The sequence below is a fragment of the Halobellus ruber genome, assembly GCF_014212355.1.
GTDB classification, from domain to species: Archaea; Halobacteriota; Halobacteria; order Halobacteriales; family Haloferacaceae; genus Haloquadratum; species Haloquadratum rubrum.
The window spans coordinates 557665-612952 of the sequence record NZ_JACKXD010000001.1 but is presented as its reverse complement, the minus strand read 5'-3'; the positions used below and the strand labels follow the sequence as shown (position 1 = coordinate 612952).

The 55288-nt window shown below is 67.4% G+C and carries 54 protein-coding genes and 2 tRNA genes (1 of these 56 cut by a window edge); 22 read left to right on the top strand and 34 right to left on the bottom strand.

What is annotated here, in order from left to right:
- Positions 1-326 precede the first annotated feature (326 nt).
- The 4 genes from H5V44_RS03170 to H5V44_RS03155 all read left to right on the top strand — a co-directional run bounded on the left by H5V44_RS03170 (position 327) and on the right by H5V44_RS03155 (position 4123).
- Positions 327-1394, top strand: a complete 1068-nt coding sequence (locus H5V44_RS03170; protein ID WP_185191667.1) for an NAD(P)/FAD-dependent oxidoreductase — start codon at positions 327-329, stop codon at positions 1392-1394.
- Between the two features lie 366 nt (positions 1395-1760).
- Positions 1761-2186: a GlcG/HbpS family heme-binding protein gene (locus H5V44_RS03165; RefSeq protein WP_185191666.1), complete on the top strand. Its 426-nt coding sequence runs from the start codon at positions 1761-1763 to the stop codon at positions 2184-2186.
- A gap of 117 nt (positions 2187-2303) precedes the next feature.
- A complete protein-coding gene (locus tag H5V44_RS03160) occupies positions 2304-3737 on the top strand; it encodes an MATE family efflux transporter (RefSeq protein WP_185191665.1) in 1434 nt (477 codons plus the stop codon).
- A gap of 101 nt (positions 3738-3838) precedes the next feature.
- Positions 3839-4123 (top strand): DUF7545 family protein, encoded by a 285-nt coding sequence (locus tag H5V44_RS03155; protein ID WP_185191664.1) that lies wholly within the window; start codon positions 3839-3841, stop codon positions 4121-4123.
- Positions 4124-4224: 101 nt separating this feature from the next.
- On the opposite strand, the gene H5V44_RS03150 is transcribed toward H5V44_RS03155, so the two are convergent.
- Entirely contained in the window at positions 4225-5070 is an 846-nt protein-coding gene (locus tag H5V44_RS03150) for a ZIP family metal transporter (RefSeq protein ID WP_185191663.1), read from the bottom strand.
- A 146-nt stretch (positions 5071-5216) separates the two neighbouring features.
- Between H5V44_RS03150 and H5V44_RS03145 the strand changes: the two genes are divergently transcribed.
- From H5V44_RS03145 to H5V44_RS03135, 3 genes are all read left to right on the top strand, one after another.
- Positions 5217-5687: a YbaK/EbsC family protein gene (locus H5V44_RS03145; protein WP_185191662.1), complete on the top strand. Its 471-nt coding sequence runs from the start codon at positions 5217-5219 to the stop codon at positions 5685-5687.
- A 211-nt stretch (positions 5688-5898) separates the two neighbouring features.
- Complete coding sequence (locus tag H5V44_RS03140) at positions 5899-6072, top strand: hypothetical protein (protein ID WP_185191661.1); 174 nt, start codon at positions 5899-5901, stop codon at positions 6070-6072.
- Positions 6073-6165: 93 nt separating this feature from the next.
- Positions 6166-6405, top strand: a complete 240-nt coding sequence (locus tag H5V44_RS03135; RefSeq protein ID WP_185191660.1) for a DUF7543 family protein — start codon at positions 6166-6168, stop codon at positions 6403-6405.
- A 54-nt stretch (positions 6406-6459) separates the two neighbouring features.
- Here the strand turns inward: H5V44_RS03135 and H5V44_RS03130 are convergent, their stop codons facing one another.
- Positions 6460-7245: a CBS domain-containing protein gene (locus H5V44_RS03130; protein ID WP_185191659.1), complete on the bottom strand. Its 786-nt coding sequence runs from the start codon at positions 7243-7245 to the stop codon at positions 6460-6462.
- 46 nt (positions 7246-7291) lie between these two features.
- Entirely contained in the window at positions 7292-8773 is a 1482-nt protein-coding gene (locus tag H5V44_RS03125; protein WP_185191658.1) for a DHH family phosphoesterase, read from the bottom strand.
- 209 nt (positions 8774-8982) lie between these two features.
- Here H5V44_RS03125 and H5V44_RS03120 point away from each other — a divergent pair, with 209 nt between their 5' ends.
- Positions 8983-10440: a DHH family phosphoesterase gene (locus H5V44_RS03120; protein ID WP_185191657.1), complete on the top strand. Its 1458-nt coding sequence runs from the start codon at positions 8983-8985 to the stop codon at positions 10438-10440.
- 67 nt (positions 10441-10507) lie between these two features.
- Here H5V44_RS03120 and H5V44_RS03115 read toward each other — a convergent pair whose 3' ends face one another.
- A complete protein-coding gene (locus tag H5V44_RS03115) occupies positions 10508-11110 on the bottom strand; it encodes a class I SAM-dependent methyltransferase (protein WP_185191656.1) in 603 nt (200 codons plus the stop codon).
- Between the two features lie 96 nt (positions 11111-11206).
- On the opposite strand from H5V44_RS03115, the gene H5V44_RS03110 reads away from it, so the two are divergent.
- A complete protein-coding gene (locus H5V44_RS03110) occupies positions 11207-11692 on the top strand; it encodes an Lrp/AsnC family transcriptional regulator (protein WP_185191655.1) in 486 nt (161 codons plus the stop codon).
- Between the two features lie 68 nt (positions 11693-11760).
- Here the strand turns inward: H5V44_RS03110 and H5V44_RS03105 are convergent, their stop codons facing one another.
- A complete protein-coding gene (locus tag H5V44_RS03105) occupies positions 11761-12339 on the bottom strand; it encodes a metal-dependent hydrolase (protein WP_185191654.1) in 579 nt (192 codons plus the stop codon).
- A 611-nt stretch (positions 12340-12950) separates the two neighbouring features.
- Here H5V44_RS03105 and H5V44_RS03100 point away from each other — a divergent pair.
- The gene (locus H5V44_RS03100) at positions 12951-13991 is read left to right on the top strand and encodes a hypothetical protein (RefSeq protein ID WP_185191653.1); all 1041 of its coding nucleotides are present in this window, start codon (positions 12951-12953) and stop codon (positions 13989-13991) included.
- Between the two features lie 421 nt (positions 13992-14412).
- Here the strand turns inward: H5V44_RS03100 and H5V44_RS03095 are convergent.
- From H5V44_RS03095 to H5V44_RS03025, 15 genes are all read right to left on the bottom strand, one after another.
- A tRNA-Lys gene (locus H5V44_RS03095) sits at positions 14413-14486 on the bottom strand.
- A gap of 92 nt (positions 14487-14578) precedes the next feature.
- On the bottom strand, positions 14579-16093 hold the full coding sequence (locus tag H5V44_RS03090) for an NADH-quinone oxidoreductase subunit N (protein WP_185191652.1): 1515 nt from the start codon (positions 16091-16093) through the stop codon (positions 14579-14581).
- Positions 16093-17619 carry an NADH-quinone oxidoreductase subunit M gene (locus H5V44_RS03085; protein WP_185191651.1) on the bottom strand — a complete coding sequence of 509 codons (1527 nt, stop codon included), beginning with the start codon at positions 17617-17619 and terminating at the stop codon, positions 16093-16095. Before H5V44_RS03085 ends, H5V44_RS03090 begins: the two co-directional genes overlap by 1 nt.
- Complete coding sequence (nuoL, locus tag H5V44_RS03080) at positions 17616-19634, bottom strand: NADH-quinone oxidoreductase subunit L (RefSeq protein WP_185191650.1); 2019 nt, start codon at positions 19632-19634, stop codon at positions 17616-17618. The genes H5V44_RS03085 and nuoL overlap by 4 nt, the downstream gene beginning before the upstream one ends.
- A 1-nt stretch (position 19635) precedes the next feature.
- Positions 19636-19938, bottom strand: a complete 303-nt coding sequence (gene nuoK / locus H5V44_RS03075; protein ID WP_185191649.1) for an NADH-quinone oxidoreductase subunit NuoK — start codon at positions 19936-19938, stop codon at positions 19636-19638.
- Positions 19938-20291 carry a proton-conducting membrane transporter gene (locus H5V44_RS03070; protein WP_185191648.1) on the bottom strand — a complete coding sequence of 118 codons (354 nt, stop codon included), beginning with the start codon at positions 20289-20291 and terminating at the stop codon, positions 19938-19940. The genes nuoK and H5V44_RS03070 overlap by 1 nt, the downstream gene beginning before the upstream one ends.
- A complete protein-coding gene (locus tag H5V44_RS03065; protein WP_185191647.1) occupies positions 20288-20548 on the bottom strand; it encodes an NADH-quinone oxidoreductase subunit J in 261 nt (86 codons plus the stop codon). Before H5V44_RS03065 ends, H5V44_RS03070 begins: the two co-directional genes overlap by 4 nt.
- Before the next feature lie 157 nt (positions 20549-20705).
- A complete protein-coding gene (locus tag H5V44_RS03060; RefSeq protein WP_185191646.1) occupies positions 20706-21167 on the bottom strand; it encodes a NuoI/complex I 23 kDa subunit family protein in 462 nt (153 codons plus the stop codon).
- Positions 21164-22222 carry a complex I subunit 1/NuoH family protein gene (locus H5V44_RS03055; RefSeq protein WP_185191645.1) on the bottom strand — a complete coding sequence of 353 codons (1059 nt, stop codon included), beginning with the start codon at positions 22220-22222 and terminating at the stop codon, positions 21164-21166. The genes H5V44_RS03060 and H5V44_RS03055 overlap by 4 nt, the downstream gene beginning before the upstream one ends.
- A complete protein-coding gene (locus H5V44_RS03050; protein ID WP_185191644.1) occupies positions 22222-23892 on the bottom strand; it encodes an NADH-quinone oxidoreductase subunit D in 1671 nt (556 codons plus the stop codon). The genes H5V44_RS03055 and H5V44_RS03050 overlap by 1 nt, the downstream gene beginning before the upstream one ends.
- Positions 23893-24025: 133 nt before the next feature.
- Positions 24026-24736, bottom strand: a complete 711-nt coding sequence (locus H5V44_RS03045; RefSeq protein WP_185191643.1) for an NADH-quinone oxidoreductase subunit B — start codon at positions 24734-24736, stop codon at positions 24026-24028.
- On the bottom strand, positions 24733-25146 hold the full coding sequence (locus H5V44_RS03040; protein WP_185191642.1) for an NADH-quinone oxidoreductase subunit A: 414 nt from the start codon (positions 25144-25146) through the stop codon (positions 24733-24735). The genes H5V44_RS03045 and H5V44_RS03040 overlap by 4 nt, the downstream gene beginning before the upstream one ends.
- Positions 25147-25334: 188 nt before the next feature.
- The gene (purE, locus tag H5V44_RS03035) at positions 25335-25982 is read right to left on the bottom strand and encodes a 5-(carboxyamino)imidazole ribonucleotide mutase (protein WP_185191641.1); all 648 of its coding nucleotides are present in this window, start codon (positions 25980-25982) and stop codon (positions 25335-25337) included.
- 24 nt (positions 25983-26006) lie between these two features.
- Positions 26007-27173, bottom strand: a complete 1167-nt coding sequence (locus H5V44_RS03030; RefSeq protein WP_185191640.1) for a 5-(carboxyamino)imidazole ribonucleotide synthase — start codon at positions 27171-27173, stop codon at positions 26007-26009.
- Between the two features lie 65 nt (positions 27174-27238).
- Positions 27239-29209, bottom strand: a complete 1971-nt coding sequence (locus H5V44_RS03025; RefSeq protein ID WP_185191639.1) for a flippase activity-associated protein Agl23 — start codon at positions 29207-29209, stop codon at positions 27239-27241.
- Positions 29210-29340: 131 nt separating this feature from the next.
- Between H5V44_RS03025 and ribH the strand changes: the two genes are divergently transcribed.
- Together ribH and H5V44_RS03015 are read left to right on the top strand one after the other, a co-directional pair.
- The gene (ribH, locus tag H5V44_RS03020) at positions 29341-29745 is read left to right on the top strand and encodes a 6,7-dimethyl-8-ribityllumazine synthase (protein WP_185191638.1); all 405 of its coding nucleotides are present in this window, start codon (positions 29341-29343) and stop codon (positions 29743-29745) included.
- Positions 29742-30935 (top strand): pyridoxal phosphate-dependent aminotransferase, encoded by a 1194-nt coding sequence (locus H5V44_RS03015; protein ID WP_185191637.1) that lies wholly within the window; start codon positions 29742-29744, stop codon positions 30933-30935. Before ribH ends, H5V44_RS03015 begins: the two co-directional genes overlap by 4 nt.
- A 254-nt stretch (positions 30936-31189) precedes the next feature.
- Here the strand turns inward: H5V44_RS03015 and H5V44_RS03010 are convergent, their stop codons facing one another.
- On the bottom strand, positions 31190-32869 hold the full coding sequence (locus tag H5V44_RS03010; RefSeq protein ID WP_185191636.1) for an aldehyde ferredoxin oxidoreductase family protein: 1680 nt from the start codon (positions 32867-32869) through the stop codon (positions 31190-31192).
- 206 nt (positions 32870-33075) lie between these two features.
- On the bottom strand, positions 33076-33729 hold the full coding sequence (locus tag H5V44_RS03005) for a cyclase family protein (protein ID WP_185191635.1): 654 nt from the start codon (positions 33727-33729) through the stop codon (positions 33076-33078).
- A gap of 133 nt (positions 33730-33862) precedes the next feature.
- Between H5V44_RS03005 and H5V44_RS03000 the strand changes: the two genes are divergently transcribed.
- Positions 33863-35371, top strand: coding sequence for a sodium:solute symporter family transporter (locus H5V44_RS03000; RefSeq protein ID WP_343067673.1), 1509 nt, complete (start codon positions 33863-33865; stop codon positions 35369-35371).
- Complete coding sequence (locus H5V44_RS02995) at positions 35368-35598, top strand: hypothetical protein (protein ID WP_185191634.1); 231 nt, start codon at positions 35368-35370, stop codon at positions 35596-35598. Before H5V44_RS03000 ends, H5V44_RS02995 begins: the two co-directional genes overlap by 4 nt.
- Positions 35599-35670: 72 nt before the next feature.
- Here the strand turns inward: H5V44_RS02995 and H5V44_RS02990 are convergent, their stop codons facing one another.
- Positions 35671-36636 carry an NrpR regulatory domain-containing protein gene (locus H5V44_RS02990; protein ID WP_185191633.1) on the bottom strand — a complete coding sequence of 322 codons (966 nt, stop codon included), beginning with the start codon at positions 36634-36636 and terminating at the stop codon, positions 35671-35673.
- Between the two features lie 223 nt (positions 36637-36859).
- Here H5V44_RS02990 and H5V44_RS02985 point away from each other — a divergent pair, with 223 nt between their 5' ends.
- The 3 genes from H5V44_RS02985 (at position 36860) to H5V44_RS02975 (ending at position 41391) form a co-directional block, all read left to right on the top strand.
- The gene (locus tag H5V44_RS02985; protein ID WP_185191632.1) at positions 36860-38194 is read left to right on the top strand and encodes an aspartate aminotransferase family protein; all 1335 of its coding nucleotides are present in this window, start codon (positions 36860-36862) and stop codon (positions 38192-38194) included.
- Position 38195: 1 nt separating this feature from the next.
- A complete protein-coding gene (locus H5V44_RS02980) occupies positions 38196-39212 on the top strand; it encodes an agmatinase family protein (RefSeq protein WP_185191631.1) in 1017 nt (338 codons plus the stop codon).
- A gap of 76 nt (positions 39213-39288) precedes the next feature.
- A complete protein-coding gene (locus tag H5V44_RS02975) occupies positions 39289-41391 on the top strand; it encodes a DEAD/DEAH box helicase (protein WP_185191630.1) in 2103 nt (700 codons plus the stop codon).
- A 38-nt stretch (positions 41392-41429) separates the two neighbouring features.
- On the opposite strand, the gene H5V44_RS02970 is transcribed toward H5V44_RS02975, so the two are convergent.
- The 7 genes from H5V44_RS02970 to H5V44_RS02940 form a co-directional block, all read right to left on the bottom strand.
- Entirely contained in the window at positions 41430-42044 is a 615-nt protein-coding gene (locus tag H5V44_RS02970; protein WP_185191629.1) for a hypothetical protein, read from the bottom strand.
- 109 nt (positions 42045-42153) lie between these two features.
- Positions 42154-42447, bottom strand: a complete 294-nt coding sequence (locus tag H5V44_RS02965) for a DUF7521 family protein (protein WP_185191628.1) — start codon at positions 42445-42447, stop codon at positions 42154-42156.
- Entirely contained in the window at positions 42447-42824 is a 378-nt protein-coding gene (locus H5V44_RS02960; protein WP_185191627.1) for a winged helix-turn-helix domain-containing protein, read from the bottom strand. The genes H5V44_RS02965 and H5V44_RS02960 overlap by 1 nt, the downstream gene beginning before the upstream one ends.
- Before the next feature lie 155 nt (positions 42825-42979).
- Positions 42980-44512, bottom strand: coding sequence for a glycerol kinase GlpK (glpK, locus tag H5V44_RS02955; RefSeq protein ID WP_185191626.1), 1533 nt, complete (start codon positions 44510-44512; stop codon positions 42980-42982).
- A gap of 77 nt (positions 44513-44589) precedes the next feature.
- Positions 44590-44838 carry a hypothetical protein gene (locus H5V44_RS02950; protein ID WP_185191625.1) on the bottom strand — a complete coding sequence of 83 codons (249 nt, stop codon included), beginning with the start codon at positions 44836-44838 and terminating at the stop codon, positions 44590-44592.
- On the bottom strand, positions 44835-45344 hold the full coding sequence (locus H5V44_RS02945) for a macro domain-containing protein (protein WP_185191624.1): 510 nt from the start codon (positions 45342-45344) through the stop codon (positions 44835-44837). The genes H5V44_RS02950 and H5V44_RS02945 overlap by 4 nt, the downstream gene beginning before the upstream one ends.
- A gap of 260 nt (positions 45345-45604) precedes the next feature.
- A tRNA-Leu gene (locus H5V44_RS02940) sits at positions 45605-45689 on the bottom strand.
- Positions 45690-45838: 149 nt separating this feature from the next.
- On the opposite strand from H5V44_RS02940, the gene H5V44_RS02935 reads away from it, so the two are divergent.
- Complete coding sequence (locus H5V44_RS02935) at positions 45839-46399, top strand: DUF420 domain-containing protein (protein ID WP_185191623.1); 561 nt, start codon at positions 45839-45841, stop codon at positions 46397-46399.
- A 60-nt stretch (positions 46400-46459) separates the two neighbouring features.
- On the top strand, positions 46460-46855 hold the full coding sequence (locus H5V44_RS02930; protein WP_185191622.1) for a MoaD/ThiS family protein: 396 nt from the start codon (positions 46460-46462) through the stop codon (positions 46853-46855).
- A 96-nt stretch (positions 46856-46951) separates the two neighbouring features.
- On the opposite strand, the gene purF is transcribed toward H5V44_RS02930, so the two are convergent.
- The 4 genes from purF to H5V44_RS02910 form a co-directional block, all read right to left on the bottom strand.
- Complete coding sequence (gene purF, locus H5V44_RS02925; protein WP_185191621.1) at positions 46952-48541, bottom strand: amidophosphoribosyltransferase; 1590 nt, start codon at positions 48539-48541, stop codon at positions 46952-46954.
- A 149-nt stretch (positions 48542-48690) separates the two neighbouring features.
- Complete coding sequence (locus tag H5V44_RS02920; RefSeq protein ID WP_185191620.1) at positions 48691-49032, bottom strand: hypothetical protein; 342 nt, start codon at positions 49030-49032, stop codon at positions 48691-48693.
- A gap of 196 nt (positions 49033-49228) precedes the next feature.
- Complete coding sequence (gene dnaK / locus H5V44_RS02915; RefSeq protein ID WP_185191619.1) at positions 49229-51127, bottom strand: molecular chaperone DnaK; 1899 nt, start codon at positions 51125-51127, stop codon at positions 49229-49231.
- Between the two features lie 163 nt (positions 51128-51290).
- Positions 51291-52520, bottom strand: coding sequence for an HD domain-containing protein (locus H5V44_RS02910; protein WP_185192017.1), 1230 nt, complete (start codon positions 52518-52520; stop codon positions 51291-51293).
- Positions 52521-53641: 1121 nt separating this feature from the next.
- Here H5V44_RS02910 and H5V44_RS02905 point away from each other — a divergent pair.
- From H5V44_RS02905 to H5V44_RS02895, 3 genes are all read left to right on the top strand, one after another.
- A complete protein-coding gene (locus tag H5V44_RS02905) occupies positions 53642-53971 on the top strand; it encodes a cupin domain-containing protein (RefSeq protein WP_185191618.1) in 330 nt (109 codons plus the stop codon).
- A gap of 70 nt (positions 53972-54041) precedes the next feature.
- On the top strand, positions 54042-55043 hold the full coding sequence (locus H5V44_RS02900; RefSeq protein WP_185191617.1) for a beta-ribofuranosylaminobenzene 5'-phosphate synthase family protein: 1002 nt from the start codon (positions 54042-54044) through the stop codon (positions 55041-55043).
- A 24-nt stretch (positions 55044-55067) separates the two neighbouring features.
- Positions 55068-55288, top strand: the start of a protein-coding gene (locus H5V44_RS02895; protein ID WP_185191616.1) for an RAD55 family ATPase. Its footprint extends 616 nt past the window's final position; only the first 221 of its 837 coding nucleotides appear in the window; it begins with the start codon at positions 55068-55070; its stop codon lies off the right edge, out of view.

Below are 55288 nucleotides of genomic sequence, written 5' to 3'. Positions count from 1 at the left end.
GCGGCACAAGTTACGATAGACCGAGATACTGTCGTACAATAAATGCTCCGACGAACATACGCAATGCGAGATGACGAGGCCGGACGGGACCCCGACGGAGACGGGACGGACAGGCCATCGTCCCCGTGTCGGAGGTTTCGGTGCGGTAACGGAGGTTCGCGAACGACAGACGACCGCTCTCCCGACCGAACGGACGGTCCGCGGCGTACGCTTCGTGGCGTCCCGAGTCCGGAACCGGTCCGTCCCACGGTGGCTGCCGTCCGTGGATTGTCGGGGCGCCGCACGACAGCGGAACGTAAAAGAGTCCCTCTCCCGAAGGTACCAGTATGAAAACGGACGCCGACGAGGTCGTCGACCACCGACCGCTCATCGTCGCCGGTTCGGGGATCGCGGGGCTGTCGGCCGCGATCTACGCCGGGCGCTCGAACAACGATCCCCTGGTTTTCGAGGGTGACGAGCCGGGCGGTCAGCTCACGCTCACCACCGAGGTCGACAACTACCCGGGCTTCCCGGAGGGGATCTCCGGCCCGGAGCTCATCCAGAACATGAAGTCCCAGGCCGAGCGCTTCGGCGCCGACATCGAAAACGGGATCGTCGAAGACGTCGAGACGGGTGAGCGCCCGTTCACCGTGACCCTGAACAACGGCGACGTCTACACCGCCGACGCCGTCATCGCGGCCTCGGGTGCCTCGGCGCGGACGCTCGGGATCCCCGGCGAGGACGAACTGATGGGGTACGGCCTCTCGACGTGTGCGACCTGCGACGGCGCCTTTTTCCGCGGGGAGGACATCCTCGTCGTCGGCGGCGGCGACGCCGCGATGGAGGAGGCGAACTTCCTCACCAAGTTCGCAGACACCGTCTACATCGCCCACCGCCGCGAGGAGTTCCGCGCGGAGGACTACTGGATCGACCGCGTGACGGAGAAGGTCGAGGACGGCGAGATCGAGATCATGCGCAACACCGAGGTGACCGAACTCCACGGCAGCAGGGAGGCGGGCCTCGACCACGTGACGCTTGTCTCTCACCCCGAGGGCCACCCCAAGGAGAAGCTCGACGACCCCGACACCGAGACCGTCGAGTTCGAGGCCGGCGCGGTGTTCTACGCCATCGGCCACACCCCGAACACCGAGTACCTGGAGGGGACCGGCGTCGACCTCGACGACGCGGGGTACATCCGGACGCAGGGCGGCACCGGCGGCGGGCAGACCGCCACCGACGTCGACGGCATCTTCGGCGCCGGCGACGTGGTCGACTTCCACTACCAGCAGGCCTCGACCGCCGGCGGGATGGGCGTGAAGGCCGCCCTCGACGCCGACGACTACCTCGAAGAGTTGGAGCGCGACGCGCGGGCCGAAGCGAGTGGCGACGTGGCGGCCGCCGAGAGCGACGACTAACACCCATCTTTTTTATTGCGGGCCTCGCGCCGCCTCCGGCGTTCACGAGAGCTACGCTCTCGTAAGCCAACCAGAACGCACCGCGTTCTGGTGACGGCGCTCAACCCGCAGAAAAAATCTGGACAAAAAACCGCTCGCCAGTAGCGAGCGGTCAACGCCGCGCGACGCGCGGCGATGCTCGGCTCAGATGTTCGGTACGGCCACCTGTGAAAGAATATGGGTTTATTATACTTGTCCTGACAGATCGTCCACGTCCGCAACCGCGACGGTTGTTGTTTCGGTGATAATTTAATAGTCAGTAGTATTCCCCCACGTCGTTTAGCCCGCCTCGACGAGCAGATGCTGTTGCGGTTGCGGAATCCAATTATGGTTGACAGAGTCACACTCGACGAGGCGAAAGAACTGATCGCGGCCGCCGAGGAGAAGGCCAACGAGATCGACAACCCGATGGTCATCACGGTGGCCAACGACGAGGGGAACCTGGTCGCACAACACCGGATGGACGGCGCGTGGCTGGCGTCGGTATCGATCTCCCGGAACAAGGCGTACACGTCGGCGGCGCTCGACATGCCGACCCACGAGCTCGCGGAGCCGTCCGAACCGGGGAACTCCCTGTACGGGCTCCAGACCACCGACGAAGGTCGGATCGTGATCTTCGGCGGCGGCTACCCGCTCGAACGCGACGGCGAGGTCGTCGGCGCGATCGGCGTCTCCGGCGGAGCGGTCTCGCAGGACCGCGAGGTCGCCGAGGCGGGCGTCGACCGGTGGGAGGCGCTCGTCGACGGCGCGTAGGCCCCGCGCTCGCCGCCGAATCGGCGTCGAACTGACGCGATCCGGAGTTCATTCACGCGGTGGGTGTCCCCACCGGTCGATCCGGGAACGGAAGCGATTAGCCGCGGGCGCCGCTGAATGAAAACTGTGTCACGGCTCCGCCGAACCGGGTCGGCACTCGCCCGGAGCCTCGCGAACGCAGGCGTCATCGAGGAGCCGCGGCTCCACGCGACGGTCGATCTGGCGTGGCCGCGGATCGTCACCGGCTTCGCGATCATGTCCAAGCGGACGGTCGACCTGGCGCTCGTCGGCATCGTACTCGGTCCGGCGGCCGTCGCGGGGCTGACGCTCGCGAACGCCTTCTGGACGGTCGCGAAGTTCCTCGCGATCGGACTGGCCGGCGGCACGGTCTCGCTGGTCTCGCAGAACTACGGCGGCGACGACGTCGGCCGCGCGTCCACGGTCGTCCGGCTGAGCGTGCTGCTCGCGGTCGTGGTCGGGGTTCCGGCGGCGACGGTCCTCGGCGTCGCCGCCGAACCGCTGGTGGGGCTCCTCGGCGAGGACCCCGCGAGCATCGGCTACGGCGCGACGTACCTCGCCGTCGTGGCGCCCGGGCTACTGTTCGAGTATCTGAACCTGATCGCCAGTCGCACGTACGCGGGCGTGAGCGACACCGTGACGCCGATGGTGGTCCGGGCCGGCGGCGCGGTCGCCAACATCGCGCTGTCGGCGGGGTTCGTTTTAGGGCTGGATATGGGCGTCGCGGGCGCGGCGCTCGGGACGACGCTCGCGACCGCCCTGGTGACTGTCGTGTTCGCGTGGGGGATGATGGGCCGGAACTACGTCCGCGGCCGGGGGGCCAGTCCCGTCCCCCTCACCCGATCCGGCCCCTGGATGGACGCCGACCTCCTCCGGCAGATCGGGTCGGTTTCGGCCCCACTCGTCGCCCGCCGGGCCGCACAGGGGCTCGTGGTGTTTCCCCTGCTGGCGATCGCCGCGACGTTCGGTCCGGTGGCCGTGGCCGCCATCGGCGTCGGGCGCCAGGTCCGGGCGCTGCTCGGGAGCTTCTCGTGGGGCTTTTCGATCGCCGCCTCGACGCTCGTGGGCCAGGAGCTCGGCGGGGGCGCGGAGGGCGAAGCCGAGGCCTACGGCTGGGGGATCGTCCGGCTGTCGGCGCTGGTGTACGTGATCGCGGCGGCGGTGGTCGTGGCGTTCGGCGACCCGATCGCGGGGATCTTCGTCGACGACCCGGCCAACCGGGAGCTGTCGGCGCAGTTCGTCCGGGTCGCGGCGGTGAGCGTCGTCGCGCTCGGGATCGACGGGTCTGTCACCGGCGCGCTCCGGGGCGCGGGTGATACGCGGGTGCCGTTCGTCGCCGCGCTGTCGGGGCTGTACCTCGCCGCGGTGCCGCTCGCGTGGCTCGGCACCGTCGTGCCCGCCCTCGGGATCGGCGGGCTGTTGCTCGCGCTGCTCGCGGAGACGGCGGTGCCGATGGTGGTGAACCTCCGGCGGTTCCGGTCGAACCGCTGGAAGGCTATCAGCCGGGACTACCGGCCGAACGTGGGCGATTGAGACGGGTCGCTCGACGGAGGTGTCACGGTCCCCGAACGCTGTGATGTCCCGCCCGCGCCCGATTCCCACAGACCCTTAAGCCGAGCCGCCACAGTACCAGTATGGTTGCAACTGAAACCTACACGATCGAAGCGCCGAACGGCGACGCCGAGGAGATCGAGCTTCCCGAAGGTCTCGCCGACGTGTTCACCGAACAGGGCGAGTCCACGACAGCGGTCGTCGGGGACCTCCTCGTCCAGTCGTTCGCCCAGCAGGCCCACGCGGTCGTCCACCACAGCCAGGGCGACACGCCCGCGGACCTGGAATCGCTGAACGAGAAGATGGAGGAGCTCTTCGAGGAGCGGTTCGGGATGTCCCTCGACGAGGCGATGGGCCACAGCCACTGATACGGATTGTTGTAGTCAATTGCCGGTCATCGCCGACCCCGTCTCCGGCGATGACCGGTAAGTAGTCACAATGATCCGTATGAGACATCCCCTCGAAGCCGCTACACGAGGAGCAACGGTACCATCGCCACGACGCCCGCGGTGAACCCGCCGACAAGCTCCCGCCGCCCGCCGTTCGGGAGGGTCGAGCCGATCTCGCGGGCCTCCGGAAGGAACTCCGTGATCACTAGGTAGATCATCGCCCCCGCGGCGAACCCGAACCCTGCAGGCAGAAGCTCCCGGGCGACACGCACGAAGTAAAACGCCAGGACCGCCCCGATGGGTTGCGGGAGGCTGGAGAACACCGACCACTGGACGAGTTTCCAGTCGGGGACGCCCATCGACCGGAGCGGGATCGAGATCGCGACCCCTTCGGGGACGTTGTGGATCGAAATGGCGACCGTCATAAACACCGCCAGAAGCGGTACCGCGACCCCGAACACCTCGGTTCCGCCCGCGATCCCGAGGTCGGCGAACGACACCCCGACGGCGACCCCCTCCGGGAAGGAGTGGACGGTGAGCACGCCCAGGATGAGCACCAACCGCCTGAAGTCCGCCTCGGCGTACTCGCCGGGGTCGACGTCCGTAGCCTCGATGATGTCGTGGGCGACGAAGACGACGACGGCGCCCGCGAGCAGTCCACCCACGAGGAGGAGCCACACCCGCTGTGGGACGCTCGTAACCGAAACCCCCTGCGAGGACACGCGAACGGACGGGCCGAGCGCCTCGAACACCAGCCCGAACACCGACGCCGAGAGCATAATCCCGGAGGCGACCCCCCAGAGCGCGACGTTCCAGCGGTCGCTCACCTCCGAGAAGATGAGAAAGGGGACGGCGCCGATCCCCGTCGCCAACGCGGTGAGAAGTCCCGCGAGGAAAACGAACCCGAGGGCCCAGAGGTCCACCATACCCGACAGTACCCCCTGGCCCGGGAAGAAACTTTCACATTTCCGATACTTTCGGCGCCCCTAAACCCTCGGAGCAGCTGCGACCGTCGCCGGACCCGGCTCGGCGTCCCGAAGCGCTCTTGTGGACGGTCCCGGATTCCGTTCGTATGGACGGAACTGCCGAGGAGTTCCGCAGGCGGGCGACGGATCGGTACGGTATCGACCCCGACGTGGAGACGTTTCCGGAGGGGACCGAAACCGCGGCGGACGCGGCGGCCGCCGTCGGCTGTGACGTCGCACAGATCGCGAGCAGCCTCGTCTTCGACGCCGATGGCGACCTCGTGGTGGTCGTGACAAGCGGTGCGAACCGCGTGTCGGAGCCGCGGTTGGCCGATCACGTCGGGGCCGACGGGGTGTCGATGGCCGCCCCGGGCCGGGTGAGAGACGTCGTCGGGTGGGCGGTCGGCGGGGTGCCGCCGATCTGCCACGACGCGGACCTGCCGGTCTACCTCGATTCGTCGCTGCTCGATCACGACACCGTGTGGGCGGCCGCCGGCGCACCGACCGCGGTGTTCCCGATCGCCCCGGCGGAACTCGCAGAACTGGCCGACGCCGACGCGATCGCGGTCTCGGAGTAGCTCACGCGAACGTCACGTCGGTGATCTCGAAGCGGGCGCCGCCCTCTCCAGTCTGTCACGGAGACGCTCCAGCCGCGGGCATCGGCGGTCCGGGAGACGATCGCGAGCCCGTAGCTGGTGCCGTCGGTGACGGTGGCGTATCCGGGCTCGATCCGCGCGTCCGGCGAATAAACCGGTGATTAACTAATACCGAACCGGCCGAGGTGCCCGTATGGATACCGTTCTCCCGACCGGGTTCGAGTGTACCGCGTGCCGATTTGAGCATCCCACCGATGCGGTACGGTACGACGAACTCGGTTACCCCGAGTGCCCGGCGTGTGGGGCACGAACCGGGCCGCTCGCCGGCCGGGAACCCGACGACTCCGTCGAGGGGGCCGCCAACTGAGACGCACTGACGGTTCGAGGGTCACCCCGGATCCGTTCGGGGAACGATCGGTCCGGAGCACGATATACAAACCCCGGGGCCGTAGCCCCGCGTATGGAGTGGACGCGGAGCCGCGAGAGTGAGACGCTCGTCGAGTGGACCCGAGCCGACGGGTATGCGACGGTGCGGCGGCGGCGCCGCCCGGACGGCGAGTGGGTCGTCAGGCTGGATCGGCTCCACCAGGCGCCGGAGGGGAGGGCGTACCGCTTCGAGCGCGTCGCCGACGAGTCCGAGGCGGTGGCGTTGCTCGAGGCGTGGAAGACGGAGCCGGGGGAGGGCTCGAACGATGGATAGGGCGGTAAAGGAGTGGAGCGGCCGCCATACGCTACCCGGGGACCGCGGGACGACTCACTCCTGGAGCCGCTCTGTCGTCTCGATCAGCGGGTGTCGGCCGTAGTCGACGATCTCGATGTCGTCGATCGATTCCAGGCCCTCCTTTTCGGCGGTCCGTTGCATCCCGAGGTCGACCCGCTCGTCGACGACGATGGTGGAGGCGTCCATCTCGTCGATGCCGAGCTGCGTGGCCGCCATCACGCGGTGGTGGCCGTCGGCCAGGACCAGTTCGCCCGCGTTGTCGATGACGACGAGCGGCTCGGCCAGCCCGCGTTCGAGTTCGTACTGTCTGCCTTCGAGTTCGTCGGCGTACACCCGCCCCTGCGTGGGGGTCAGATCCGCCAGGGCGACGCGGCGATGTTCCTGATGGAGCGACGTGTCGTGGATCTGTTCGAGGGTCCGCATCAGCTTCCCCACCTTCTCGGGGGTCGCACGCTCGATCTGCGAGCGGACCACGTCGGTGTTGGAGATGATACCGACCAGGTTGTCGGCGTCGTCGACGACGGGCAGCTTCTGGATCCCCGACCGCAGGATCACGCGGGCGGCGTCGATCACGTCCATCGCGGGGTGACCGACGACGATGTCCTCGGCCATTATCGTGAAGATGGGGTCGTCGTCGCCGACGAGCAGCAGGTCGCTTGCGGTCACGAACCCCTGGACCTTCCGGCCCTCCGAGACGGGGAACCCGTTGTGGCCCTCGTTCTCCTTGATCCGACGCGCAACGTCGGCGACGGTGTCCGTCGGCGAGACGGTCTGAACCTCGCGGGTCATATACTCCGAGACCTTCGGCCTCTCGGTCATTGGAGGCGGTACGCGACCACGGCGCAAAAGCGTGCTCCTCGCGGAGTCACCGCTCCCGGCCCCCCTCGAACCCCTCGAAGGGGAACTCGAAGGCCCAGTCGGTGTCGCGGTCGGGACCCAGCAGCGTCGTCGCGTCCTCGAGCGTCTCGAAGAGCCGGCCGGCGACGACGTCGGTGACCACCTCGGTCAACTCGTCCTCGGAGTCCTCGTCGGCGTCGTCGAGGATCCCGAGCGGGACCTGTGCGCCCGCCATATCCGCGTGTCCGCCGGCGCTACCGATCGAATCGAGCGCGTCCCGGAGGGTCTCCCCGAGGTCGACGTCCGTACCACGGGCGCGGCCGGAGACGTAGATCATCCCGTCTTTGAACCCGTAGACGACCGCGATCCGGATCCCGTTCATGGTCACCAGCCGGTCGGCGGCCTGCGCGAGGGCGTCGCGGTCGCGGACCGCACCGACGTTCGACGCCAGGGCGTCGCCGCGGACGTCGCGGTTGCGGATCGCCCGCGACAGCGTTTCAACGACTTCGGGGGTCATGCTCGGCGATTCGACGCGCTTCAGAACGGAGAGGTCGGCGCGGGACACCAGCCAGGCGGCGGCCTCGAAGTCGGCCGTCGAGACCTCACGCGCGAAGTCGTCAGTATCGATCCGGATCCCGAACAACAGGGCGGTCGCGAGCGACTCCCCGGGGGCGACATCCGCCCGGGAGAGGTAGTCCGCCACCAGCGTGCTCGTCGCGCCGATGTCGTGACGGAGGTCGACGAAGCGCGCCTCGACGGGGGCCCGCGGCGGGTGGTGGTCGACCACGATGTCGACTGTGGTATCCTCCGGGAGCCGGTCGTTGACGCCCGGCCGGGAGTGGTCGACTAACGCGACGCCGTCGTACCCCCGGAGCGGGTCGTCGGCACCGAGTACCACGAGATCGAGATCCAGGAGGTTCACCATCGCGCGGTTCTCCTGGTGGGAGATCTCGCCGAAGTAACACGCGTCGGCGTCGAGGCCGACGCAGTCCGCGACCCGGACCAGCCCGAGGGCGCTGGCGATCGCGTCGGGATCGGGGTTTTCGTGCATCACGACCGCGAGCCGACCGTCGATCCGCCGGAGCGTCGCATAGAGCCGCGTGAGGCGCTCGGCGCCGGTGCCGGTCGTGAGTTCCGCTACCCGGTTCGTGAGGATCCGGTCGGCGTCGATCACGCGGTCGGCGACCGCCGCGATCCGCGCTTCCGTCGCCGCGTCGGCAGCGAGGCCGGCGTACACGACCAGGTGGGCGTCGGGGTACGCCTCGCGTGCAGCCCTGGCGGCCGCGGCGTTCGTTTCCGCGTCCTCGCCCGCGACGAAGACGAGGTCCGCACGGTCGGGGTACTCAGAGGCGTCGTCCGGGTGGCCCCGCCTGTGTGTCACGTTCGGTCGACCGGTGTCGATCGGGGGCTGCTCCGGGGAAACGACCGTCAGATTGCCGGTGCGGACCGCGAGGCGGTCGATCACGCCGCCGAGGGATCCACAGAGCCCGAGAACCAGCCGGCGTTGCATACCCCGTCATCCGGACGCGCCCGCAAAAACCCTGCCGTCACGGACCCGTCGGTCGGGTGGGTAGGACGGCGACAGCCCGGCCAGCGCCCGGTGGTTCGGATCAGGACGCACGGACGGAGTCGACACACGGGGATCGAGCCGGCGCCGACCCGGGCCGACAGCGCCGAACGAGTGGTGTTAAGTGTCGCCCGGCACGAGATGGCGCCAGTATGAGCGCCGGGGCCACGACTTCGTCGATGTCGACCTACGCCATCCTGGGCTGCGGGAGCGTCGGCTACGCGGTGGCCGAGGACCTCGTCGCCGACGGGAAGGACGTCCTCATCTTCGACAAGGACGAGAGCCGCGTCGAATCCCTCCGCGATCAGGACCTCAACGCCAAGCGGACCGACATCACCGACCCCGACGTCGTCGAGGCCGTCGGGGACAGGGACGTGCTCCTCATCCTGGCGTCCGACGTCGAGGCGAACAAGGCGGCCGTCTCGGCGATCAGAGAGCGCGGGGGCGATCAGTTCATCGTCGCCCGCGCCTCCGACCCGGTCACCGAGGACGAACTCGCCGAGTTGGGCGCCGACGTCGTCGTCAACCCCTCGGAGGTCATCGCCGACTCCGCGCTGCGGTCGCTGGAATCCGGGGAGCTCGAGTACAAGGCAAAGCAGCTCGCGGAGATACTGGAAGGCGCCACCGACGGCCTGGCGGTGCTCACCCACGACAACCCCGACCCCGACTCGATCGCGTCGGCGGTCGCGCTGCAGGCCATCGCCCGGGAGCACGGCATCGACGCCGTCATCAACTACGAGGGCGAGATCGGCCACCAGGAGAACCGGGCGTTCGTCAACCTCCTGGGGATCGAACTGGTCCCCATCGGCGACGGCAAACCCCTCTCGGAGTACGGCGCGGTCGCGATGGTCGACCACGGGAAGTCCAGCGACGCGGAGTTCGACCCCGACGTCGACGTGGACATCTTCATCGACCGGTACGAGCCGGAAACCGAGGTCGGGGCGGCGTTCGCCGACATCCGGACCAACGTCTCCTCGACGTCGACGATCCTCACGAAATATCTTCAGGAGTTCGGGCTTTCTCCCACCGAGGCGGTGGCGACCGCGCTGCTGTACGGGATCCGCTCGGAAACGCTGGATTTCAAACGCGAGACGACGCCCGCCGACCTCACCGCGGCGGCGTACCTCCACCCGTTCGTCAACCACGATACCCTCGAACAGGTGGAGTCGCCGTCGATGTCGCCGGAGACGCTGGACGTGCTGGCGGAGGCCATTCAGAACCGCGAGGTGCAGGGCAGCCACCTCGTCTCGAACGCGGGGTTCATCCGCGACCGCGACGCCCTCGGCCAGGCCGCCCAACACCTCCTGAAGCTCGAGGGCATCACCACGACCGCGGTGTTCGGCATCTGCGACGATCGGATCTTCCTGTCGGCGCGCTCGAAGGACATCCGGATGAACATCGGGAACACCCTCGAGGACGCCTTCTCGGAGATCGGCGAGACCGGCGGGCACTCCACTCAGGGCGACGTGGAGATCCCGCTGGGGATCTTCACCGGAATCGAGACCAGCGACGACAACCGCGACACGCTGCTGCAGTTGACCGAGGAGGCCGTCCGGAGGAAACTGTTCCAAGCGATGGGCGTCGACAGCGATGCCGGGAACGGTGGGTAGCGGGATCGTTAGCGGTGCTGCGGGCGGATGGCGGCACCGACGGCGATGCCGCCGGCGGCCGACATCTCTACCCGCCGGACGCCGTCGCGAACACGAACTCGGCGCTGCTTCCCAGCGGATCGTTCACGGTCTCCGTCCGGAGATCGGTGAAGCCGGCGTCCCGCAGCTGTGAGAGCGTCGTTTCCCGGCCGGGCGCCGAGAAGAACATCCGGCCGCCCATCCACCCCTCCCGCACCGTCTCGAACCGCCCGCCCGGGAGCGTCAGCAGGAGCCGCCCGCCCGGCCGCAACACCCGCGTGAACTCCCGGTAGACCGCCGGATGCTCGCCCCGCGGGACGTGAAACACCGCGTGGTACGCCGTGACCGCGTCGACGCTGTCGGCCCGGAGCGGGACGTCGTGCATCTCGGCCTGTAGGAGGTGAGCGTCGGGAACGTTCCCGGCGGCGAGTTCCAGCCCTCGTCGGGAGACGTCGAGGCCGATGCTGCCGGCGGGGAGGTTCGCGAGCGTCCGCGCGCCGTCGCCACAGCCCACGTCCAGGACGGTCGCGTCGGGAGGGAGGTCCCCGCGCAGCGTCCGGAGCAGGTCGGCGTCGGAGCCGGTGGGATCCCGACTGCGTGCGTACGTTTCGGCGACCGCGTCCCACGCCCGCCGGATCTCGGTTCGGTCCATCGTACGTACGTGGAGGGACGCGAGGGTGTTAGCCCCGTCGGCGGCCCGGACGTCGTAATTTACATCATCCGGGGTCGGAACAGTATCCACCGAACGATGGACGAACGCGACGTCCGACTGCTGAAGGCTATCTCCGATCTCGGCACCGGGAGCCCCGAGCGCCTCCACGAGGAGACGGACATCCCGGTGTCGACGATCCACTACCGGCTGAACAACCTCCGGGAGGCGGGGATCTTAGAGAACGACCTCTACGACATCGACCTGGAGGCGGTCGGTCTCGGCGTGACGGTGCTGGTGCAACTCTCGACGGACTACCACGGCTCCCACCACGACTTCGAGGAGAAGATCGTAGACGTCGAGGGGGTCTCCCAGGCGTACTTCACGATGGGCGAGACCGACTTCGTGGTGATCGCGCACCTCCCCGACCGGGAGTCCGTCGAGCGGCTGATCACCGATCTCGAAACCATCGACGAGGTGCGCGGTACCAACTCCACGTTCGTGGTGTCGACGCTGCGGCACAGCACCCGCGCACTCGAGAACTACGATCTGGAGACGTTGTTGTCCGAGTTGACATCGGAGTGAAGTCGGAGCAGACCGGCGAAACGCCGGGCGATCCGGCAGGTTCCACACTGATAGACGCCGGCTACGGTTCAGGTATCGGGATCAGTTGCTCGGAGCTGTTTCCACCGGTTCCAGAACCGGATCCCGACGAAGACGAGTAGCGCCACGAGCAGTAGCGCACCTTGCGGATGTGTCTCCGTGTTCCCGTAGATCGCGAGGAGTCGGGTCCACGGAGCGACTTCGGTGTCGACGGGATACGGGACGACGTACAACGGGTAGAGCAGAAATCGTGCGTTCCAGAGGTTCCCGGAGAGGAAGTACGTATAGGAGTCCCCGATCAGGTGACTGAAGTACGCTATCGGGAACGCAACCGGCGTAGTCGCTCGGAGGTGTTCCTGCCAGCTATCGGCGGGCCATCGGCCCCGGAGACGCCCCGTGACCTGCCAGACGACCAGACAGACGATGAGGAACGTGAACGCCGAGTGACCCGCGGAGCGGCCGGACGGAAGGACCTGCCAGTACGACAGCGGCTTGTCGATCACGTCCGGAAGTTGGCTCCCGACCGCAACCGGGAGGAGCGCCCAGCGGGCGGGGAGGCGCCGCGACCGGACCACCGCGTATCCGAAATAGAGGAGATACGCGGCGCCGAGATGTCCCAAGGGGAGCACGCTATGTGGAGACGCGTCGGGTCAGTAAATACGTTTAGTCATACTGTTGGCGATAACTATAGTAGCGTTTGCAGCTGGTTGCACGTCCGATCGCACGCCGTCGTGCGATCGAGTGAGCGAAGACCTGCAAACGCTACTATACGTGAAGATTTTCGACACCCCGAGGTGTCGAAATCCCTCACGGGGCTATAGCCGACAGTCTCGCTGCTCGTTCCGCCGACCGGTCAACCCGGACGCTCCAGCGGTGGGTCACCAACGCTGCCCACCCACTCGCCGAGGAGACCGGCAACGAGCGCTGGACGTTCCTGTCGTTTCACGACCTGCGTCGGACCTAGGCGGGCGCGCTCGCGAACGCCGACGTCGACGAGCAAGTCGCGTTGCTTTGGGGAGGTTGGAGCGACTTAGAGGCGTTCCTCGAGCACTACCGCGGCGAGGCGTCGCCGGCGGCGCAGCGCCGGGAGAGACAGAAAAGAAAGTGGCTGTAGATAGAATGTATTTATAGAAGATAGCCCCGAGCCGGAGCCTGAATCTGGTATTGAGAGTTTCTATCCTCCGTATGCAACATTATATATAACGCCGGAGCTTTTTAAATCTGACAACTGGAGATCAATATGGAAGCTGATCGGATCGAGAAATTTGATTCACGCGTTACTGAATTTGTAAAAGACTCAGCCGTATCCCTTTCAAATAGAGAAATAGACAAGGGCGAGTTACAGAGATTTAGCTATAGATTAGGGATTCTCGATGATAGAGCCGAAATTTATGAATTGTCTCTTGGAGAGCTTAGAGAGCTTGCTCGGATTTTGACAGATCTTGTTGTTAATTCGCCGGAGAATCCACAAACTTTGGATCATATACAGTATTGGGCTTGGACGGCCGCATTCGCATCAACTACGCAACAACGTCTTCCGAGGAAACTGAACTCTTCAATGGGCGACTTCTTGGATTTGGTCGCTCTCAAGGTCTCTACTATGAGGAGAGCGAAGATACTTCATTTAATAATGAATAAGAGAGTTGAGGATCAAGAGATTCCATCTGACCTCCTGTTATTCCAGCTAGCAGCTTCCTTCGATCCTCTAATTTTTGGAAATTATTTATTTGTTGATCGAATAGCTTCTACGATGGGTTTCTCCGTTTTGGAGGGGTTGATAGCAACTAGGTGCTCAGATCTTGATTCAGAAACCGGTGAACTGACAGCTGATGTTGATGTAACTTGGTATGATGGCGAAAATCAATTAAATAAAGGCGAAAATCCGAATATTCATAAAAAAATACAGATATGGAGAGAGTTTGGATCTTCCGAGGAGGTAGGGAGCATAATTGACCAGATCAACCAGCTTGATCGCTACAATACAGATGTGCTCACGGGAACATTTCAAGGGGTCGAGAGTCGCGTCTACGAGGAGTTAGGGGAGACGAACCATCTTACAAGAGTGATAGCAAAGCAGAGGGGCGACAACATACACGCATCACGTTCCACCCGCTCAATTGGTACGATTGTTCTAAATCTATGTTCACTCCTGATCTGGGATATGATCCTCCCGGATGTATTCGAGAGAGATCGGAAGAAAGTCCTCAACGAAGTCGGATCCTCTTCAGGTATATTTCATAATTACACTCCTTCGGATTATCTTCCAGTTTTTCGACTATAAAACAAAGCAGTCAGTTAGTGGCAATATTGTCAGACTGTAAAAAATTCGGGTATATATGCTTCTGACATTGTCGTCAGCCGTCAAACCTACGCTGACGGGAAAAAAGTCCGAAATCGTGACGCTACAGCCGATTTACCTCAGACTAACCAACCTTTGTTTACACACCACGCCCGCACGCATTTTAGAGGTGTTGGCTTCTTCCGCAATGCTCCCGATCCAGTTTCTCGTGTGACGGCTGAGACATATCAGCGTTCTTTTGTCTTTTGACGGAGCTGCTCGACGAGACGCACGAGGCCCCCTCTGAGAAGTCCCCCCGCGATTTGAACGCACGGTCGGACGTGCTCGCTTCGCTGCGCGCGACCTCCCTGCATTCAAATCACGTCGTAGCCACTTCGTTGCTCACTGTCGTTCGCAACAGAAGCGGGCCGGACGCGATTTGAACGCGCGACCGTCTGGTTAAGAGCCAGACGCTCTGCCGGACTGAGCTACCGGCCCTCCACCAGTCCGTATCGGTGGCGCGATTAAATGTGTTTCCTTTCGGGTGGGGCATCGGAGTCACGTCGTCGCGAGGAAGGCGGCCGACGCCCTCAGAACAGCGTCGCGGCGACGGTCTGGGCCGTCTCGATAACCGGGCCGAACCCGGGGAGCAGCAGCAGCGTCCCGACGCCGGCGAAAAGCACCGCGGCGTAGAGTCCAACCGGCCGGCTCTCGATCTCGAAGTCCGCGGCGGGCGTCTCGATCCACATCGCCTTCACCACGCGGCTGTAGTAGAACAAAGACAGCGCGCTGTTGACCGCGCCGACCGCGGCGAGCCACCAGAACCCCGCCTCGATCGCGGAGTAAAACAGCACGTACTTCGAGAGGAACCCGCCGAACGGCGGCAGACCCGCGAGGCTGAACATGAAGACCGTCATCGCGACCGCCGCGATCGGGGCGGTCGACGCCAGCCCGTTGTAGTCCTCGAACGTCCGGCCGACGCCCCAGTGTTCGACGAGGGCGATGAACAGGAACGCACCGGTGTTCATGAACCCGTAGACCAGGAGATGCGCCATCGACGCCCCCAGCACGTCCCCGTTGGGGCCGCCGGCAGTCAGCGCCGCCAACCCGATCAGCGCGTAGCCCGCGTGCCCGATCGAGGAGTACGCTAACATTCGTTTGACCTTCTCCTGGGTCGCCGCCGCGAAGTTGCCGAGCGTCATCGTGACGACCGCGAGCACCTGGAACGCGAGCACCCAGTCGACGCCCGCGGGCACCGCTCCCAAGGGGAACGCCTCGACGAACACGCGGAACGCGACCGCGAAGCCGGCGGCCTTCGAGGCCGACGAGAGGAACGCCGAGATGGGCGCTGGCGCGCCCTCGTAGGCCTCCGGCGCCCAGAAGTGGAACGGCACCGACGCGGTTTTGAACGCGAACCCGCCGAGGATCATCAGCACGCCCAAGCCGAGCACGCCGGCCATCTCGGGGTTGCCGATCGCCCCCGCGACGTCACCGAGCACGAGCGACCCCGTGACGGCGTACACCAGGCTGATGCCGAACGCCAGTACGGCAGATGAGACCGCGCCGATGAGGAAGTACTTCAACCCGGCCTCGACGCTCCCGCGGTCGGTTTTCAGAAACGCGACCAGGGCGTACGAGGGCAACGATGCGAGTTCGAGGCTGATGAACACCGTCGCAAGCGAGTTCGCGGTCGCCATAACCGCCATCCCCGTCGCCGCGAACAGGGTCAGCGAGTAGAACTCCGCGCGGTGGGACTGCTCTTCGAGGTAGTCGTAGGCCGCGACCGCGACCATCGCGGTGACGACGGTGAAGATGAGCGTGAAAAAGAGGCTCATCCCGTCGACGACTAGGGCGTCGCCGTACAGCGGGATCGCGCCGCCGGTCCGGGCCTGGCCGGTGCCGGCGACCAGGAACCAGCCGGTGACCGCAAACGAGAGGAGCGACCCCGCGGCGGCGACGCCGGCCAGCATCGCGTTGCTCGGCTCCTCGGGCCACAGGGTGTCGATCCCCAGCAGGACGAGCCCGGTCAGCGCCAGCAGGATCGCCGGCAGCAGGGCGGTCCAGGCGGCGACCGTCTCGGACTGGAGCAGGAGCGCTTCGTACATCACAGCCCACCTCCCGTGAGGATCGGGTTAACCGCCTCTTGGATCATCCCGAAGAAGAGGTCGGGCGCGACGCCGAGTACGATCGTCAGCAGCAGTAGCACCGCAAGCGGCGCGACGTCGTGGAACGGCGCCTCGGCGACGTCGTAGTCGCCGTCGAAGCTGAACGGGCCGAACAGCGTGCGCTGCATCGCAAAGAGGAGATAACCCGCCACGATCACGATGCCGAACATCGCCGCGGCGGTGAAAAGCGGCATCGCCGAGTGGACCGTCGACGCAAAGGAGCCTTTGAAGATGAAGAACTCGCCCGCGAACCCGGCCATCAGCGGCAGGCCCATATATCCGAACGCGCCGGCGACGAAGATCCCGGCGGTGACGGGCATCCGGTCGGCGATCCCGGACATATCGCCCACCATCCGGGTGTGGGTCGTGTTGTAGATCACGCCGACCGCCATGAACATCAGCCCCGAGATGAGGCCGTGGGCGATCATCTGGAACGTCGCGCCGCCGACCCCGTAGGTCGTGTACGCGACCAGCCCGAGGATGACGTAGCCCATCGACGACACCGACGAGTACGCGACGATCCGCTTGAGGTCCTCTTGAGCAAGTGCCAACAGCGCGCCGTAGATCACGCTGATCACCGCGATCCCCGCGATCGGGACCACAAGGGCGGTCGCGACGTCGGGCATCATCGTGAAGTTGAACCGCAGCAGCGCGTAGGTCCCCATCTTCAGGAGGACGCCCGCGAGAAGCACCGACACCGGCGTCGGCGCCTCGACGTGGGCGTCGGGCAGCCAGGTGTGAAGCGGCGCGACCGGCACCTTCACCGCGAAGCCGATGAAGACCGCGACGAACGCGACCGTCTTCAGGGTCGCGGCGTCGAGGCCGGCGAAGCCGGCGAGTTCCCCCGCCCGCAGCGCCTGGGCGATCTCCGGCAGCCGCAGCGACGACACCGAGTCGCCGAGCCCGAAGACCAAGGCGATGAACCCGATGAACATCACGAGCGACGCGATGTTGGTGTAGACGAAGAACTTGATCGCGGCGTACCGGCGGTTCGGCCCGCCCCACACCCCGATCAGGAAGTACATCGGCACCAACACCGCCTCCCAGAAGACGAACCACGCGAAGAAGTCAAGCGCGGTGAACACCCCCAGCAGGTTCGCCTCCATAAGCAACATCAGCCCGTAGAACTGCGACTCTCGGTCGGAAATGGGCGTCCACGCGCTCACGATCGCGAGCGTCGTCAGCACGGTCGTCAGCACCACCAAGGGGAGACTGATCCCGTCGACGCCGACGAACCAGTGGAGGTCGAGCCCCCCGACGGTCAGCCACACGAAGTCGGTCTCGAAGGCGATCTCGCCGCCGAGCAGGGCGTTGCCGGCGGCGTCGTAGGCCGCCCACATCCGGAGGCTTCCGACGATCGGGAGGACCGAAAGCGCCGCCGCCAGCTTGGCCGCGTAGGCGTCGGGCGCGACGAAGACGACCAGCGCCGAGAGGAACGTGACCGCGATGAGGGCTTCGATGATCACACGAACCACCCCCCGAGGAGGCCGAACGCCAGGATCAGCGCGGTCAGCCCGAGCGTGAGGAGAACGGCATAGTTACTCACCACGCCCGTCTGGATCCGGCGGATCCGGTCGCCCGAAAAGAGGCTGACGCCCGAGACGCCGTTGACGACGCCGTCGACGACGCCGCCGTCGAACTTGTTCGCCGCGCGAGCGAGGGGCCGCGCGAGGCCGTTCGCGATCCAGACCTGATACTCGTCCTGGTAGTAGTTGTTGTAGAGCACCGTTTTGATCTCACCGAGTTTGTCGGTGTGTTCGACCGGTTCGGGCACGTTGTACAGCCGGTGAGCCACGAAGGCGCCGGCCAGGGCGAGCCCGAGCGACACCGCACCCGGGCCCAGCGGGCTGAGTTCCAGCCCCGCCGAGCCGTAGTGCGGGAAGTCGTGCAGCAACGTGCTGTAGTGTTCGACCGTCAGGCCCGCGTAGCCGTGTTCGAGCCACTTGTGGAGGTAGTCGATCTCCAACCCCGTCACCTTCTTGACTGGTACCATATTCACGAACCCGGCGACTGCGGCGAGCACCCCGAGCACGACGAGCGGGAGCTTCACGTTCCACCGCACGCCGTGTGGGTCCTCGGCAGTCCCGGACCGGGCGTCGCCGTGGAAGGTCAGGAAGACCATCCGGAAGGTGTAGAGGCCGGTGAAGAACACCGCCACGAGCCCCATCGCGTACGCCGCAAGCAGGATCGGGTCGCCGTCGAGGCCGTGGAGCAGGGTCTCGTAGAGCACCTCGTCCTTCGACCAGAAGCCGGCAAAGGGGAAGATCCCCGCGAGCGCCAACGAACCCGACAGGAAGGTGTAGTAGGTGACGGGCATCTCCGACTTCAATCCGCCCATATCCCACATATCCTCGTTGTGGTGCATCGCGATGATGACCGAACCGGCACCCAGGAACAGGAGCGCCTTGAAGAACGCGTGGGTCATCAGGTGGAAGGTCGCAGCGATGTAGCCGCCGCCACCCAGCGCGAGCATCATATACCCGTATTGGGAGATCGTCGAGTACGCCAACACCTGCTTGATCTCGCGTTTGACCAGCCCCATCGTCGCCGCAAAGAGGGCGGTGAACCCGCCGACGAACGCGATGATCGCCAGCGCGGTCGGCGAGATCGCGTAGAACCCGTACATCCGGGCGACGAGGTAGACGCCGGCGGCGACCATCGTCGCGGCGTGGATGAGCGCCGACACCGGCGTCGGGCCCTCCATCGCGTCGGGCAGCCAGGTGTGCAGCGGGTACTGCGCGGACTTGCCGATCACGCCCCCCAGGATCAGGAGGCCGACGATCGTGAACCACGTCTGCGGGGCGAACCCGAACGTGTTCACCGTCGTCTCGCCGCGAAGCGCCGCCTCCGCGAGTGCGGGGAACGACTCGCTGCCGACGAACGCCGCCGTGCCGAACGTCCCGAAGACGGCGACGACGCCGACGAGAAAGAAGTAGTCGCCGAACCGGGTCACGAGGAACGCCTTCTTCGCCGCGCTCGGCGGGCCCGGCTCCCGGAAGTGGAAGCCGATCAGGAGATACGAACAGAGGCCGACGAGCTCGAAGAACATGAACGCCATCAGCAGGTTGTCGGCGACGACGAACCCGAGCATCGACGCGGTGAAGAGTCCGAGGCCGGCGTAGTACCGCGGCAGCCCCGTCTCGTCCTCGTCGTTCATGTAGCCGAGGCTGAAGACGTGGACCAGGAAGGCGACGAGCGTCACGATGAGTAGCATCAAAGCCGACAGCGGGTCGATCAGGACGCCGAAGGTGAGGTCGACCGCCTCGAGCCCCTCGGCCCAGGTGTAGATGGTCGCGTCGTAGGTCCGCCCGCCGGCGACGGCGAGGACCGTCCCGATCGCCAAGACGAGAGAGCCGGCGGTCGCGGCGATCCCCGCGAGGGCACCGCCCTTCGGCAGGTTGTCGCCGACTGCCAGGGCGACCAGAAACGAGACGAACGGCAGGAGGACGATCGCGGGCGCGAAGTCGAAGATTCCCACCATCTTACCACCTCATCGTCGTCGCGTCGGTGACGTCGACGCCGTCGAAGTTGCGGTACAGTACCAGGATGATCCCGATCCCGATCGCGACCTCCGCGGCCGCGAGCGCCATCGTGAACAGCCCGAAGGTCTGGCCGGTGACGTTCCCCCACACGAGCGAGAACGCCACGAGGTTGATGTTCGCGGCGTTCAGCATTAGCTCGACTGACATCAGGAACAACAGGGCGTTCCGGCGGGTCAGGATCCCGAACAGCCCGATACAGAACACCGCCGCCGACAGGAGCAGGTAGTACTCCGGCGGGACCATCAGTCGTCACCCCCGAAGAGGGTGCGTTTGAGTTCCCGCCCGCCGTCTGTGAGCAGCGTCCGGCCCTCGTCGGTCTCCCGCGTCGCGAGGTGGACCGCGCCGTCGAGCGCCACGTCGAGGGTGACGGCGATCACGAGGAACGCGACCAGGAAGCTCTCGCCGGGGACGTCGCCGAGGTCGAGGTTGAACATCGCGTAGCCGATGCTGGCGGTAATGTTCGCGCCCTCCGGGAACCCCTGTGGCTCCGGGAACGACGCCGACAGGATTGTCGCCGCCATCACCGCGAACAGGGCGGCGGCCGCGAGCCCGGGCAGCAGGTGCGAGCCCAGGTTGAGTTCGGGCTTGGTTGTCATGCGCTACTCACCTCGGGTTGAGTCCGCGTCAGCATCACGGCGAACGTGATCAGGATGAGGACCCCCCCGACGTACACGAGGATCTGCATCGCGGCGAGGAACTCCGCCTGTAACATCACGTAGTGCACCGCGACGCTCAACAGCGCCCCCCCGAGCAGGAGTGCGGAGTGCCAGATGTCCCGCACGAGGACGACGCCGAGGCTGCAGCCCACAGTCACGAGGGCGAACAGCGCGAACGCGATAGTCTCGTACACCATTGTATGTGTCTCCTTCAGGAACCCCTTTGAAGATTTCGAGAAGTCCCCGAGCGGGCGGTCACGCCCGTAGCGGGGCCGAACCCGGCGTTATCGGCGGCCGATCCCGTGCACCGTCACCGCCGTCGTGTGATCGTGAGGCGCGGGCGGGCCGCGCCTGCTACTGGTAGTCGACCTCGCCCGTCCCCTCGCCGATCCACGCGTCGCGGTCGGGCTCTCTGGAGTTGAGCGGGTCGATGTCCTTGTACCAGGGGACGTTCTTCAACTGTTCTTTGTTGTACACGAAGTCGTCTTTGGTGTCGGCCACGAACTCGAAGTTCTGGGTGAGCAGGATGGCGTCGACCGGACACACCTCCTCGCACAGCCGGCAGTAGATGCACTGCCCGATGTGGAGGTTGTACTGCTCGCCGTTCCGCTTGTCGTCCTGGACGATCTGGATCGTGTCGTTGGGACAGACGTTCTCGCACTGCCGACACCAGATGCACCGCTCCTGGCTGAACTTGTGGACCCCGCGGAACCGGGGGCTGACTTCGGGGGCGACGTCCGGATACTCCACCGTGAACGTCTCCCCGTCCAATGCGTGTTTCATCGTCGTTGCCATCGATTTGAGTACGCCGATCATGCTATCACTCCCACGATTACGGCCGTGAGCACCAGGTTCGCGAAGGAGAGCACGAGCATCCCCTTCCACCCGACGTCGAGGAACTGATCGACGCGGATGCGCGGCACCGCCGACCGCGCCCACTGGGTGAACAGGTAGAACGCCCAGATCTTGATCGTGAACCAGACGAAGCCGGGCAGGAACGGCCCGGCGGGTCCGCCGAGGAACAGCGTGGCCGCCAGGGCGCCGCCGAGGAAGATGTGGATGAACTCCCCGAGGTAGATCAACACGAAGTACACCGAGGAGTACTCGGTCTGATAGCCCGCAACGATCTCGGTCGGGGCCTCGGGCACGTCAAAGGGGTTGCGGCCGACCTCCGCGAGGTTCGCGATCACGAACAGCGCAAAGGCAAAGGGGTTGACGAACGCGAACCACTGCGGGATCGTGACGCCACCCAGCACCAGCAGCGGCTCGGTCTGCTGGGCGACGATCTCGCTCATCTGCAACGACCCGGTGAAGATGATCACCGACGCCGCGGTGATGATAAGCGGGATCTCGTAGGCGATGTTCGACGCGATCGCCCGGAGGCCGCCCAGAAGCGAGTACTTGTTGTTCGACGCGTACCCCATCATCACCAGTCCCAGGGAGGCGATCGACGACGCGGCGAACGCGAACACCAGCCCGGTCTCCGGATCCGCGAGGTGGATCCCGTTGCCCATCGGGATGACCGCAAAGCCGAGCAGCGCCGAGAACGGCACCAGAAGCGGCCCGAGGTCGTACGCCGGGCGGTCGACGCCTTGCGGGATCACGAGCTCCTTCGAGAGCAGCCGGACCGCGTCGGCGACGATCACGAACAGCCCGAACGGCCCGACGCGGTTGACCGCGATCCGGTCGGTGAACGCGGCGGTGATCTTCCGTTTGGCCCACGGGCCGGCGACCGCCGTCTGGACCAAGAGCAGGTTCGCGATGATGAACGCGCCGATCAGGCCGCCGACGATCTGCCCGACGGTGCCGGAGAGCCCCAGCAGCCCGGCGATTCGCTCGGGGAGCAACACCTGCGACTGGAGCGGGCCCATCAGCGATCCACCTCGCCGAGCACGATGTCGAGGCTGCCCAGCGACGCGACCATATCGGGGATGTACTCCCCGTTACTCATTTCGGGGAGGGTCTGGAGGTTCGAGAAACACGGACTTCGGATCTTGAACCGGCCGGGCTCCTCGGTGCCGTCCGCGCGGATGTAGATGCCGAGTTCGCCCTTCGCGGCCTCGACGGCGCGGTAGATCTCCGCGTCGTCGTCGGGGCGCAGCGTGCGCGGGACGTTCGACTGGATCGTCCGTTCCTCTTCGGGCCAGTCTTCGAGCAGGTCCACACACTGCTCGATGATCTTCGCGGACTCCTCGACCTCCCGGAGCCGGACGAGCAGCCGGCTGAAGTTGTCGCAGCCGTCCTCGGTGACGACGTCCCATTCGAGTTCGTCGTAGTAGCCGTAGGGGTCGTCCCGGCGGAGGTCGTAGTCGATCCCCGACCCGCGGGCGACCGGGCCGGTCGCGCCGTAGGACTTCGCGACCTCCGGCGGCAGCACGCCGGTATCGATCGTCCGCGACTGGAGGATCTCGTTCGTGGTGATGAGGTCGTGGTACTCCTCTAAGGCCTCCGGCAGGTCGTCGAGGAAGTCCCGGATCATCTCGAAGAACTCCTCGCGGGGTTCGGGCAGGTCCCACACGACGCCGCCCAACCGGAAGTAGTTGAACATCATCCGCTGGCCGGTGAGCTCCTCTAAGATGTTCTGGACCTTCTCGCGATCCCGCATCGCGTACATGAAGATTGCGGTGAAGTCGCCGTAGACGTCCAAGGCGAACGTCCCGACCGCGAGCATATGCGAGCAGATGCGGCAGAGTTCCGCACCCATCGTCCGGATGACCTGGGCGTACTCCGGAACGTCGATGTCGTTGAGGTCCTCCGCCGCGCGGGCGTAGGCCCACTCGTTGAGGAGGCCGGAGGAGGCGTAGTCCCACCGGTCGGGGTACGGCATGATCTGGTGCCGGTAGGTCTTGGTCTGACACATCTGCTCCTCACACCGGTGGAGGTAGCCGATGTCGGGATCCACGTCGACGACCTGCTCGCCGTCGAGGACGGTCTTGACGTGGAGCACGCCGTGGGTCGCGGGGTGGTGCGGGCCGATGTTGATGTACATCGTGTCCCCTTCCTCCTCACGGTGGTCGTCGGCCAGCGGGTTCTCCCACTCTTTGAGGGTCACGATCTGCGGCCGGTCCTGATCGTAGTTCTGCGAGAGCGGGTGGCCCTGCCAGGTGTCGGGCAGCAGGATCCGACGCAGGTCGGGGTGTCCCTCGTAGTCGATCCCGATCAGGTCGTACGCCTCCCGCTCGTGCCAGTCGGCCGTCCGGAAGACGGGTTCTGCCGTCTGACTCGTCGGGTCGGACTTCGGCGTCGGGACGACCACGCTGGCTTCGCGCTGTCGGTCGTCGAAGCTGGTGAGGTGGTAGATCGACTCGTAGCGGTCCTCGCGCTCCTCGGCGGTGACACACGAGAGGTGATCGAAGCCCGCCTCGTCGCGGAGGCGCCGGAGCGTCTCCTGGACGTCGTCGGGGCGGATCACGAACCCGGGGGCGTTGAGGTGCTCCTCGCGGCCGACGACGAGGTCGCCGAGCAGGTCGGCGATCTCGTCGCCGCCGGTCGGGAGGGTCTCGACGGCGCCGTCGTCGGGGGTCGGCTCTTCGAGGCTCACGCGAGACACCTCCGGTGTCGAGCGTGAGTAGATGAGTCGCAGCCAGAGAGGGATCGAAGATCCCTCTTACAGCCGGCGCTAACAGCGCCGGCGACCGCGCAGCCGTCCGGCGAGCAGGAACGTCTCAGCGTGCTCATGGCGAATCAGCCCAGTTGTACCGCATCACCAGGTCCTCCTCGTCGATCTGGTCGGCGAGCTGGTCGACGATCTCGTCCTGTTCGAGGTCGTCGAACTGTTCGAGCTCGTAGGGCTTGACCGTCACCGGGCTGGACTCGCCCTCCGCGATGCGCTGCTGGAGTTTCGCGACCCCGTAGATCAGCGCTTCCGGACGCGGGGGACAGCCGGGGACGTGGATGTCGACGGGGATGACCTCCTCGGCGCCCTTGATGACGTTGTACCCCTCCTGGAACGGGCCGCCGGAGATGGTACACGACCCCATCCCGACCACGAACTTCGGCTCGGGCATCTGGTCGTAGACCCGTTTCATCCGCGGGGCGAACTTCGAGACGATCGTCCCGGGGACGATGATGACGTCGGCCTGCCGGGGCGACGCGCGGGGGACGCCCGCGGCGAACCGGTCGAGGTCGTGTTTCACCGAGTAGGTGTGCATCATCTCGATGCTGCAACAGGCGATGCCGAACTGCAGCATAAACATCGACGACCCGCGAACCCAGTTCATGAACTGGTCGAACTTCGTCAGGATGAACGGCGAGGAGCCGAACGCCTGCCGGAGCTTCGAGTTGAACCGGTTGTCCGCGCCGCCGCCGGTCATCCGGGCGTCCCGGGTGTCGGTCTGTACGTGCGAGTCGTCCGTGACGAATGGTGTTTCTCGTTGGCTGCTCATGCGTTTCGTTCCGTCTTTTGGCGGTTCGCAAGCGGGCTTTTGACCCACTCGACCGCGCCGTTGCGCCACGCCCACACCAGGCCGACGACGAGGATGCCCACGAACGCGAGCATCGGCCACAGCACCGTCGAGAGGGCGACCCCCTGGCTCAGCGCGGACCGGTAGATCACGGTCCACGGGAAGATGAGAACGGTCTCGACGTCGAACACGACGAACAGCAGCGCGACCATGTAATACTGGATGTTGAACTGGACGCGCGCCGTGCCGGTCGGGATCTCACCGCTCTCGTAGGTGGCGCGTTTTCCTTGTTCGGGGACCCCCGGGCGGAGTATCGCCGAGACGGCCATCATCCCCAGCGGGATGCCGACCGCGACGAGCCCTAAAGCCCCGATTGCGATCCATTCACTCATTCGGTGGTCTCCTTGTACGTGGCGCTTAGAGGTGGCACCTCATAAGCGTTGATTTGTGGTCGCGGTCCGGGCGGGTCGGAACCGGGGGAACCCCCGGATCCGGGAACTCATACTGTTGGGTATAACTACCTGAAGGTTTTCGACACCCCGGGGTGTCGAAACCCCTCACGGGACTATAGCCGACAGTATCACTCCCCGCGGCGCTCGCGGTAGCCATCGACACCCAGGTCGTGGAGGTCCCGGGAGTCGCGGGCGACGTCCGAAACGAGGGCGTCGTGGTACTCGTCCAGCCGGTCGCGGAGTTCCCCGTGCTCGCGAGAGAGGATCTGAACGGCCGACAGCGCGGCGTTGAACGACTTGCCGGCGTCGACCGCGACGATCGGCGCGCCGGTGGGCATCCCGATCACCGAGTCGACGGACTTCTCCTGCACGGGGACCCCGATCACGGGGATGGGGTACGCGATGGAGGCGGTTATGTTCGGCAGATCCGCGGACTTTCCGCCCGCGCCCGCGATCACCACGTCGAGGCCGCGGTCGGCGGCGGTCTCGCCGTAGGCGTACATCAGTTCCGGCGTCCGGTGGGCGGAGACGACGTACGTCTCGTAGGTGAACCGCGACTCGGGCGGCTCCCGGAGGTCGGTCTGCTCTGCGAAGTCCAGGCGGTCCAGGGCGTCGTGGGCGCCGGACATCGTGTCCAGATCGGAGTCCGACCCCATGATGATCCCGACATCCGGGGTGTCGGCGGCGGAGAACTCGAGGTCGGCCTCCTCGTGGAGTCGGTCGATCAGGTCCTGTACGGTCACGTCGGCGTCGCCGTCTGTGGTGTACTCAGTCATCGTATGCGTGGCTCGCGTCGCCGGTCATTCGTCCGGGTGCTCGAAGCGTACCGCCTCGCGGAGCTCTCTCGCGTGCGCGAGAGGGTTGGCATCGCGGTCCCGCTCCCCGTCGCCGGTGACGGTGACGTGGCCCATCTTCCGGAGCGGCCGCACCTCGGCTTTCCCGTACCAGTGCAGCGACGCGTTCGGGTCGCCGAGGACGGCCTCGACGTTGCCGAGCCGGGCGGGTCGGGGCTCGTCGACGGTGCCGAGGAGGTTGGTCATCACCGTGGGACACCGAAGCCGCGTCGAGCCCAGCGGCCACCCGAGCACGGCACGGACGTGCTGTTCGAACTGTGAGGTGCGCGCGCCCTCGATCGTCCAGTGCCCGGAGTTGTGGGGTCGCGGCGCGATCTCGTTCACCTGGATCTCCCCATCCCGGGTCTCGAACAGTTCGATCCCGAAGACCCCCCGTCCCGAGAGGGTGTCGAGCACGTCGCGGGCGACCCCCTCGGCGCGTTCGAGAACCGCCTCGGTCGTCCGCGCGGGGAGGATCGTCTCCCGCAGGATCTCCTCTTCGTGGACGTTCTCGCCCGCCGGGAACGTGCGGACCTCGCCGTCGCCCTGGACCGCGATCACCGACAACTCCCGCGCGAAGTCGACGAACGCCTCCGCCATCGCAGGGCCGCCGACCGCGTCCATCGCTGCCTCGGCGTCGTCGGGGTCCGAGACCGGGACGTTGCCCCGGCCGTCGTAGCCGCCGGTGCGGGCCTTCAGCATCACCGCGTCGAACTCCGCGAGGGCGTCGCGGAGGTCGTCGGCGTCGTCGACCCGCCGGAACGGCGGGACCGGGATCCCGGCGTCCGCGAGCGTGCGCTTCTGGACCAGTTTGTCCTCGATGGTCCGTAGCGTCTCCGGGGCGGGATCGACGGGGACGCCGTGCTCGTCGGCGACCCGGGCCAGCAGGTCCGCGTCGGCGAGTTCGATCTCGAAGGTGACGGCGTCGACGCGCGCCGCGAACTCGGCGAACGCGTCGGGGTCGTCGAAGTCACCGACGATCTGGTCGCGGGCGACCGGCGCCGCGGGGCAGTCCGGGGTGGGATCGAGGACGACCACCTCGACGCCGAGCGGGGCGGCCGCCTCGGCGAGCATCCGGCCGAGTTGGCCCCCGCCGACGACGCCGAGCGTGGGTCCTGGGACGGTAACGGTCACGGGCATCGGTACCCCTGGCGACCGAATAAAGGTTGCCGACTGTCGTGGGTTCGGCGGTGGGCCGGTCAGCCGCCGCCCGTCTCCGGCACCCGCTCGGGTGCGACCCGTTGGAGCTCCGCGGTCTCGACGAACACCACCACCCGGTCGTTCCACAGCCGGAAGTTGTGCTCGAAGGCGGTGTACCCCGACAGCGCCGCCTCGGTCTCGGTCCGGTCGTAGTCCTTCGTGATCACCACCGGCGGTGGGTCCGACAGCGCCGCGTCCCGCTGTTCGTCCGGGTCGGTACTCGTGATCTCGGCGTCGTACCGTTCCAGATACCACGGCAGCGGGAGCCGGTCGTGCCACGCCGGGCCGCCGGGCGGCGCGGTGTTCAGCGACGACTCGTTGCGGACGTAGAACGTCTCGCCGTCGCCGCCGGGCGGACGCGACCCGACGAAGAGCACGTCGGGACCGTCGTCGTTTTCGGCAACGACTTCGCCGACCACCTGGACCGTGGGCTTCAGGTCGTTCGACGGCTGGGCCCACTGGAGCACCTGCTTGTCGGCCTCGTCGGTGGAGTTGAAGTACGCGGCGTTGGCCGCGGCCGCGCCGCCGAGTGCCGACAGCACCACGAGCGCGGCGAGGCCGACGCTCACCGCGTCCCGGGCGGCGACCGCTTCCCCCGCGGCGTCGACCACGAACGCCACGCCGACCGCGGCGGGGATCGCCAGCGGGACGATCACGTGGACTGCGGCCCACGGCGCCTGGATGTCGGTCGCGATCGGGTAGCCGACGAGCGACGCCGCCGCCCAGTAGGTCGCAAACGTCACGAACTCCCGGGGGCCGGTTCCGCGGACCCCGTAGCGGTCGACGACGATCCCGAAGACCCCGAACGCGACAACGGCGGGCGCGCCGTACGCCAGGGTTTCGGCCAGGTCACCCAGGTACGGGAGGTACGGGTGGTCCTGGTGGCTCCCGGAAGCCCACGTGTCGACGAACTTCTCGGCGGCCCCGACGGTGCCGGCGTCGACGACCCCGGGGAGCTGTGCGGGCGAGGAAAGCGCCTGCCAGAGGTCCGGACGCGGCGCGTAAAAGAAGAACACGACGCCGAAGAACAGCGCGAGAGACCCGACCGCGACGACGCCGACCCGCTGTAGCGACGCCCGCACGGAGGGGCCGTGTCTCAGGAGTCGGTCGGTGGTCCCCGCACGCCACCGGGCAAGGACCGTCGACGCGGACTCCCCGCGGGCGCGAGCCGCGAGCAGTCGGTGGTCCGCAAGCACCGCGCCCGCACCGAGGAAACAGAGCACGTAGAGGATCGCGTTCTCCTTCGTCGTGAACGCTAACCCGAGCGACGCCGCCGCGGGGAAGGCGTACCGGAGCCGCCCGGTGTCGAAGCCGCGGACCACGAACCCCAGCGCGGCGACCGCGAACACCGCCACCAGGACGTCGTTCCGCATAAACCGGGAGTAGTAGACCGCGATCGGGTTCAGCGCGAGCAACGCCGCCAGGGCGAGGAGTTCCGTCCGCCGGAGCCGCTCGCGGAACAGCCACACCACGAGGGGGACCAAGCCGCCGACGACGGCGACCGGGAGCCGCGCCGCGAAGTCAGAAACCGGGAGGAACGCGAAGAGCCAGTCGTTGACGATCGGGAGGAACGGGCCGTGAACGATCGGGCGATACGAGTGGACGCCGGTTTCGTGGTACCGGAGGATCCAGTAGCCGACCCGGCCCTCGTCCCAGTGGAAGATCCGGCCGCCGAGGGCGACGAGCCGGAGCGCGAGCGCGACGGCCGTGATCCCCAGAAGGCCCGCCAGGAGCCGACGGCGGGCGTCCGAGGGGAGCGCGACGTCGACGACCGAGGACGGGCCGTCGCTCGGAGCGGCAGCGTCGCTGGCGCGCGTCGCGTCGGCGTCGGGGCCGGCTGATCCGGTGGGGTCGTCGTCGCGGGCGTCCGCAGCGAAGCCGCCGGCGTCGTCGGCCGCTGACGGCACGGCGGGACCGTCTGCGTCCCCGGTGGAGGGCGGATCGTCGGGGTGACCCCCGTCAGGGCTCATTGTCGTCCGTTGGCCACCACGCCGTTACAACTCTTGTGTTTGTCGATGCGGCGGGTCGCAACCGTCGGCGGCGGTACCGAACGTCGGGAACTGCCGATACCTCTTTGGGCTCCCGGGGGAACCGCTTCGGTATGACACGACTCGGGCTGGTGGTGGCCCAGTACAACGGTTCGGTCACCGAGCGGATGGCGACGGCTGCGCGCGATGCCGCCGGGGAACGTGGCGTGACGATCGGCGAGACCCTCCCGGTACCGGGGGTGTACGACGCGCCGCTCGCGGCCGACCGGCTGGCGCGCCGCAGCGACATCGATGCGGTGGCCGTCGTCGGCGCCGTCGTGACCGGCGACACCGACCACGATCAGGTGATCGCCGACGCCACCGCGAGTGCGCTCACGGAGATCAGCCTCGACCGCGACGTGCCGGTCACCTTCGGCGTCTCGGGGCCGGGACAGAGCGGGGCCGAAGCGCGGGAGCGCATCGACAAAGGTGCGGAAGCGGTAAACGCCGCGGTCGATTTGGTGGAGACGCTACAATGAGTTTCGACTTCGCGGCCCGCGTCGAGCGGGTCGAGCCGAGCGCGACGTTGGCAATCAGCAACAAGGCGAGCGAGCTGGAGGCAGCGGGGGTCGACGTGGTCGACCTCTCGGTGGGTGAACCCGACTTCCCCACGCCGGAGAACGTCGTTGCAGCCGGGAAAGAGGCGATGGACGCCGGCCACACCGGGTACACCCCCTCGAACGGGATCCCACAACTCCGGGAGGCCATCGCCGAGAAGCTCCGGGGCGACGGCATCGACGCCGAAAGCGACGAGGTCATCGTCACCCCCGGCGGGAAGCAGGCGCTCTACGAGACGTTCCAGACGCTGATCGACGGCGTTGACGAGCGAGGCTCGTCAGCCGGCGGGACGTCGTCCCGCGCCGGTGACGAGGTCGTCCTGCTCGACCCCGCGTGGGTGTCCTACGAGGCGATGGCGAAGCTCTCCGGCGGGTCGTTGAACCGCGTCGACACCGCGCCCTACGACTTCCAACTGGAGCCTGCCCTCGACGACCTCGCGGCGGCGGTCTCCGACGACACCGAACTCCTGGTCGTGAACTCGCCGTCGAACCCGACCGGCGCAGTCTACACCGAGGCGGCGTTCGAGGGCGTCCGCGACCTCGCGGTCGAGCACGACATCACCGTGATCTCCGACGAGATCTACCAGCGGATCACCTACGGCGTCGACCAGCCCAGCCTCGCGGCGTTCGACGGGATGGAAGACCGGACGGTCACGATCAACGGCTTCTCGAAGGCGTACTCGATGACCGGGTGGCGGCTGGGCTACCTCCACGCCCCCGAGTCGCTGGTGTCGCAGGCGGCGAAACTCCACTCCCATTCGGTCTCGTGTGCGGTCAACTTCGTCCAGCACGCCGGCGTCGAGGCGCTCGAAAACACCGACGAGGCCGTCACGGAGATGCGCGAGGCCTTCCGGGAGCGCCGGGATATGCTCGCGGATCTCTTCGCCGACCACGACGTCGACGTCCCCGTCGGCGACGGCGCGTTCTATATGATGCTCCCGGTGGACGATGACGACCAGTCGTGGTGTGCGGGCGCGATCGAGGACGCCCACGTCGCGACCGTGCCGGGGTCGGCGTTCGGGTCGCCGGGCTACGCGCGGATCTCTTACGCCGCCAGCGAGGAGCGGCTCCGGGAGGCCGTCGACCGGCTGGCGACCGAAGGCTACCTGTAGCCCCGGACTGGCGGTTTCGCCAACGTTCAGACACGCGATGGCCGATTAGAACACCACCGGCGGGTGGGACTGGAAGGGGCCGCCGGCTCGGCGAAGGTGGCCGACGGTAGGACCGCAGGAACGAACGGAGTGAGTGACGAGGACCGCACCGAGGCCCCCGAGTCGAGCCGGCGGGGGCTTCCGGGGACTCTACGTCACCGTTCGCCATATTTAGGTATCTGCCCAAACAGAGCCGAGAACTGTCAGCTATTTTGTCAGTCCGCGGCCGCACTCGACGCGCCGTCGACGCTCGGAACGACGCCCTCGTCGCTCCACCCGCGGGTGTCGTAGTACGAATCGAGCGCCGCTTCCAGCCCCTCGATCTCGTAGGGGAGGCGGTCGTCCGCCCGGGAGAACCCCCGCTGGTTGTTGAAGTGCCGCTCGAGCTCCACGATCCGGCCGCCGACGTCGAGCAGCGACTCGTAGTCGGCCTCGAACAGCTGCTCGAAGCGGTCCGGCGTCATGAAGTCCCGAGAGAACCGGCAGACGACGCCGCAGTCCTCCAGCGCACGGAGGTTTTCGAGTTCGACCAGCTTCTCGGCTTTCGCCGAATCGAGGCCGTCGGGGTCGAACGCCTGCTCCTGGGAGACGAGCGGGTACTCGTAGGCGTAGAAGGTGGCGTACATGTGGTCCGCGCCGCGGTTTGCGGTCGCAAAGGACAGCCCCTGGCCGTTGAGCGCGCGGCCGTCGTGGGCGGGGAACTCCAGGCCCTTGACGGTCCAGTTGTCGATTCCGAGTTCCTCGTGGGCGCGGTCGATGCCCTCCGCGAGCGTGTCGCCGACGCCCTCGCGGAAGGCGATCCTCTCGACGGTCTCCCGGACCAGGTCGGCGTCGCCGAAGGCGTCCTCGCTTTCGAGGTAGCCCGCGACGACGTCACCGCAGGAGATGACGTCCAGCCCGAACCGGTCGCACAGTTCGTTCGCCCGCATCACGTCGACGATGTCGTCGACCCCGCAGTTGCTGCCGAACGACATCACCGTCTCGAACTCGGGGCCCTCGGTCTCGACGCCGGTGGCCTCGTCGCGGGTCGGAAGCTTGCACGCGAACGCACACTGCGAGCAGGTGCCCTTCTTGTACTTCTTCTCCTCGACGCGGTCGCCGTTGATCCCCTCGGCACCCGCGAAGGACTGCTCGGCGAAGTAGTAGGCCGGTAGCGCGTCGCTCTCGTTGGCGAGGTCGGTGACGGAGGTGGTCCCCTGCCGCTTCATGATGTGGTCGTCGGTCGCGGCGTCGCTGTGGACCTCCATCTGGACCGGCGGGATCTCGACCGGGAGGTCGGCGTCGCCGTCGAAGGTGAGGAGTTTGACGTTCTTCGCGCCCAACACGGCGCCGAGGCCGCCGCGGCCGAACGCCCGCGACTCGGAGGTCATGATCGACGCGAACCGGACACCGTTCTCGCCGGCGGGGCCGATACACGCCGTGTGCTCGGCAGCGAGGTCGTGTTCCGCCGCGGCATACGAGACGACGTCGGGCACCTCCGCGCCCGCCAGTTCGGGCACCTCCTCGAAGGTGACGCCGTCCTCGCGGACGTGGACCGCCAGTAACTCGTCGCTCTCGCCGGTCACCTCCACGACGGCGTTGCCGGCGCCGACGAAGTTCCGGGAGAGGAAGCCGCCGGCGTTCGAGGAGAACAGGCCGTCGGTCAGCGGCGAGACGCCCGTGCAGTTCATCCGGCCGGTGAACGACATCCGGGAGGCCTGCATCGGGCCGGTCGCGAAAAAGAGGCTGTTCTCGGGGCCGAGCGGGTCGGCGTCGAACGGGATCCGATCGTGGGCGAGGGCGGTCGCGACGCCGCGCCCGCCGACGAAGTCGGCGAGGACGTCGTCGACCGACTCGGTGATGGTCTCGCGGGCCCCCACGTCGATGGAGAGCAGCGGTCCCTGCGTGTGCAGCATACCGATCCTACACTCGCCGCGGCTATTAAATGGTGGCATACCTGTTCCGGGTACTGATCGCCGCCGGCGACCCGACCATACCGGGTCGGTCGTGCGTCGGAACCGACAGGGGGCCGGTCGGGGGCTCATACTGTCGGCTATAGTCGCGTGAACGATTTCGACACCCCGGGGTGTCGAAAATTTTCACGTAGTTATAGCCGACAGTATCAGACGACGCCCACCGCCCGGACGGGGGCGCCGTCGCCGCGCGTCGCCAGCGGATACGCCCGGAGCTCGAAGCGGTCCGCGACCGCGTCGAGACCGGTCAGGTTCTCGAGTATCAGGCAGTCGGCTTCCAGCAGCGCGTGGTGGGCCACGAGCCCGTCGGGTTCGTCGTCCCCGGCCGCGTCGGTCGGGGTCGGATCGGGGTTCAGGGTGTCGGAGGCGACCGCCAGCCCGCGATCGACGCAGGCCCGGGCGGCGACGGGGGAGAGGTAGGGGTGATCCAGATACCGCTCGGTTCCCCAATGTGTGTCCCAGCCGGTCCACAGCACCACACAGTCGGCGTCGGCCGAGGGGATGCGCTCCGGCGGAACCGGCTCCCGCGGCCCGAGGTCCCGGCAGTCGACGCGGACGGCGTCGAAGACGAACCGGTCGAGGGGGTATGCATCGAGGGTCTTCCCATCGGGGAGGACGTGCGAGGGGGCGTCGACGTGCGTCCCCGTGTGACTGCCCAGCTCCAGCGACGACACCCTGTACCCGTCGGCGTCGTGTGCAGCGTGGCTACGGACTGCCACGTCGGGGTCGCCCGGGTACGTCTGCATCCCAGTTTCGATCGGATGGCTTAAATCCACGTTCGCTCCGGCCTCTTTTCCGGACATTCGTGGGTGATTTGTGGTCCGGTCCAGCGTAACCTTTATGAAATTCGTCTCACTCTGCATCTCTTGATATGGTAATTCATTACCACCAGTGGGGCGGGAAACCGGGAGCATTTTCCTCCGGGGGTGTCGGCACGTGGTAACGCGGCTGACGGGTGCCGGCCTCCTCGCGGTGTGGGCGGTGGCGATGATCGGGTTGAGCTACTACGTCTTCCGGCGACAGTCGGTGACCGACACCGAGGAGTTCATCACGGCGGGGGGCCGCGCCCAACTCGGGCTCACGACGGCCTCGTTCGCGGTGACCTGGATGTGGGCCGGGGACATCCTCGGCGTCCCGCAGTACGTCGGGATCACCGGCGTCGCCGGGATCTGGATGTACGCCGCGCCGGCAGTGCTGTCGTCGTTCGTCGTGATTCCGTTCGCCCTGCGGATGCGGAAGCTGTTCCCGCAGGGGCTGACCTACAGCGAGTACTTCATCGAGCGGTTCGGCGACTGGGCGCATCTCGTCGTAATCCTGGTCATCCTGTACACGATGGTGCTCGGCGGCGTGATCCAGCTGTTCGTCGGCGGCGCCGTCATCGGCGGGCTCACCGGCATCGACGCCAACGTGGTGATGGCAGTCCTGATGGGCGTGATCGGGGTCTACATCCTGCTCGGCGGGCTGTGGGGGTCGATGACGACCGACTTCGTCCAGTTCGTCAGCGCACTCGTCTTGACGATGGTCTTCGTGCCGCTGCTTCTGGTCGAAGCCGGCGGGCCGGGGCAGGTGTACGACCAGATGGTGAGGAACCTGGGCGAACAGTCGGCGACGTTCCTGTCGATGGCCAACTTCAACGCCATCGAGGGGCTGTTCCTGCCGTACGCCCTAGGGTTGGGCGTGTGGGGCGTGGTCTCGCTGGCGACGTGGCAGCGGGTCTTTGCGGTGCGACGCGACAAGACTTCCCGCTTTCTCACCATCGGCGGGATCGGGGTGTTCACCACGATCGCGATGTACTCCGTGATCGGATTCGTCGGGCTGGCGTCCTTTACCGACGTCGCGCCCGGCAACCTCTCGATCGAGGCGCTCGGGCTGATGCCCGACTGGGCCGCGATCGTGTTCCTGCTCGTCGCGCTGATGGTGCTGGGGTCGTCGGTCGACTCCTACCTGACGGCGATCGCGAGCCTCACCTCCCGGGACATCTACTACCGGCACATCAACGAGGACGCCTCCGACGACCAGCAGCTCCGGGTCGCCCGCGCGGCGTCGATCGGGTTCGCGGTCATCATCTTCGTCGCGACGGTGTTCGCGCTGGAATCGTTCAGCTTCGTCCAGCTGCTCTTGATCGGCGGGATCGGCGCGTCGGCGCTGGTCGGCCCCTTCGCGCTCTCGCTGTTCTGGAAGAAAGCCTCACAGACGGGGTTCGTCTCGGGCGTCGTCGTCTCACAGCTCATCACGGCGTACCTGCTCGCGGCCAGCTACGGCGTGGTCGTCTCCACGCCGAGCCTCAAGTTGTGGGAGATTATGGCCGTCGGCCACCTCGTGTCGACGGGGCTCACCCTGGTCGTCAGCGGCGCGGCGCCCGACGACTTCCGGTTCGAGTCGATCGCCCAGGAGACACCCTCCGTCGCCGCCGACGGCGGCACCGAGGGAGGTGACGACGAATGATGGGGAAGGGCCTCTTCACCGGGATGATCGTGCTGTTCTGGGCGGCGGAGGCGCTGTTCGGCCTGCTGGTGGTCTACTGGTTCCTCACCCAGGGGTTCGACAGCGACGAGGACACCGCAACGAGCGGCCCGGTCGAACTGGAGGACAGTTCGGTGACGATCAAATCGCTGGGGATGTGGGCGGTGTTCTTCGGCGTGATCGTCCTCGGGATCGTCGTCGGCGCTTGAGGCGGGCGACGCGACTCGTTCCGTGGGGGATGCTTTGTTCCTCCCGCCGGGGACCTGGCGGCAGTCGGAGGCTCACAGCCGTTCGTAGCGGGCCGGGGCGGCCTCGAAGTTCGTCCGCGGCTGGAGCCCCCCCAGCGAGTCCCACTCCGCGAGTAACCCGTGTTCGTACAGCAGCGCGAACGCCGTCTCGCCGGTCCCGCCGTAGGTGAGCGACGCGAACTCCCACCCCTGGGTGCCGATCGGAACCTGTCCGGACTCCCGCGGGCGGCGGAACGTCAGCACGCCGCCGAGCCGATCACGGGTCGCCGTCGAGAGGTCCTGGGCCTCCTCGAACCGGGTCAGCGGGAACTCCCGTTTGTCGACGATCAGAACGCCCTCCCTGTCGTCGAGGACCGCGGTGACCTCGGTCCGGTCGGCCTCGACGAGGAGTCGGACCACGTCCATCGTCGATCCTTCGCCGCTGATGGCGTCGATGTACCGGCTGATCGACCCGTCGTACTCGACGAGCCCGGCGGTGACCAGCCGGGCGTTTATGCCGCGGGACAGCAGCACCCCGTCGAGCGTGATGCTCGAAGGGACCGCGATCTCGACGCCCTCGGCTCCCTCGTCGGTCACTGCGACGGGGACCGGGCCGATCGTCGACTCGTGGAGCGCGGTCAGAAGCTCGAAGGCCTCGTCGACGTCGTCGGTCGGCACGCGCCCGGTGCCGACGACGACCTCCCCGCCGTCCTCCGCGGGGTCGTAGGTCACCTCGCTCGTCAGCGTGGCGATACGTTCGCGGACCCGTTCGAGCCGGCCGCTCACGTCGCCGCGCGCAAGCTCCTTGCGGCCGGCGGGGGTCAGCCGCCGGCCCTTGCCGGTGACCTTCTCGGTCAGGTTCTCCTCGTCGAGTTCCGAGAGCATCAGCCGGATCGTCCGGTCCTTGATCGAGTAGCCGCGCTGTTGCATCAGGTCGACGAGCCGGATGCTCCCGATCGGCTCGTTCTCGTTGATGAGCCGGAGCAGATCGTACCGCCGGCGCTCGCCGCCTGTGGCCATCGGGTGCCGGTACGGTGGCGGGGATACATAAATACCCCAGAAACGCCGCCCGGAAGCGTGGAAACCGATTACCGTATCGGCGCCCGCCGATTCAGCCCGGTGTCTCCCGGTTATCCCGGATATCGGTGGCGCCTCGGCGGTTCTGTGGGAGCCTCGCGCACCTCAAGATTTTTGAGCGTATCCGCACAACCCCCACCAATGGTGGAATAGGGGTTCCATATAGATGTCACAACAAGCCGACAAACCGGTCTCGAACGAGCGCGTCGAAGCACAGTACGAGGAATATCTGATGCCCATCTGGAAGAGCCTGAACGTCCCGATCAAGCGCGCGTCGAACTGCACTGTCGAGGACTTCGAGGGAAACGAGTATCTCGACGTGTTCTCGGGCATCTCGGTCACCAACGCGGGCCACAACAACGAGGCCGTCGTCGAGGCCGCCAAGGAACAGCTCGACGAGTTCGTTCACGGGTGTACGTACGTCCATCCCAACGAGCCCGCGGCGGAGCTCGGCGAGAAGCTCGCGGAGACGACGCCGGGTGATCTCCGGAAGTCCTTCTTCTGTAACTCCGGGACCGAAGCCGTCGAGGGCGCGATCAAGCTCGCCCGGAAGTACACCGGCTCGAAGGAGGTGCTGGCCCTGGAGATGTCGTTTCACGGCCGGACGCTCGGGTCGCTCGCGCTGACCGGGAACAAGGCGTACAAATCCGAGATGGCGCCGACGATCAACGACGTCGCCCACGTCGCGCCACCGTACGCCTACCGGTGTCAGATGTGCGACGGCGGGCCCTGTTCGTGTGCCTGCGCCGAGGACGTCAAACACGTGATCGATACCCACACCGCTGACGACCTGGCCGCGGTCATCGTCGAGCCGGTGCTGGGCGAAGGCGGGATCATCGTTCCTCCGGAGGGGTGGCTCTCCCGGGTGAAGGAGATCGCCCACGACCACGGCGCCTTACTCATCGTCGACGAGGTGCAGGCCGGCTACGGCCGCACCGGCGAGATGTGGGCCTCCGACCACTTCGACGTTGTCCCGGACATCATGCCCCAGGCGAAGGGGATCGCAAACGGCCTCCCGCTTGGGGCGTTCACCGCGAGCGCCGAGGTCGCCGACGCCTTCGAGTCCGGCGACCACCTGTCGACGTTCGGCGGCAACCCGGTGGCCTGCGCGGCGGCGTTGGCGACGATCGAACAGCTCGAAGACGGGATCGTCGACAACGCCCGCGAGCAGGGGGCGTGGCTGAGCGACCAGCTCGCGGAGCTGGAAGCTGAGTACGACGTCGTCGGCGAAGCGCGCGGGCTCGGGCTGATGCAAGGGATCGAACTCGTCGACCACTCGGGAACGGGCCCGATGGACGTCGCCCCCGCACCCGACGCGAAACTCGCGAAACACGTCGCCAAGCACCTCCGGGAGGAGAAAATTATCATGGGCGTCGGCGGGTTCCACAGCAACGTCCTCCGGTTCCAGCCGCCGCTGACCATCTCACAGAAGCAGTTGAGCCGGACCGTCGACGCGCTCCGGGACGCGATCGAGGCACACCGCGGCGATTCGAGCGCCTGAGATGGAGCGTCAACAGCACGACAGCCGGGCCGCCGCGTTCCGCGAGTCGACCCCCGGGAGTTCGGTCGAACTGTCGTACGCGGGATTTGATACGTTCCTGAAGCGGGAGATCGCCGACGTCGAGGACGTCGCCGGCGTCGACGCCGCCGTCCTCGGGGTCCCGTACGACGGCGCCGTTAGCAACCGCCCCGGGACGCGGTACGGGCCGCGGGCGCTCCGGCGAGCCAGCGCCTGGCCGGCGTATCTCTCCGGCTACAAGGGCGGGCTCACCAACATCCGGACCGGAAACCAGGTCGACTTCGGCGCCCTGGACCTGGTCGATTGCGGCGACGTGCCCGTGTTCCCGATGGACCGGGAAACCACGGCCGATTCCGTGGCCGCACACGTCGCGACCGTCGCCGACCGGGGCGCGATGCCGGTGGTGCTCGGCGGCGACCACTACTGCACGTTCCCGGCGTTCCGGGGGTTCGCCGAGGGCAGCGGCCACGACACCGTCGGGCTCGTCCAGATCGACGCCCACACCGACACGGTCGCCGAGAGCGCCGTCTTCGGGGAGCATTTCCACGGGTCCTCGACGCACCACATCGCCGACTCGCCGTACACCGACTACGAGCACGTCGCACAGGTCGGGATCCGCGGCTACGAGTCGCCGGAGTTCTTCGAGTTCGCCGACGAGACCGGCCTCTCGCTGTTCTCCATCCGGGACGTCGAGGAACGGGGAATCCGGGAGGTGATCGAGGCGGCCGTCGCCGAGGCCGCCGCGGACGCCGACGCGGTCTACGTCACCTTCGACATCGACTCCGTGGAGCCGTCGGCCGCCCCCGGCACCGGGACCCCCGAACCGGGCGGCCTCTCGGCATCGCAGGCCCTGTCGGTGATGGAGATACTCGGGACCCACGACGCGGTCGCGGCCGCCGACCTGATGGAGGTCGCACCGCCGCTGGACCCGACCGACAACACCTCGCGGCTCGGCGCGTACCTGCTCACGACCCTGCTCGAACAGAAGTTCGCCCGTTGAGGTCGGAACCGGTCGGCGGCCACTCCGACGCCGTTTCGCCCGCGACTTTTTATACGGTTCCGGCCCACGATACGGTGTGTTCGTTCGGGACCTCCCCGTCTCCGCGGCCGTCCGCGAGCAGTACCGCGCGTCGGGGATCGAGGAACTGTACCCCCCGCAAGCGGCCGCGGTGGAGGCGGGCGTTACCCGCGGGGAGAACGTCGTCGCCGCGATCCCGACGGCGTCGGGGAAGACCCTGATCGCGGAACTGGCGATGCTCACCGCCGAGGGGCCGGCGCTGTACATCGTCCCGCTTCGGGCGCTCGCACGCGAGAAATACGAGTCCTTCACGGAACTACCGGGCGTGAGCGTCGGGATCTCGACGGGCGATTTCGACTCGCCGGCCGAGGAACTGGGCGAGGAGGACATCGTTGTCGCGACCGCCGAGAAGGTCGACTCCGCCATCCGGAACGGGGCCTCGTGGGTGGCGGAGTTGGCGTGTGTCGTCGTCGACGAGGTCCACCTGCTGGGCCGTCCACGACGCGGCCCGACCCTGGAGATCACGCTCGCGACGCTCCAGCGGCGGGCGCCGGGCGTCCAGGTCGTCGCCCTGTCGGCGACGGTCGAGAACCCCGATGCAATCGCGGACTGGCTCGACGCCGAACTCGTGGAATCGACGTGGCGGCCGGTCTCGCTCCGAACCGGCGTCTACGCCGACGGCGACGTGGAGTTCGACGACGGGTCGACCCTCGCGGTCGACGTCCCGCCGGTCGGACCGAACGACGACCGCGGGACCGAGGCGACTGCGGCCCTCGTCGCCGACGCGGTCGACGACGGGGGCCAGTGTCTGGCGTTCGTCCGGTCGCGGCGGGAGGCGGAGTCGCTTGCGGCCCGGCTGGCCGAGGAGCCGAGCCTTCAGGAGCGGTACGGGGGCGGTCCGGGACGCGGAGCCGGGAGCGACGGAGCCGACGCGGAACGCGGCGCGGAAGCCGATACGGAGAACGGCGCGGACGCCGCCGACCCGCCCGGCCCCCGGCTCGCGGCGGCAGTCCGGGAGCGTGGCGGAACCGAGACCGGGCGCCGGCTGGCGACGGCGGTCGAGTCCGGCGTGGCCTTCCACCACGCCGGGCTGTCGAGCGATCACCGGTCGCTCGTGGAGTCGGCGTACCGCGACCGAGAGGTCGGGGTGATCTGTGCGACCCCGACCCTGGCGGCGGGGGTGAACGTCCCCGCCCGCCGTGTGGTGGTTCGGGACCTCGAACGGTACACCGGCGAGGAGATGACGCCGCTGCCGGTGCTCGAAGTCCACCAGATGTGCGGCCGCGCCGGCCGCCCGCATCTCGACCCCTACGGCGAGGCGGTACTCGTCGCCGCCGACGACCCCGGGGCGGTCCGCGAGCGGTACGTCGACGCCGGGCCGGAGGCGGTCGAATCACAGCTCACCGAGCGGGAGGCGCTCCGGACCCATATGCTGTCGGTGGTGGCCTCGGGGTTCGCCGACTCGAAGCGGGGCGTCCTCGACCTGCTGGACGCGACGTTCTTCGCGTTCCAGTCGCCCGACGTCGACCTCTCGGGGCTGGTCGACGAGGTCGCGGCGGAGTTGTCGGGGATGGGGCTGCTCGCGGTCGGCGGCGGGAACGCCGCCGGCGACGCGGACGGGAGCGACGCCCCCGAGGGCGCGCTCTCGGCGACGGACCTCGGCGCGACGGTCTCCCGGCAGTACGTCCGTCCGGAGACGGGCGCCCGACTGGTCGAGGCGGTCCGGACGATCGAGTCGATGCCGGCGGCGGACGTGACCCCGCTCACCGCGCTCGGCGCGGTCTGTGCGACCCCGGACACCCGCGGGACGTATCTCGGAAATCGCGAACGCGCCGCGATCTACCGGTACGCGACGCAGCACGCCGCGGAGTTCACGACCGCGCCCGACGAGGCGGCGGACTTCGAGTCGTGGCTGTGTGCAGTGAAACTGGCGCGAATCATCCGCGAGTGGATCGACGGCGCCGCCCCGGAGACGCTGGTCGAGCAGTACCGCATCGGCCCCGGCGACCTGGAGTCACACCTCGAACGTGCGGCGTGGCTGCTGGGCGCCGCCGACGCGCTCGCCGACACGCTGGACTCGGAGGTATCCGTGTTCGCGTCGGTGCGGGAGGATCTCGCCGCGTCGACCGACGCCGAGGGCGACCGGCGTCGGCGGCCGTGACGCCGGGAACGGGGTTCCTACAGGGCTACGCTGCTCGGTCAATCCGTGTCGGTCGTTGGATCGGCCGGCTCCGCGTCGGCAGCGACCGGGTCGGACGGCCCGACACGACGCCGGTGGACGGTGACCGCGGCTGCGACGACGACCGCGCCGACGGTGTTGATTACGAGGTCGATGGCCGTGTCGGTGACGTAGAACGACAGCGACCACCGATACCAGAAGGTCTTGAACACGAACTCGTAGACCTCGAACCCGGCACCGATCGCGAGCACGCCCGACGGGATCCACCCCGGCGACCGGAGGGTGGACGTCCGGAACGTCATCGCGAGAACGGCACCGACGCCGACGCCGCCCATCGCGTGTGTCAGCAGGTCCCACCACGGCAGTCGGGTGTAGACGTTGTAGTGGATGCCGCCGAAATGGAGGATCGAGACGAGCACCGACCAAGCCGCGATCGCGAGCCACGCGAGGCTGCGGCGGTCGCCACGCGGGAGCTCCCGACGGAGGCGTCCGAGGAGGACCGACGGCCACGAGCGGAGGGGGTGGCTGGCGGGGTAGCCTGCCGACCGTCTCGTCGCCGCGGTCGCGACGAGCGTGAGGAGGAACGCCCCGACGCCGACCGCGAGCTTCGGGGAGAGATGCGGGGAGGGAGCCATCGGTCCGGGGGAGCCGGTGTGTCGGTAAAACTCTTCTGTGGCGGAGTCGCCGCGCCCGACCCACTGACTCCACTGCCCAGTCGAGTCCGACGCGCCGGCCGATCGCCGGTCAGTCGGCGTACAACGAGTAGGTGATGACCGCGAGCCCGACGAAGGTCAATATCGCGTCGATGAGCAACCCGACCGCGAGCGAGACGCCGAGTATGAGGTCGAAAGTACCACCGAGGAGGGCGCCCAGGGTGATGATTCCGAACCCGATCGCGAGCGCCCGGAGCGCGCTCGATCCAGTGTTGCGGTACGCCTTCAACGAGAAGTACGTGATGAGGCCGCCGAGGACCAGGATCCCCGTCTTCATCACGATGATTCCCGTTGCGATGCTGGCTGAGGTGGTCGTGTGTACCATTATGTTTCCTCCCGGACGCTGGTCCAGATGTCTGCGAGCCGCTCGTCGGGCCGCTGTTCCTCGGTGCGGGCGATCTCGACCGCGAACTCCCGCGAGTCGGTGAGCGAAACCCGGACCTCCTCGAACGTGACGGTATAGCTCGTCGTGTGGTGACCGTCGGCCCTGATCTCGGTTCCCTCCTCGAGGAGCCCCGCGTCAGTCAGTAAGTCGAGCTTGCGGTAAGTGGTCGACAACGGAATGTCGCACCGCTCGGAGATCTCGTTCGCGGTGGCCGACTCCTCGATCTCCCTGATGATGTCTCTCGCGTCAGCGTCGTCGAGCGCATCGAGGAGCGGCTGGAGGTCGGGCGGCTCCTCGACGGTCGGCTCGCGCGCCATTGTCGGACGGTCGCCCACCTGCGATATTAATCCCTTGCAATCCGTTTCCGACGGTGACCGCGGCGGTGGCGCGCCAGCAGCCGCAATAATCGCGGCCTACACCGTGCCCCGTAGCGCTCGCATCGGGCGGTCCCGGCCGGGCCCGGGGGCGCCGGTCACTCCTCGCCCGCCCAATCGAGGGAGCGTTCGACTGCCTCCCCCCACCGCCCGTACCGCTCGTCCGCGACCGCCCCGGACATCTCGCGGGCGAACGCCCGGTCGACCTCCCAGTTGTCCCGGAGTTCGTCGAGGGTGTCCCAGTACCCGACCGCGAGGCCGGCGGCGTACGCCGACCCGAGCGCGGTGGTCTCGTCGACCTCCGGCCGGGCGATGTCGAGCCCGAGGATGTCAGCCTGGAGCTGACACAGGAAGTCGTTCTTGACTGCACCGCCGTCGACCCGGAGCGACGTCGTCGTGATCCCGGAGTCCGCCTCCATCGCCTCGGCGACGTCCCGGGTCTGGTAGGCGATCGATTCGAGGGTGGCGCGAACGATGTGTTCCTTCCGAGTCCCGCGGGTCATCCCGACGATCGTTCCCCGGGCGCGGCCGTCCCAGTGGGGCGCGCCGAGGCCGGTGAACGCAGGCACCAGGTAGACGCCGTCGGTGGAGTCGACCGACCGGGCGAGCTCGGCGGTCTGGGCCGCGTTGTTGATCAGATCCACGTCCTCGAGCCACTCGATCGCGGCGCCGGTGATGAAGATCGACCCCTCGAGGGCGTACTGGACGGGCTCGCCCGACAGCTGGAACCCGATCGTCGTGAGCAGGCCGTGGTCGGACTCGACCGCCTCGCTTCCGGTGTTCATCAGGTAAAACGAGCCGGTGCCGTAGGTGTTCTTGGCGTCGCCCTCGTCGAAGCAGGTCTGTCCGAACAGCGCGGCCTGCTGGTCGCCCAGGGCGGCGGCGACCGGAACCTCGGCTCCGAGGAACCCGTCGGGGTCGGTGTGGCCGTAGAGCTCCTCGTCGGAGGAGGGACGCACCTCCGGCAGCATCGCCGCGGGCACGTCGAACTCCGCGAGGAGGTCGTCGTTCCACGCGATATCGTGAATGTCGAACAGCATCGTCCGGGCGGCGTTGGTGACGTCGGTGACGTGGTTGCCGGTCAGGTTGTACACGAGCCACGTGTCGATCGTCCCCATCAGGAGTTCCCCCGCCTCGGCCCGCTCGCGGAGGTCGTCGCCGCGAGCGCTCCGCATCTTCAGCGGCTCCGCGTTGTCGAGCAGCCACTCGGTCTTGGTAGCCGAGAAGTACGCGTCGACCTCCAGGCCGGTCTTCGCCCTGATCTCCTCGGCTTTCCCGGCCTCGGTGAGTTCCTCGACCCGGTCTGTGGTCCGGCGATCCTGCCAGACGAGGGCGTTGTGGACCGGTCGACCGGTCTCCCGATCCCAGACGACGGTCGTCTCCCGCTGGTTGGTGATGCCGAGCGCCGCCAGCTGGTCGGCGTCGATCCCCGCGTCGTCGAGCCCGCGGGTGATCACCGCCTTCGTGTTCTCCCAGATCTCGATGGGGTCGTGTTCGACCCAGCCCGGTTCAGGGTAGATCTGCTCGTGTTTCTCGTAGGCGCTGGCGACGACCCGCCCGGCGTGGTCGAACGCAATGAACCGCGTCCCGGTGGTTCCCTGGTCGATCGACCCGACGTATGTGTCCCTCATCGTGTGTCTCCGAAAGGGCGGGACGGGGCGTTATAACGTTTCGTGCGGTCGCACCCGACGCACGGTGTCCACCCGCCTCACTCCGGGGCGACCGCCCGGTCCGCCGGGTCGCCGCCGGCCTGGTCGTGGGTGTGGTGGTAGAACCGCACTCGCGGCTCGCCGTCGACCGCGACGGGGTCGAAACAGACGCGGCGGTACCGTTCGTTGTCGCGGAGGTTCACCATCAGCCCGGCGTCGTGTTCGGAGACCGAGCCGTAGGCGTCGCCACACACCGGACAGTGCTCGGGCGCGTCGTCGGGGATCCGCGTCGGGGCTGGCGGACTCATTCGCTCCGGACCTCACCTGCGACGCGGGAGACGGTCCCGTATCCGCCGTCGCTGTACGCGATGAACCGCACGTCCGAGAGCGACTCCGGGTCGAACCGGTCGATCTCTTCGAGGATGATCCGCGCGCCCGCCGCCAACTCGAAGCCCGCGACGCCACAGCCTAGGGCGGGGATCACAACCGACTCGCATCCGAGGTCGTCGGCGCGGTCGAGCGCCCGCCGCGTCGCCGACCGGATGCTCTCGGCGGTGGCCTGCCCGTCGCCGTAGTGCGGCATCGCCGCGGCGTGGATCACGTAGTCGGCGTCAAGATCGTAGGCGTCGGTGACCGCGACCCCGCCGAGTTCAACCGGCCCGCTCGCGACAGCCGCCGCGTTCAGCGCCTCGCCGCCGACCCGCCTGAGCGCGCCGGCGACCCCCGACCCCATCCGGAGGCTCGTCCCCGCGGCGTTGACGAGGGCGTCCGCGGACTGCTGTGCGATGTCACCCTGAACGACACGAACGTCCATACCGCCGGTTGGGCCGCCGCCGGCAAAAAATCGGCCCCTGGAGGAACGTCGTGTCGCTGTTTTCGCGGCATCTGTGACCGGATTTGAACCACGGTCGCTGCGCTCCCTGATTCGGACCGAACGACGGGCAGACACGCCTCTCACGTTCGTTCGAGGCGGTATGCGTGGGACCGGATTTGAACCACGGTCGCTCGCTACGCTCGCTCCTTGGTTCGAATCCGCGTGTCGATATCACTCCTCACTGTCGTTCGGAGATGATGTGCGTGGGACCGGATTTGAACCGGCGGACCTCTACAGGACAGCGCCCTCAACGCTGCGCCGTTGGCCTAGCTTGGCTACCCACGCGCGATGCTGAAACGCATCGAACCGTAATCCGGGGCAATTTAAATCAGTTTCCTTTCCCGGGAGGGCGTCGTCGCACCGCACTCGTCGGGCCGTTCGCCGCGCCGGCCGGGAGTCGATACCGTTTTTTTCACGCCGTCCGGCCCTCCGATATGCAACTCCGCGCCCGCGACCGCGTCCCCGAACTGACGGCGCTGCTCTCGGTGGTGTCGCTCGCCGCGGTGTTCGGGGCCGTCGGCGGGGCCGTCCCCCCGTCGCTCCTGCCGCAGGCGCCCGAGGCCGCCGTCGACGCCATCCCCCACGTCAACGCCGTCCTGAGTACGACCGCCCTGGTGACGATTCCGCTTGCGGTCCGTGCGGTCCGGCGCGGGCGGATCGGTCGCCACCGGACGTTGATGATGGCCACGCTGGGGCTGTTCGCGGCGTTTCTCGTGCTGTATCTCTACCGGATCACCCTTCGAGGGACGACGGCGTTCGGCGGTCCCGACGCCGTCTACCGGTTCGTCTACCTCCCGACGCTCGGGGTACACATCCTGCTCGCCGTCGCCTGTATCCCGCTTCTGTACTACGTCGCCCTGGTCGCGCTCACGCGGCCGGTCCACGCGATCCGCGAGTCCCGGCACCCGCGGGTGGGCCGGATCGCGGCGTCGCTGTGGTTCGTCTCCTTTCTCCTCGGCGACGTCGTCTATCTGCTCCTGTACGTGGTCTACTGACCCCAACCGCCCGAACGCGTTCGGGGTTGTCGATAACCGCCCGGACGGACTACGGCTGCTATGGCACACTCACGACAGATCCAGGGGACACGGACGACGACCGTCGACGTGCGGGCGACCGGGCACGTCCGCGACGCGCTCGGGACGCCACAGCTATCGTTCACGTTCGAGGGGACGACGTTACGCGAGTTCGTCGCGGCCTTTTTCGAGGAACACGACGTTCGCGACCTCGTGATCGCCGAGACCGAAGCCGAGTCCGCCACCCGCGGGTGGGCACCCATCGAGGGCGACGAGGTCCCGGGCGACCTCAGGAAGAACCCCGACGGCGAGCGGACGCGGGCGTACGCCCGGATCCTGGTCAACGGGACGTTCAACGAGAACCTCGAGGGGTTCGACACCGAGCTGTCGGAGGGCGATCGCGTTGCCTTAGTCAACCCCTTCGTCTTCTGCGTTTAACGCGGCCGGACGCCCTCGTACTGTCGGCTATAGTCGCGTGAAGGATTTCGGCACCCCGGGGTGCCGAAAATCTTCACGTAGTTATAGCCAACAGTATCAGTCGTCGGCCCGCGCCGGCGACCCCTCGCCGTCGATCACCGGCCGCTGGACGTCACGGTCGGTGGCCTCGCCGTCGATGTCGTAGGGGTACTCGCCGGAGACACAGCCGAGACAGAGGTCGAGCCGCGAGGCGTCCAGCGTGTCGGCGATCGCGTCGATCGAGAGGTATCCCAGGCTGTCGGCCTCGATCTCGTCGCGGATCTCATCGACCGACCGGTCGGCCGCGATGAGTTCGTCTCGAGACGCCATATCGATCCCCATATAACACGGCGCGACGATCGGCGGCGCGCCGATCCGGACGTGGACCTCCTCGGCGCCCGCGTCCCGGAGCAGGCTGACGAGCTGTCGGGAGGTGGTCCCCCGGACGATGCTGTCGTCGATGATCGTGACCGACCGCCCCTCGATGGTGCTTTTGATCGGGTTGAGTTTCAGCCGGACCGCCCGTTCCCGCTCGTCCTGGGTTGGCATGATGAACGTGCGGCCGACGTACCGGTTCTTCATCAGCCCCTCCGCGAACTCGACGCCGTCGTCGTCGGACCGCGGCGCCCCGTCGGCGGTGGTCTCGTTTGCGGCCTCGGCGTACCCCGACGCGAACGACCGCCCGGAGTCCGGGACCGGCAGGACGACGTCGGTCTCGACGCCCGACTCCGCCCAGAGTTTCCGGCCGAGGTTCCGGCGAGCCTCGTAAACCAGCGTGTCGTCGACGATCGAGTCCGGGCGCGCGAAGTAGACGTGCTCGAAGAAGCAGTGAGCCGTCGTTTCCTGATCGACCAGCTGGTAGGACTCGAAGCCGGAGCCGTCGGGGTTTAACACGACGAGTTCACCCGGTCGCACGTCGCGGACGAGGTCGCCGCCGAGGGTGTCGATCGCGGCCGACTCCGAGGCAACGGCGTAGCCGTCCGCGAGTTCTCCGATGCAGAGCGGGCGGTTCCCCTGTGGGTCCCGGACCGCAAGCACCGTCTCGTCGTGCATTATCGTCAGGGAATAGGAGCCGTGGATCCGGTTCATCGTCCGCTTGACCGCCCGGACAAGGTCGGCCTCCAGAAGGTTCCGCGCGAGCTCGTGGGCGATCACCTCGGTGTCCCCGCTCGAGGTGAAGGCGTGGCCGAGTTCCGCCAGTTCCTCGCGGATCTCGTCAGCGTTGACGAGGTTCCCGTTGTGCGACAGCCCCAGCGATCCCGACTTGAACGACACCGAGAAGGGCTGTGCACAGCAGGTGTTGACCCCGCCGGAGGTGGGGTACCGGACGTGCCCGATACCGGCCGCGCCGGCTAAAGAGTCGAGGTCGTCCTCATCGAACGCGTCGCCGACGAGTCCCATCTCGACGTGGCTGTGCTGTTGGAACCCGTCGTGGGTCACGATCCCCGCGGACTCCTGGCCCCGGTGCTGGAGCGCGTACAGCGAGTAGTACAGCGGGCGTGCGGCCGCCCGGCCATCGAGGGCAACGCCGACGACGCCGCACTTTTCGGTCGGGCCGGACGCGACGCCCCCCGTCGGTTCCGCGTGGGTCGACGTCGCATCCGTCTGTTCCGAGTGTGTCGCCGCGCGTCCGGGTGTGGGGTTCGGTGGCTCCCGCCCGTCAGGCATACCTATTAGTGAAACGCCCGTGGCTAAAAAACCGTCTATATGCTACCTTCGGTCGTGGCGAGGCCTGTAAATATCCACGTTCGTGGACAGTTCCCCCGAGTTATGGAAGTTACAAGGCTAAAACCCCGCCCTCCAGGGCGGGGAGGATGTCAACCCAGGAAGCAGGCGTCGACACGCCGGTAGTAGGTGACGACGCCGTCGGCCGTGTCGACCCGTTTCGACTCCAGGTACTCGGCGTCCCGAAGCGTCGTCACCGCCGCCCGGATCTCCCGCTCGGTCACGTCCATCGGCGCAACCGTGACCGGGTCGGGCTCCTCGTCGCTCCAGTCGTCGTCCGCGGGCGGGTCCACGGTCCCGCCCTCGGCGAGGAGTTCGTCCAACTCCGCGACCGCGTAGGCTCGGGGCGCGACGGCGGTCAAAAACTCCGCGAGAGCACGTTCGACCGCTGTCCACTCCTTGCCGGACTCCCACTCGTCGTCGCTGATCGGCATACGCGGGTATCGCCGGCGACGGGAAAAAGCGTTTCTCAGCTGTCGGACGCGCGTCAGTCGGTGGCTGCGGAGTCGATTGTTCGCCGTGCTCGTGAGGGCAGCGGAACTGCGTCACAGCCCTGGCTGGTGGATGAGAACGACTGCTCGTCGGCGTCACCGGAACTGCGACGCAGTTCCGATTGGCGGATGAGAACGACTATTCCTCGTCGTTCTCATCAACGTCTTCGAAGTCGGCGTCGACGTACTCGTCGCCGTCGCCCGCGCCACCCGGACCGGGGCCGCCCGGCCCGGCGGCGCCCGCGCCCGGACCGCCGGGACCGGCGCCCGCGGCACCGGCACCGCCGGCGGCCTGCTGGGCCTCGTACATCTGCTTGCCGATCTCCTGGAGCTCGGTCGTGAGCGCCTCGGTGGCGTCTTCGAGTTCCTCCTTGGTCGGCTCCTCGGAGTCGAGGACGTCCTCGACGTCCTCGATCTTCTCCCTGATCGACGCCTCGAGGTCGTCGTCGACCTCCTCCTCGTTCTCCTCGAGCAGGGTTTCGGCCCGCTGGATCGTGCTCTCGGCCTCGTTGCGCGCCTCGATCCGCTCGCGGCGGCGTTCGTCCTCTTCGGCGTGCTCCTCGGCTTCCTCCTGCATCCGCTCGATCTCGTCGTCGGAGAGGCCGGCGCCGCCCTCGATGGTGATCGATTCTGCATTTCCTGAGCCTTTGTCCTCGGCCTCGACGCTGACGATGCCGTTCTGGTCGATGCTGAACTCGACCTCGATCTGCGGGGTGCCCGCGGGCGCCGGCGGGATGCCGGTGAGCTGGAACTCACCCAGGAGCTCGTTCTCCTCGGCGATCTCGCGTTCGCCCTGGAAGACGCGGACGTTGACCGAGGTCTGGTTGTCCGCGGCGGTGGTGAAGATCTTCGACTCGTCTGTGGGGATCGTGGTGTTCTTCTCGATGAGCCGCTCGAAGAGGCCGCCCTTGACCTCGATCCCGAGTGACAGCGGCGTCACGTCCAGCAGGACGATGTCGTCGACCTCGTCGCCGAGGACGCCGCCCTGGATGGCCGCGCCGAGCGCGACCGCCTCGTCGGGGTTGACGTTCTTTTTGGGCTCCTTGCCGGTCATCTCCTCGACCTTCTCTTGGACCTGCGGCATCCGGGTGGAGCCGCCGACCAGGATCACCTCGTCGATGTCGCCCTTGGTGTAGCCGGCGTCTTCGAGCGCCTGCTCGGTCGGCCCGACCGTCCGCTCGATCAGGTCGCCCGTGAGCGACTCGAACTTCGCGCGAGTGAGCGTCTCTTCGAGGTCGAGCGGCCCGGAGTCGGTGGTCGCAATGAACGGGAGCGTGATCGTCGTCTCCTTTCGACTGCTGAGCTCGATCTTGGCCTCCTCGGCGGCGTCCTCCAGGCGCTGGAGCGCCTGGCGGTCGTCGCGGAGGTCGATCCCGTGTTCGGCCTCGAACTCGTCGGCGAGGTAGTCGATTATCGCCTCGTCCCAGTCGTCGCCGCCGAGGTCGTTGTCGCCGTTGGTTGCCTTGACCTCGTAGACCCCGCCGCCGAGGTCGAGGATCGACACGTCGAACGTGCCGCCGCCGAGGTCGTAGACGAGAACGGTCTGGTCGGACTCGTCGTCGAGGCCGTACGCCATCGCGGCCGCGGTGGGCTCGTTGACGATGCGTTCGACCTCGAAGCCGGCGATCTCGCCGGCGTCCTTGGTGGCCTGGCGCTGCCGGTCGCTGAAGTACGCCGGAACCGTGATGACCGCCCGCTCGATCTCGTCGCCCAGGTACTCCTCGGCGTCACGTTTGATCTTCTGGAGGATCATCGCCGAGACCTGCTCGGGCGTGTACTCCCCGCCGTCGAGTTCGACGGTGTAGTCCGCCTCGCCCATATGCCGCTTGATCGACTGGACGGTCTGGTCGGGGTTCTTGACCGCCTGGTTCTTCGCCGGCTTGCCGACCAGGCGTTCGCCGTCGTCGAACGCGACGACGGAGGGTGTCGTCCGCTCGCCCTCGGAGTTCACGATGATCTCCGGGTCGCCCCCTTCCATCACCGCGAAGGCGCTGTTCGTGGTACCGAGATCGATACCAAGGATCTTGTTGCTCGCCATCTTGTCCGCATCTATCGGTCTAAATCGGTTAAAGGTTACTAGACGGCCGCCGACGGGGGGAGATCGGGGGTCGTCGCCGTTGTGCGGTTTTGTTGTGACAACGGTTCTCAAGTAGGAGGATTTATGTCGAAGTGCTTGTCGCCCCGCCGTCGTTCTGCTGGAGTCAGGGGCCGGTGAACTCGTCCAAGGTGGCGGTGACCCCCGGCCGGACGTCGGAGACCAGGGCGCCGTCGAGATCAAGCCCGAGGACGTCGACGGCCGCACGGCCGACGCGGTCGGTGACGTCCGGCGGCGCGTAGACGCCGAGCCGCCACTGCTGTTTTTGTGCCGTGCGGAGCGCCGACACCAGCGGCGACTGCTTGCCCAGCCGGCGCATCTCGCCGCTCACCATCACCCGCGAACTCGACTCGGTCATCGACGGCCGTCCGGGCACGTCGACGATCACCGACCCTGCGGACAGCCCCGCCCGGTCGGCCACCGCGGACTCGAACTCCGACACCGCCCCGTGGTCGGCGTCGACGATGTCGTCGGGGACCGCGTCGAGTTCGGCCCAGACCGCGCGTTTGTACAGGTCACGCGTCCGGAGCCGGCGGGCGAGATCGGACGTCGCCCGGGTGGTTCGCAGCGCCACGAGCAGTTCGTGATCGTCCATCCGTCGGAGGTCCGTCGGCGTGGTCTCGGTGCGGTCGAGCAGCCGTTCGGCCCCGCGTCGGAGCATCGCCTTCGCGATCCGGGCGACGTGGTGCTGGTAGACGGTGGGATTCATCAAGGCCCGCGCGAGCAGCAGCGACTCGGCGGTCTGGACGTTTCCCTCCGCGAGGACGAGTTCGCCGTCGACGAAGGTGAGTTCGCGGATCAACCGCTCGTGGTCGATGGTGCCGTACGGAACCCCGGTGTGGTGGGCGTCCCGGACCAGGTAGTCCATCCGGTCGACGTCGAGCTCCCCCGACACCAGCTGGCCGTACTGGCCGTCGCCGGCGACGAGGTCGGCGACGCGCTCGGGGTCGAGGTCGTGGGCTCCGAGCACCTCGCCGACCTCCCCCGACGCGAGGAGTTCGTGGACGTCGTCGTGGTACTTGCCGGTGTGGCGGAAGGTCACAGCCTCGACGTTGTGGCTGTAGGGCCCGTGGCCGACGTCGTGGAGGAGTGCCGCCGCGCGCAGCCGCTCGGCCCGGATCCCGTCGATGCCGAGGTGATCGAGCGCGCGGTCGGCGAGGTGATAGACCCCCAGCGAGTGCTCGAACCGGGTGTGGTTCGCGGAGGGGTACACCAGATGGACCGTCCCCAGCTGCTTGATGTGCCGGAGCCGCTGGACCGGCTCCGTATCGAGGAGGGCGGCGGCGGCGCCCTCGACCTCGATGTGGTCGTGGACGCTGTCCTTGATGGTTACCATACCGTGCGTTGGCCCGGCTTCGTACAAAAACCGTCGGCCGCGGGGTGTGCGGGGTGAGTTGAAGGAGTCCGCCTCGACATCGCGACCGGAGCCGACGAGCGACATCGTCACCGCGGAGACGGCCCGCGTAACGTAGAGGGCGGCCCGCGTCGGCCCGTTCGTTGCGATCTGGTACGCGACGATCAGGGCCGGACCGATCCCGTATCGCGGAAGCGCCCGGCACAGATAGCGGAGAGACGACCGGTAGGTGAACGTTTCCGGCGGCTCGACCGCGAGCCACGCCGAGAACCACTCGGCGGCGTGGCGTAAGGGAGCCATTATTATCGTCGTCTAACGGCTGGAAAGTCTTGGTTTCGGTGGATGGCGTCGGAGTGGAAGGGCTGTGGGTCGGGTCGTCGACGACAGGAGGTCGGGCGATCGTTTAGCCGAGTTAATCGGGATTTCATAGTAGCGTTTGCAACTGGTTGCACATCCGATCGCACGCCGTCGTGCGATCAAGTGAGCGAAGACTTGCAAACGCTACTGTAATTTCGCCGGTCGCAAAACCGGATTAACTGTCGCCTCCGTTTTTGTAGGTGCCACCCGTACTCCGAACTGCGATGTCGCAGACGCGACGTCGCACTCCACCACGTAGACACGCTGTGAGACGGACGGTCGTTCGAGTTGCCGTCGGGACGAACCGACGGGACCGACGACGGTCCGTGTGAGCCCGGGGCCGCGTCGGAACGTCGCCCCCGCCGGCGTTCCGACGCGCCGACGGCCGCCGCGGGCTGGCTTGCCGGCGACGAGGCGTCGATTCCGCCCGGACGCCGCACCGCGGGTCGGTTGCCCGCCGACCCGTTCGCGGCCTGCGGTCGGCCGCCGGCACGCCCCGCCCCACCGTTACCGATGGCTTCCAAGGGGAGAGCATCCGAAACACGACCGACAGCTATCGGTCCGTGTCGGACACGACGGTATGACGGTCAACCGCGGGACGCTCGACGCCTGAACCGGCACACCGCGGATCGACGGGCGGCATTGTGAGGTCACCTCGTTGCGGAGCCAACAACCAGCATCGTGGAGGCGATAACCGGCATCGCGGAGCCCACAGTATATAACCGATCGCGACCCATCCCGAACCGATGGCAACGCTCGATCTGTACGCCGACACCCGCTCGACGCTCGACCCCGACGACGGGGAGATCGCCACCGCCGAACTGGTTGTGACCGACGACGTCCTCGTGAAGGCGTTCGCGCTCGGTCCCGGTGCCGAACTCGAAGCGCACGAACACGAAGAGAGCACGAACGTCTTCCACGTACTCGACGGCGAGGTCGTCGTCGTCCGCGACGGCGACGAGGAGGTGGTGGCGGCCCCCGGGGTCGTGCGCCACGACCGTGGGGCGGTCCACGGCGCGCGCAACGGGTCCGACGCGGTCGCCGTCTTCACCGCGAGCCTCTGTCCGCTGCCGTAGCGATCTACCGACACCGGCCCGGCTTGCCACCGCCGAAACGGGGAACCTTCTGGGGACCCTGATTTCGGTAATGAGTCGCGTCCGCGTGACCGTCGGTGCCCGGCTCCACGTCGGGTTTCTGAACCTCAGCCTGGCCCACAGCCGGTTGTACGGCGGTATCGGGCTCGGCCTCGACGAGCCGCGAACCGTCCTCACCGCCGCGCCGGCCGACCGGATCGAGTGCGATCACGCCGCCGCCCGCGGCTACGTCGAGCGGGCGGTCGACCGCCTCGGCGTTTCGGGGGCGGCCGTCACGGTCGAGTCCGCGCTGCCGCGGCACGCGGGGTTGGGGAGCGGGACCCGCCTCGCCCTCGCCGCGTTGCGGGCGGTCGGAAGGGCCCACGGGCTGGAACCGGACGTGCGGGAGTTGGCGCCCGACCTGGGTCGCGGCGGGCGCTCGGGCGTCGGCGTCGCGACCTTCGAGTCCGGCGGGTTCGTGATCGACGCGGGCCATCCCACCGAGCAGTTCACGCCCGACCGGCCGGCCGACGGGGAGTGGACCGTCCCGCGGGTCACAGTGCGGCGCGAGATCCCCGAGGCGTGGCGGTTCCTCGTCGTCGTCCCCGACGTCGACCGGGGACGGAGCGGCGAGGCCGAGGAGGAGAGCATCCGGTCGGTCGTCGAGGGCGCCGACCCCGGGACTGCAGACCGGATCGCCGGCGTCGTGGCCCGCCGGCTGCTCCCCGCGGTCGCGGAGGGATCCCACGAGCGGTTCGGGGCGGCCATCCGGTCGGTCGGCCGTCTGAACGGCACCTGGTACGCCGGCGAACAGGGTGGGGTGTACCGGCCGCCGGCGGGGGAGATCGTCGCCGCCCTGCACGACGATCCGGCGTGTCACGGCGCCGGGCAGTCCTCCTGGGGACCGTGCGTCTACGCGGTCACCCACGCCGACCAGGTCGACGCGGCACGGGCCGCCGGGCGGGCCGCCCTCGACGACGCCGGAGTCCCCGGGGAGGTGCTGATCGCGTCCGGGCGGAACGACGGCGCGGACGTGAACCCGGTCGCGGGCGGCAGCGTCCCCCGAAACCGTTAACGTCGCCCCACCGGACTATCGGGTATGGCCCGAATCCCGTTCGGAGTCTCCCGCTTCGACAAGGTGGTCGACGGCGGCGCACCGCGGGGGACGGTCGTGCTGCTCGTCGGCGACGCGGGGGCCGGCGCCCGGGAGTTCATGTACACGAGCGTGACGATGAACGCGGTCGCCCACGAGGATTCGGACCTGTTCGAGCTCCACTACGGCGACCTCCACGAGGACGCCACGCTCCCACCGGAAGTCCA

What these genes read in the sequence shown, in the direction of transcription:
- H5V44_RS03135 (WP_185191660.1), top strand. Translation starts at nt 6,166, where the DNA reads ATGGAGTGGACGCGGAGCCGCGAGAGTGAGACGCTCGTCGAGTGGACC.
- H5V44_RS03065 (WP_185191647.1), bottom strand. Translation starts at nt 20,548, where the DNA reads ATGGTGTACGAGACTATCGCGTTCGCGCTGTTCGCCCTCGTGACTGTG.
- H5V44_RS03045 (WP_185191643.1), bottom strand. Translation starts at nt 24,736, where the DNA reads ATGAGCAGCCAACGAGAAACACCATTCGTCACGGACGACTCGCACGTA.
- H5V44_RS02930 (WP_185191622.1), top strand. Translation starts at nt 46,460, where the DNA reads ATGGCACACTCACGACAGATCCAGGGGACACGGACGACGACCGTCGAC.
- ribH (WP_185191638.1), top strand. Translation starts at nt 29,341, where the DNA reads ATGACACGACTCGGGCTGGTGGTGGCCCAGTACAACGGTTCGGTCACC.
- H5V44_RS03100 (WP_185191653.1), top strand. Translation starts at nt 12,951, where the DNA reads ATGGAAGCTGATCGGATCGAGAAATTTGATTCACGCGTTACTGAATTT.
- H5V44_RS02905 (WP_185191618.1), top strand. Translation starts at nt 53,642, where the DNA reads ATGGCAACGCTCGATCTGTACGCCGACACCCGCTCGACGCTCGACCCC.
- H5V44_RS02990 (WP_185191633.1), bottom strand. Translation starts at nt 36,636, where the DNA reads ATGGCCACAGGCGGCGAGCGCCGGCGGTACGATCTGCTCCGGCTCATC.
- H5V44_RS02965 (WP_185191628.1), bottom strand. Translation starts at nt 42,447, where the DNA reads ATGGTACACACGACCACCTCAGCCAGCATCGCAACGGGAATCATCGTG.
- glpK (WP_185191626.1), bottom strand. Translation starts at nt 44,512, where the DNA reads ATGAGGGACACATACGTCGGGTCGATCGACCAGGGAACCACCGGGACG.
- purF (WP_185191621.1), bottom strand. Translation starts at nt 48,541, where the DNA reads ATGCCTGACGGGCGGGAGCCACCGAACCCCACACCCGGACGCGCGGCG.
- H5V44_RS02900 (WP_185191617.1), top strand. Translation starts at nt 54,042, where the DNA reads ATGAGTCGCGTCCGCGTGACCGTCGGTGCCCGGCTCCACGTCGGGTTT.
- H5V44_RS03125 (WP_185191658.1), bottom strand. Translation starts at nt 8,773, where the DNA reads ATGCAACGCCGGCTGGTTCTCGGGCTCTGTGGATCCCTCGGCGGCGTG.
- H5V44_RS03140 (WP_185191661.1), top strand. Translation starts at nt 5,899, where the DNA reads ATGGATACCGTTCTCCCGACCGGGTTCGAGTGTACCGCGTGCCGATTT.
- H5V44_RS03155 (WP_185191664.1), top strand. Translation starts at nt 3,839, where the DNA reads ATGGTTGCAACTGAAACCTACACGATCGAAGCGCCGAACGGCGACGCC.
- H5V44_RS03110 (WP_185191655.1), top strand. Translation starts at nt 11,207, where the DNA reads ATGGACGAACGCGACGTCCGACTGCTGAAGGCTATCTCCGATCTCGGC.
- H5V44_RS03055 (WP_185191645.1), bottom strand. Translation starts at nt 22,222, where the DNA reads ATGGGCCCGCTCCAGTCGCAGGTGTTGCTCCCCGAGCGAATCGCCGGG.
- H5V44_RS03015 (WP_185191637.1), top strand. Translation starts at nt 29,742, where the DNA reads ATGAGTTTCGACTTCGCGGCCCGCGTCGAGCGGGTCGAGCCGAGCGCG.
- dnaK (WP_185191619.1), bottom strand. Translation starts at nt 51,127, where the DNA reads ATGGCGAGCAACAAGATCCTTGGTATCGATCTCGGTACCACGAACAGC.
- nuoK (WP_185191649.1), bottom strand. Translation starts at nt 19,938, where the DNA reads ATGGTCCCGCCGGAGTACTACCTGCTCCTGTCGGCGGCGGTGTTCTGT.
- H5V44_RS02945 (WP_185191624.1), bottom strand. Translation starts at nt 45,344, where the DNA reads ATGGACGTTCGTGTCGTTCAGGGTGACATCGCACAGCAGTCCGCGGAC.
- H5V44_RS03090 (WP_185191652.1), bottom strand. Translation starts at nt 16,093, where the DNA reads ATGTACGAAGCGCTCCTGCTCCAGTCCGAGACGGTCGCCGCCTGGACC.
- H5V44_RS02910 (WP_185192017.1), bottom strand. Translation starts at nt 52,520, where the DNA reads ATGGTAACCATCAAGGACAGCGTCCACGACCACATCGAGGTCGAGGGC.
- H5V44_RS02995 (WP_185191634.1), top strand. Translation starts at nt 35,368, where the DNA reads ATGATGGGGAAGGGCCTCTTCACCGGGATGATCGTGCTGTTCTGGGCG.
- H5V44_RS03130 (WP_185191659.1), bottom strand. Translation starts at nt 7,245, where the DNA reads ATGACCGAGAGGCCGAAGGTCTCGGAGTATATGACCCGCGAGGTTCAG.
- H5V44_RS03165 (WP_185191666.1), top strand. Translation starts at nt 1,761, where the DNA reads ATGGTTGACAGAGTCACACTCGACGAGGCGAAAGAACTGATCGCGGCC.
- H5V44_RS03145 (WP_185191662.1), top strand. Translation starts at nt 5,217, where the DNA reads ATGGACGGAACTGCCGAGGAGTTCCGCAGGCGGGCGACGGATCGGTAC.
- H5V44_RS02980 (WP_185191631.1), top strand. Translation starts at nt 38,196, where the DNA reads ATGGAGCGTCAACAGCACGACAGCCGGGCCGCCGCGTTCCGCGAGTCG.
- H5V44_RS03120 (WP_185191657.1), top strand. Translation starts at nt 8,983, where the DNA reads ATGAGCGCCGGGGCCACGACTTCGTCGATGTCGACCTACGCCATCCTG.
- nuoL (WP_185191650.1), bottom strand. Translation starts at nt 19,634, where the DNA reads ATGGTGGGAATCTTCGACTTCGCGCCCGCGATCGTCCTCCTGCCGTTC.
- H5V44_RS03115 (WP_185191656.1), bottom strand. Translation starts at nt 11,110, where the DNA reads ATGGACCGAACCGAGATCCGGCGGGCGTGGGACGCGGTCGCCGAAACG.
- H5V44_RS03160 (WP_185191665.1), top strand. Translation starts at nt 2,304, where the DNA reads ATGAAAACTGTGTCACGGCTCCGCCGAACCGGGTCGGCACTCGCCCGG.
- purE (WP_185191641.1), bottom strand. Translation starts at nt 25,982, where the DNA reads ATGACTGAGTACACCACAGACGGCGACGCCGACGTGACCGTACAGGAC.
- H5V44_RS02970 (WP_185191629.1), bottom strand. Translation starts at nt 42,044, where the DNA reads ATGGCTCCCTCCCCGCATCTCTCCCCGAAGCTCGCGGTCGGCGTCGGG.
- H5V44_RS03170 (WP_185191667.1), top strand. Translation starts at nt 327, where the DNA reads ATGAAAACGGACGCCGACGAGGTCGTCGACCACCGACCGCTCATCGTC.
- H5V44_RS02960 (WP_185191627.1), bottom strand. Translation starts at nt 42,824, where the DNA reads ATGGCGCGCGAGCCGACCGTCGAGGAGCCGCCCGACCTCCAGCCGCTC.
- H5V44_RS03070 (WP_185191648.1), bottom strand. Translation starts at nt 20,291, where the DNA reads ATGACAACCAAGCCCGAACTCAACCTGGGCTCGCACCTGCTGCCCGGG.
- H5V44_RS02985 (WP_185191632.1), top strand. Translation starts at nt 36,860, where the DNA reads ATGTCACAACAAGCCGACAAACCGGTCTCGAACGAGCGCGTCGAAGCA.
- H5V44_RS03150 (WP_185191663.1), bottom strand. Translation starts at nt 5,070, where the DNA reads ATGGTGGACCTCTGGGCCCTCGGGTTCGTTTTCCTCGCGGGACTTCTC.
- H5V44_RS03005 (WP_185191635.1), bottom strand. Translation starts at nt 33,729, where the DNA reads ATGTCCGGAAAAGAGGCCGGAGCGAACGTGGATTTAAGCCATCCGATC.
- H5V44_RS03010 (WP_185191636.1), bottom strand. Translation starts at nt 32,869, where the DNA reads ATGCTGCACACGCAGGGACCGCTGCTCTCCATCGACGTGGGGGCCCGC.
- H5V44_RS03040 (WP_185191642.1), bottom strand. Translation starts at nt 25,146, where the DNA reads ATGAGTGAATGGATCGCAATCGGGGCTTTAGGGCTCGTCGCGGTCGGC.
- H5V44_RS02920 (WP_185191620.1), bottom strand. Translation starts at nt 49,032, where the DNA reads ATGCCGATCAGCGACGACGAGTGGGAGTCCGGCAAGGAGTGGACAGCG.
- H5V44_RS02935 (WP_185191623.1), top strand. Translation starts at nt 45,839, where the DNA reads ATGCAACTCCGCGCCCGCGACCGCGTCCCCGAACTGACGGCGCTGCTC.
- H5V44_RS03060 (WP_185191646.1), bottom strand. Translation starts at nt 21,167, where the DNA reads ATGATCGGCGTACTCAAATCGATGGCAACGACGATGAAACACGCATTG.
- H5V44_RS02950 (WP_185191625.1), bottom strand. Translation starts at nt 44,838, where the DNA reads ATGAGTCCGCCAGCCCCGACGCGGATCCCCGACGACGCGCCCGAGCAC.
- H5V44_RS03025 (WP_185191639.1), bottom strand. Translation starts at nt 29,209, where the DNA reads ATGAGCCCTGACGGGGGTCACCCCGACGATCCGCCCTCCACCGGGGAC.